The following is a 57,671-nucleotide window of genomic DNA, read 5'->3' on the forward strand; positions in this document are numbered from 1 at the left end:
AAGAATCTCAAACAGGTAAAGATGTTTTAAACCAATTATTAGAGAATGTCAGCATTGCAAGAAACGAAAGGGTGCCAATCTGTCAAGACACTGGATTTGCTGTGTTTATTGTTGAGTTAGGCCAGGATGCACATATTGTTGGTGGAAACTTAAATGATGCGATTAATGAAGGCGTACGTCGTGGGTATAAGGATGGTTACCTCCGCAAGTCAATCGTAGGCCATCCACTTGAGAGAAAGAATACTGGAGATAATACACCTGCCGTTATCCATATCGAAATAGTAGATGGAGATCAAGTGAAGATACATATGGCTGCAAAAGGTGGCGGTAGTGAAAATATGTCGTTTGTCAAAATGATGAAGCCTTCGGATGGGGTTGAAGGGGTAAAAGATTTTATCGTTGAATGCGTGAAGACAGCTGGACCCAATCCATGTCCTCCAATTGTGGTTGGTGTGGGAATTGGTGGTACATTTGAAAAAGCTGCATATTTAGCTAAAAAGTCTTTATTTAGAGAATTAGGAAAACGAAGTCACCTAGAAGATATTGCACAGTTAGAAGAAGAATTACTAGGTAGAATCAATAAATTAGGTATCGGGCCTCAAGGTTTAGGTGGTCGAACCACTGCTTTAGATGTTCATATAGAAATCTATCCCGCACATATTGCTTCTCTTCCAGTAGCAGTAAATATCAATTGCCACGCTGGAAGACATAAAGAAGTAGTATTGTAAGGAAAGGAGTGACGAGGATGGCAACCGTTCATATAACAACACCTGTTTCTGCGGAGGAAATTTCAAAATTACAAGCTGGAGATCAAGTATTCATTTCTGGAGTGATCTATACAGCTAGAGATGCTGCTCATAAAAGATTAGTAGAATTGGTGGCAGATGGAAAAGATTTGCCGTTTGACATCAAGGATCAATTTATCTATTTTGTAGGACCAACACCTGCAAAGCCTGGAAAAGTCATTGGATCAGCTGGGCCAACGACAAGCTATCGAATGGATAAATATTCTCCTATATTACTAGAGTTAGGACTTCGTGGAATGATTGGAAAAGGGAGTCGAAGTCAGGATGTGAAAGACTCTATGGTGAAAAATAAAGCAGTATATCTTGCAGCTGTTGGTGGAGCAGCCGCATTAATTGCCAAAACGATCAAAAAAGCAGAAGTAATTGCTTATGATGATTTAGGACCAGAAGCGATTAGAAGATTAGAAGTAGAAAATTTCCCAGCAATCGTTGTAAATGATGTGCATGGCAATGATCTTTATATTCAAGGAGCAGAACAATATAAAATCGTAGATTAACCGTGTATTTTCATTTGTTTAACATTTATTTAACATTATTTTAATATAGTTTTAAACAAGCGAAAAATTCCACTTGTCAATTAGCCGATATTCAGTATAATTATTGATATAGTTTAAATAATATTTTCTAATTACACTATATATATAAAATATTCAGAAAATAAAGTATTCAGTGATTAGAAAAAAAGATGACGTGGTATCTATTTCTACTATTTTTTAAGTAAGGTTGAATTTCAACCTTTACTATAAAAAAACATAACATAAGGGGGTCTTTTAATGAAGAAAACTAGCAAATGGCTAGTGCTAATGATTGCAATCATTATGGTTGCAAGTGTTGTACTTGCTGGTTGTGGTGGTGGAACCAGCACAGATGGCGAGAAAAAAGATCAAACTGCAGGAGAACAGCCTGCGAAAGAACAAGTTTTAAGGCTTAATGCAAAGACTGAACCACCAAGTTTAGACCCAGCTACTACGACTGACTCAACCTCTGGAGACATCTTACGCGAATTGATGGAAGGTTTAGTCCGTCTAGATGAAAATAGCCAGGTAAAACAAGGTTCTGGTATGGCTGAAAGCTGGGAAATTAGTGAAGATGGCTTAAAATATACTTTCCATCTAAAAGATGCTAAGTGGTCTAATGGTGACCCTGTTACTGCACATGACTTTGAATTTGCATGGAAACGTGTATTAAATCCTGAAACAGCATCTGACTATGCTTACCAATTATATTACTTAAAAAATGGTGAAGCTTATAATGCAGGTAAAGCAAAAGCTGAAGACGTAGGGGTTAAAGCACTTGATGACAAAACTTTAGAAGTAACGTTAGAAGCTCCTACACCTTTCTTCTTACAATTAACTGCTTTCTACACTTTATTTCCTGTAAACCAAAAAGTAGTAGAAGCTAATAAAGATTGGGCTGCTGAAGCTGCAACATATGTTAGTAATGGTCCTTTCAAATTAACAAAATGGGAACATGATTCCGAAGTAGTGATTGAAAAGAACGAAAACTACTGGAATAAAGACAAAGTGAATTTATCCAAAATTTCTTGGGTTATGATCAATGATGATAACACTGAGTATCAATTATTTCAAAACAATGAGTTAGATATCGCACAACCACCAACTGAATTAACCAAAGAGTTAATCGACAAAGGTGAAGCAACAAGTAAACCAATCTTAGGTAACTACATGTTTGTCTTCAATGTTGAAAAAGAACCATTTACTAACAAGTATGTTCGTCAAGCCTTTGCTGCTGCGATCGACCGTGAATCATTGATTAACAATGTAACTCAAGGTGGCCAAATACCTGCATATGCTTTTGTACCACCGGGGGCATCTCCTGATATGGGAGTAGATTTCCGCGAGAAAAATGGAGACTTCGTTAAGAAGCCTGCTGAAGCAAAAGCATTATTAGAAAAAGGAATGCAAGAGTTAGGGTTAAAAACATTCCCTAAAGTAACATTATCTTATAACACAAATGATGGTAATAAGAAAATTGCTGAAGCAGTTCAAGCAATGTGGAAACAAAATCTTGGTGTTGATGTAGAATTAACAAACCAAGAATGGAAAGTTTACTTAAAAACTTTAAGTGCTGGAGACTACCAAATCGGACGTTATGGATGGTTAGCTGACTACATGGATCCAATGACATTTATGGATATGTGGGTAACTGATGGCGGAAATAACGATACAAACTGGAGTAATGCTAGATACGATGAATTGATCAAACAAGCAAAATCAACTGGCGATCAACAAGTTCGTTTAGCTGCATTCCAAGAAGCTGAACAAATCTTAATGGATGAAATGCCTATCATTCCAGTTTATTTCTATACTCGTGTGTTCATGCAACATGACAATGTCAAAAATGTTGTTCGTCATGCTGATGGAAGTTCCGACTTTACATGGGTAACGATTGAGTAGTAAAATAGTATAGTTAATGTTTGAAAACAGGTTAGGGTTAGAGAGGTATGCCTATGGGTATGCTTCTCTACTTCTTTGTCTGTGCCATTTTTATGGAGGTGTTAGACTTGCTAAGATTCATACTTCAAAGATTAGGGATGTTAATCATCACCCTTTGGGTTATTGTGACATTAACCTTTTTTTAATGCATGCAATCCCTGGGGATCCATTTACACAAGAGAAGAAATTACCGCCGCAAACGATTGAAAACTTAAAGAAGCATTATGGGTTGGATAAATCACTGCCTGTACAATATTTAGATTACTTGGGAAACGTTGCAAAATTAGAACTAGGTCCATCTTTTTCATCTAAGACATTGACGGTTAATGATATTATCAATAATAATTTTCCTGTTTCTGCACAATTAGGGTTACAATCTTTAATCATTGCTTTAGGTATAGGACTTACATTAGGAATAATCGCGTCATTAAAGCATAATTCAGGACTAGATTATACAGCGATGGTTATTGCTGTATTAGGCGTATCTGTTCCTAATATCGTCTTGGCTCCAATTTTGATTGACATATTTGCAGTGAAACTTGGGTGGTTTCCAATCGCAAGATGGGGAACTTTTGCACATACTATTTTACCTTCAACAGCACTAGGTATGCACTCAATGGCAGTTATCGCTCGATTGATGCGTTCCAATATGTTGGAAGTTTTAGGACAAGACTATATTCGTACAGCGAAATCGAAGGGACTTAATTCTTTCCAAGTGATTTGGAAGCATACCATTCGTAATGCCATTATGCCTGTTATTACGATTTTAGGTCCATTAACTGCTACACTTTTAACGGGTACTTTTGTTGTTGAACAAATTTTCGGTATCCCTGGATTAGGTAAATATTTCGTAACTAGTGTGACAAATCGTGATTACCCAGTTATTTTAGGTACAACTATTTTCTATAGTGCAGTTTTAATTTCTGCGAATTTTCTAGTTGATCTAGCCTATGGATTTATTGATCCAAGAATCAAAATTGGAGCTAAGGGGGAATAAGCATGCCAGAAATCACAAATCAAAGCTTTCAACGTATCAGTCATGACCGTGACCAGGCTGAAAAAATTGTTCGTCCTAGCTTAAACTTCTGGCAGGATGCATGGAGACGTTTGAAGAAAAATAAGCTTGCTATGTTAGGTTTATGGATAATCGTTTTTTTGGCAATTATGGCTCTTATAGGTCCGCATTTAACACCTTATGATTATAGAACTCAAGATTTAACTATTACCAATCATCCAATGAGTGCTGAACATTGGTTTGGGACAGATGATCTTGGCCGTGATGTGTTTGCGCGACTTTGGTCAGGAGCACGAATTTCATTATTCATTGGTTTAACTGCAGCATTAGCCGATCTGCTTATTGGTGTCATCTATGGTGGAATTTCTGGTTATGCAGGTGGCAAAGTTGACCAGTTTATGATGAGGGTTGTTGATGTATTATATGGGCTTCCATATTTACTTGTTGTTATTCTTTTAATGGTCGTCATGGATCGTGGTTTGGGAACGATTATTCTTGCATTAATTGCAACTGGATGGATTGGTATGGCGCGTTTGGTCCGTGGCCAAATCCTACAAATAAAAGAAATGGAATTTATATTAGCAGCTAGAACATTAGGTGCGAATACAACCAGATTATTATTTAAACACTTAATTCCAAATACATTAGGGCCAATTATTGTTAGCATGACTTTAACTGTTCCTGGTGCAATTTTCTCAGAAGCATTCTTAAGTTTTATTGGTTTAGGTGTACCCGCGCCTTTAGCAAGTTGGGGTACAATGGTAAATGAAGGAATTGTTACAATTCTTTCTGGCCATTGGTGGAGATTGGCATTCCCTGCCTTTATGATTTCATTAACGATGTTTGCCTTTAACGTATTTGGCGATGGTTTGCGAGATGCGTTAGATCCTAGATTAAGAAAATAAGGGAGGAGAGAATCATGGCAGAAAAAGTGTTACAAGTCAAAGATCTAGAAGTCTCCTTCTTGACATATGCTGGAGAAGTAAAAGCCGTTCGTGGCTTATCATTTGATGTTGAAAAGGGAGAAGCTGTCGCAATCGTAGGAGAATCTGGTAGTGGAAAAAGTGTTACCTCTCAATCGATTATGAAGCTGATTCCAACACCACCTGGTGTATATAAAAACGGAGAAATCATTTTTGAAGGTAAGGATTTGATTAAATTATCCAATAAAGAAATGGAAGAAATCCGTGGTTCTTCAATTGGTATGATTTTCCAAGACCCAATGACATCATTAAATCCAACAATGACAGTAGGTAGACAAATTTCTGAGGGCTTAATTAAGCATCATGGAATGAATAAAGCAGAAGCTTTAAAACGATCTGTTGAGATGTTAGAACTTGTAGGAATTCCTAACCCTGAACTACGTGTTAAACAATACCCACATGAATTTAGTGGTGGGATGAGACAAAGGGTTATGATTGCTATTGCCTTGGCATGTAGTCCAAAACTGTTGATTGCAGACGAACCAACGACTGCTTTGGATGTTACAATTCAAGCGCAAATTCTTGATTTGATGAAAGATTTGCAAAGTAAATTAGATACTTCGATTATTATTATTACTCACGATTTAGGCGTTGTAGCTGATATTGCACAAAAAGTAATTGTTATGTATGCGGGTCAAGTTGTGGAACAAGGATATTTAGATGATATCTTCTATAACCCACAACATCCATATACCTGGGGATTATTAAAATCCGTACCACGCTTAGATTCTAAAGGTCATCGTTTAGATTCAATCGAAGGAACGCCACCAGATTTATTAGCCCCGCCAAGTGGATGTCCGTTCCATCCAAGATGTCCTTTTGCAATGGAGATTTGTACAAAGGAATTCCCTGAAGCGTCGATCATTGGCCCAGGTCATAAGGTTCATTGTTGGCTACAACATCCGCAAGCATCTAAAGAGGGTACACCATTAGCGGTAGGAGGTGCGAAGCATGAGTCAAAATAAACAAAGTGGCAATAGTGAAACGATTTTAGAGGTAAAAAATTTACAAAAGCACTTTAAAGTTGGAAATGGTGTTGTAAAAGCGCTAGATGGTGTTACTTTTAGCATGAAAAAAGGGGAAACCCTAGGACTTGTTGGTGAATCAGGATGTGGAAAGTCAACAACAGGAAGAACCATTATCCGTTTGTATGAACCTACAGGTGGCGAAGTTATTTTTAAGGGGAAAAAGGTTAATAACCTTAGAGGACATGATTTAAAGCAATTTAACAGGGAGATGCAAATGATCTTCCAAGATCCTTATGCATCTTTAAACCCTCGAATGACTGTTGCAGATATCATTGGTGAAGGAATTGATATTCACAATTTAGCATCAGGAAAAGAAAGGTTAGAACGAATTTATCATTTATTGGAAACTGTTGGTTTAAATCGTGAACATGCTAACCGTTTTCCACACGAATTTAGTGGGGGTCAACGTCAAAGAATTGGGATTGCTAGAGCCTTAGCAGTAGAACCTGACTTTATCATTGCTGATGAACCAATTTCAGCTTTAGACGTTTCAATTCAAGCACAAGTTGTTAACCTACTACAAGATTTACAAAAAGAAAGAGGTTTAACTTATTTGTTTATCGCCCATGATCTTTCCATGGTAAAACATATAAGTGACCGAATTGGTGTCATGTATTTAGGTAATCTAGTCGAATTAGCAGAAAGTATTGAATTATATAATAAGCCTCTTCATCCTTATACAGAGGCATTATTATCTGCTATTCCAATACCTGATCCTAAAATCGAGCGAACAAGAGAACGCATCATCTTGGAAGGGGATGTTCCAAGTCCATTAAATCCGCCAAGTGGTTGTCGTTTTAGAACACGTTGTCCAAAGGCAATGCCAGAATGTGCAATTGAAACACCTGTTTTAAAAGAGGTTCAACCAGGACATTTTGTTGCTTGCCATTTATATAAATAAGATCTGAAAAGAACCCTGTTGATCCATTTTTAGGATACAATAGGGTTCTTTTAAATACTAAAGAAGGTTTAACTTTCTTTCAAATTCGTGTGATCCCACAAAAGTAATTGGAGTTCGCTTCAGAGGAAAGTCGTTAATTTTGTAGGTTTAGTTATATACCAATAAATAAAGAAAAAAATAGGATTGAATAATGAGAAATAGTGAAATGAATAAAGGTATAAAGATAAATAACTCTCTTTTTGCATTTTTTCTTAAAAGATCATCTTTACTTTCACCATTAGCGTTTATTTCATAACGCCAATGTGATCGATCGACAGAGGGATCCGATTTAAAAAATAACTGTTTCCATCCTTTCGCAAACAGATCAAAAAAACCAGAAAAAATAACAACTGCAACTCCACTTATCATCAAAAGAAATAGACCAATCATAAAAGAGATATTGATATAATTGGTAAGAAATTTACCTTCAGTTATGATCGATATCATACCCGATAGAATAGAAAAAGTGATAGACAAAATAATGCGAATAAACCATTTTCTTTTTGCCACGTACAAATCATTCCTTCAATTAGTTCATTGCATAATGAAAAATCATCACTAAATATCATATCAAATATGGAAGGGATACACAATTTACTTAATGTATGTTTTAATTAAACTAGGCATGTTAGGTTGGTTAATTTATTTAGGAAGGGACTGGCATTTTCATGCAAAAGAGAATATTGGTTGTTGATGATGAACCTTCAATTGTCACCTTAGTTAAATTTAATTTGGAAAAATCGGGGTATTCTGTAGAAGTAGCGTCTGATGGTGGACAGGCGGTAGAGCTTTGTATGAAAGTCCCATACGATTTAATGATCTTAGATATTATGTTACCTGGCCTAGATGGGATAGAGGTTTTGAAGGAACTTAGGAAAAATCAAATGGAAATTCCAGTTATTTTATTAACTGCAAAAGATGAAGAGTTTGATAAGGTTCTTGGTTTAGAATTAGGTGCAGATGATTATATGACAAAACCTTTTAGTACTAGAGAATTAATAGCACGAGTAAAAGCGGTATTAAGAAGGTATCAATCAAGATTATCTGAAAAAGTACAAGATGAAGATTTAAAAAACATTCAAATTGGTGATTTACAAATTGAAGAAGAAAAGTTCGAGGCAAGGTTAAAAGGAGAATTATTAGAACTAACACCAAAGGAATTTGAATTATTACTTTATTTGGTAAGGCATCAAGGAAAAGTTTTAACAAGAGACCAATTGCTAAATGCGGTCTGGAATTATGATTTTGTAGGAGATTCAAGAATTGTTGATGTTCATGTGAGCCACTTACGAGAAAAAATAGAAGAAGATACGAGACAACCAAAGTATATTAAAACCATTCGTGGCATCGGCTATAAATTTGGTGATCCTAGCAATGAAAAAAATTAGAAATCGTTTAACATTAACATTTACACTTTTAATCGGGATCTCCTTACTTAGTTTAGGTTTTTTCCTTACCAATTTGATTGATAAGATCTACCTTAATGCATTAGGAGATCGTTTAGTCAAAGAAGCTAATCTTACGAAAGATATGATTTCCTGGGAAATCGGTTCAAAAGAGGGTTTAGTGTTATTTCAACAACTAGCTAACAATACATCAAAAGAATTAAATACGAGAATTACTTTTATTGATAAAAATGGCTTGGTACTAGCTGATTCGAAATATGACAAAAATAAAATGGATAATCATGCTAATCGTCCAGAAGTACAGACATCGTTAAATGGAAAGATTGGAAAAGCAATTCGTTATAGTCATACACTAGGAATGGAGATGTTGTACACTTCCGTCCCAATCATGAAAAATAATCAAATTATAGGTGTTGTTCGTTTATCTCTACCTGTGAATGAGATTAAGGCATCACTAGAAAGTTTTTGGTATAGTTTGGTCATTGGCTTATTCATTGTCTTTTTGATTACTATTCTTATTAGTTATCGAATTTCTAATAAAATTACAAAACCAATTGAAGATATGACAGAAATCGCAAAAAGAATAACCAATAAAGACTATTCTGCAAGGATTCATTTAAACAGTAATGATGAAATTGGGCAATTAGGAATCGCCATTAACTTGATGGCAGACAGTTTAAACAATCAGATTATGACCATTCATGAAAATGAGAAAAAAATAACAACAGTATTAAACAATATGGCAAATGGGGTTTTATTAGTCGATAAATCAGGGAAGATAATTCTTGCTAATCCAGCAATTGAATGGTTATTGGGAGAACAAATTGAACAAATCATAGGTAAATATCATATAGAAGCTGGACAAAATTACGCTTTAAGTGAATTGATAGAAAGGTCCTTAAATACCGGAGAATCTATTCACGCAGAAATTAGTATCCAATATCCAATCAAAAAATATCTAGATTGTCATTTAGCTCCGATCTATGATGCAAAAGGACAGATTAATGGGGTTGTCTCTGTCCTCCATGATATTACAAAACTAAAACACTTAGAGAATATGAGAACGGAATTTATAGCTAATGTCTCACATGAATTAAGAACACCGATTACTGCGGTGAAAGGTTTTGCAGAAACTTTACTAGATGGTGCATTGAAAAATGAGGAAACAAGTAGAGCTTTTCTGCAAATCATCTATAACGAAAGTGAACGCCTTCATCGTTTAATAAGTGATTTATTAGATTTATCTAAAATTGAGTTAAACCAAAACTTATTAAACTATTCTACGGTAGATATGAGAGAGCTTATTCATAGCACCATTGAGACGTTCAAACCACAAGCTGTAAAAAAACAATTAAATATTGTTGAAGAGCTTGATGATATCCATGCTGAAGTAGACGGAGATCGAATAAGACAGGTTATTATCAATCTTTTGACAAATGCAATGGCATATACACCTGCTAATGGATCTATAAAGGTGACGCTTAAAGCCTTCAAGCCCGAACAAATAAAAATAACGGTTGAAGATACTGGAATAGGTATTCCTAAAAAAAGTTTATCTAGAATTTTTGAGCGATTTTATCGAGTGGATAAAGCTAGATCAAGAGAATCTGGAGGAACAGGTTTAGGATTAGCAATTGTAAAACATATTGTTGAATCCCATGAAGGTTATATTCAGGTGGAAAGTGAAGTTCAAAAAGGAACGAAGTTTGCTATTATTCTGCCTAAATATAAAAAGGAAAAGATCGATGGAAATGGGATTTAACAAATGAAACCTTTCTTATTTTAAATCGTAGTAAATAATGAATATATAACGATCTAGAAAAGATTAGTTTGATGAAACGAGAGGAGTAAGGAAATGGATAACGAAAAAGTGATTGATATGAAACCAAAAATGAATTTGAAAACAGGACGTACCATTTCAATGTTTGTTATACTTGGGCTCATTGTCTTGTTAGCTTTAAATTCATTTGTTATTGTTGAGGCAGGAAATAGGGGAATTGTTTTACAACTAGGCGCTGTTAAACCTATCGTATTAAATGAAGGACTTCATTTTAAGATTCCATTTATTCAAGAAGTGATTCCAGCAGAGGTTCGTGTACAAAAAGCTCAATCTGAACAAACTGCTGCATCCAAGGATTTACAGGTCGTTACTACTGTAGTTGCTGTTAACTTTCACCTTAATCCAGAAGAAGTGAATAAACTTTATCAAAATGTAGGTTTAGCCTATAAGGAAAGGATTGTAGACCCTGCAATTGGAGAAGCGCTTAAAGCTGTTACGGCTCAATATACAGCTGAAGAGTTAATTTCAAAAAGGCCTGAGGTAAGTATTAAAGTAAAAGAACAATTAGCGAAGAAGTTAGCAAATTATAATATGGTACTTGATGAAATCAATATTACTGAATTTAAGTTTAGCAATGAATTTAATAATGCGATCGAACAAAAGCAGGTTGCTGAACAACAAGCATTAAAAGCAAAATTAGATTTGCAAAGAGTTGAAATTGAGGCAAAACAAAAGATTGAGCAAGCAAAAGCAGAAGCAGAATCATTAAGATTACAAAAACAAGAGGTAACTCCAGAGCTTGTTGAATTAAGAAAAATCGAAGCACAAATGGAAGCCATTAAGAAATGGGATGGTAAGCTTCCAAATGTTACAGGTGGGGCAACACCTTTTATTGATGTAAATGGAATTAAATAAGATCAATATCAATGATTATAAAATTACAGTCTCCTTTTGGGGGCTGTTTTTTATTGGGACCCCACAAAAGTAATCGGAATAGGCTTCAAAGGAGATCGTCACTTTTGTGGGCTATCTTGTATTGCTTGAAGAGGATATCCTTACAGTGTTATGATAGATTGTGAATATGAGACGAGGTGAAAAGATGGGGAAGTTGGTTTTAATCGATGGAAACAGTATTGCGAATCGAGCATTTTATGCTTTACCACTGCTTAGTAATAGACAAGGTATTTACACAAATGCGGTTTATGGATTTACACAAATCTTATTAAAAATATTAGACGAGATTAAACCAGAATATATTCTTGTGGCTTTTGATGCTGGAAAAGTTACGTTTAGACATGCGGATTTTAAAGAATATAAAGGGAAAAGGCTGCAAACTCCTTCTGAATTGTCTGGGCAATTTCCAATGTTACGTGAACTACTAGAAGCATTCCAAATTACATATTTTGAACTTAATGGTTATGAAGCTGATGATATTATTGGAACTTTAACTAAAACTGCAGAAACAGAAAATTTGGATACGATTGTTGTAACTGGGGACAAAGATATGCTTCAGTTGGCTTCTGATCATGTTTCCATTTATCTTACTCGTAAAGGAATTACAGAAGTAGAAGCTTATGGGCCAAAGCAGATCAAAGATAAATATCAACTCACTCCAAAACAAATTATCGATCTAAAAGGATTAATGGGAGATACCTCTGATAATATTCCTGGAGTACCTGGAATTGGTGAAAAAACAGCATTAAAATTACTTCATCAATATGGTAGTGTTGAAGAAGTTCTAGCACATATTGATGAAATTTCCGGTAAAAAGATAAAAGAAAATTTATCAATCTATCGTGAACAGGCAATATTAAGTAAGCAATTGGCTACTATTTTTAGAGATGTACCGTTGCAATTTTCAATCGAACAGCTAACTTATCATGGTTTTGATCAGGAAAAAGTATATGAGTTGTTTTCAAAGTGGGAGTTTCATTCACTTATTGAACGATTAGAAATAGATAAAGGAGAAAATATACACCAAGATCAAATCTTGCAACTGAAGATTAATTCTTTTACAGATGAAAGTAAACAAATCTGGAATACCATCTTAAATCAAGGTGACCAACCACTTGCACTTCATGTGGAAACAAATGGGGAAAATTCTACGGATAAGATTTTGGGGATCTCTTTGTCAAATGATACTGAACAATTGTTTCTGTCTATTGAAAATGTTATGGATTGGCCTGAGTTTCAAAATTGGCTTAAAAATCCGGATGCTGCAAAATGGGTGTATGATGCCAAGCGAACAGAAATGGTCTTTTTCTGGAATCATATTCAAATAGAAGGGATACAATTTGACCTATTATTAGGTTCCTATTTGTTAAACCCTTCTGATGGAGCTGTCTTTCTATCTGACATCGCCAAGCAATACAATTACATGGGTCTACAATCAGACGAAGGATTTTATGGAAAAGGGGCAAAAAGAGAGATACCTGAGCAGAATCTATTAATGGAACATATCAGTCGAAAAGCTCATGTGATCTATCACTTAAAGCCATTTATCGAGAACAAATTAATAGAAAATCAATTATCTGAGTTATTGTATGCTGTTGAGCTTCCATTATCAAGGGTATTAGCAAAAATGGAGAAAATTGGAGTGAAAGTAGACGAAGAGCGCCTAAAACTAATGGGAGTAGAAATTGAGCAGACATTAAAGAAGTTGACAGAGGAAATTTATGAGTTAGCTGGAGTGGAGTTTAACATCAATTCACCAAAACAATTAGGTGAAATATTATTTGATAAGCTGCAGTTACCGATCATGAAGAAAACCAAAACAGGTTATTCCACTAGTGCTGATGTTCTTGAAAAATTGGAGCCATACCATCCAATCATTGGACAGATTTTACATTATCGTCAGTTAGGGAAATTATATTCAACCTATATTGAAGGACTTTTAAAGGTGATTCACCCTAAAACAAAAAGGATTCACACAACCTTTAATCAAGCGATTACAGCTACGGGTCGTTTAAGCAGTACAGAACCAAATTTACAAAACATTCCGATCCGTTTGGAAGAAGGAAGAAAAATTAGACAGGCATTTATTCCTTCTGAACCTGATTGGCTGATCCTTGCAGCAGATTACTCACAAATTGAATTAAGGGTACTCGCCCATATCTCAAATGATGAAAAATTAATAGAAGCATTTCAAAAAGATATGGATATCCATACAAAGACGGCGATAGATGTATTTAGGGTCAATGAGGATGAAGTCACTTCATTGATGAGAAGACAAGCAAAAGCTGTTAATTTCGGCATCGTTTATGGAATTAGTGACTATGGTCTATCCCAAAACCTTAATATTTCCCGAAAAGAAGCTGGAGAATTTATTGATCGATATTTTGCGGTTTTCCATGGCGTCAAGCAATATATGAAGGATATTGTTGAAAGGGCAAAAAAAGAGGGTTATGTAAGTACCTTATTACATCGTCGTAGATATTTACCAGATATCAATAGTTCTAATTTTAACTTGAGAAGTTTTGCAGAAAGAACAGCTATGAATACCCCAATTCAAGGAACAGCAGCTGATATTATCAAATTAGCGATGATTCAGGTGGCAGAACAAATGGAACAAAAGCATTTAAGAAGTCGTTTATTACTACAAGTTCATGATGAATTGATCTTTGAAGTCCATCCTGATGAGATAGATGAAATGAAGGTTTTAGTCAAAGATACCATGGAACATGCTTTAGACTTAAACGTTCCTTTGAAAGTTGATATGAATATTGGAAAAACGTGGTACGAAGCGAAATAAGATTGAAAGAGGATTCTTTATGCCAGAATTACCTGAAGTTGAAACAGTGAGAAGATCATTGGAAATGTTAATTATAGGAAAAACGATAAAAGAAGTAAATGTCTTTTATCCTAAAATCATTAGAACACCTGGTGATATCGGAGAATTTAAATGGATATTACAAGGACAAACGATTGAAGGTATCGGAAGAAAGGGAAAATATCTTCTATTCTATATGAATAGTGTAACGATGATTTCTCATTTACGCATGGAAGGAAAATATATTTATCATGAAGAAAAAATGAAGGAATTTGATATGCACACACATGTTGTTTTTACCTTTACTGATGGAAGTATCCTTCAATATCGTGATGTCAGAAAGTTTGGAACGATGGATGTTGTCTCAAAAGGTAAGGAAATAGAATTTGAATCTTTAAAAAAATTAGGTCAAGAACCGATTGATCCAAACTTTGATCCAAAGCTTTTTAAGCAACAACTGAAAACAAGATCTGCACCGATTAAACAAAGCTTATTAAATCAGGAAATTGTAAGTGGTCTTGGTAACATTTATGTGGATGATAGTTTAGCACTAAGTAAGATCCATCCTTTAAGAACGGGTAATTCCCTTACAGATGAGGAAATTGATCAACTGATCCTAGCTATGAAACAGGTTTTGTTAAAAGCGATTGAAAAAGGTGGGTCGACGATTAGAACTTATGAAAGCTTTTATGGTAGAGGTTCAATGCAAGATCATTTAATTGTCTATGGTCGTACAGGTCAACCATGTTATCAATGTGGAACACTAATTGAAAAAATCAAGGTAGGTGGAAGAGGGACACATTTTTGTCCTAATTGCCAAAAGAATTTTAAGAGCTAACATTGCACCCCTTTTGCGCCCACTCCATAAGATATTAAGGTAAGTTTTCAATGTAGAGCTTTTGGAGAGGGGAGAGCAATCGTGCATATGATTTCTCTAATCATTTTAAGTTTAGCTGTAAGTCTAGATAGTTTTGGTGTAGGTGTGACTTATGGTATAAGAAAAGTACGTATTCCTATATATTCTATTTTGATTATTGCATTGCTTTCAGCTTCTATGATTCTTTTATCTATGCAATTAGGGGTATGGATTAGCTATGTATTGTCACCATATATGGCTAAATGGATTGGTTCTATCATATTGATATGTATAGGAGTTTGGGCTATCTTCCAAGTGACTCGACATAGCCATGAGGATGTTGAGTGCCCTACTCCTGTATATGAATATCAAGAAAAAAAGATGATTTCGATCGAAATTAAAAAATTAGGCCTTGTCATTCAAATTTTAAAGATGCCAATGAAAGCAGATATCGACCGTTCAGGGGTTATTTCGACAATGGAGGCAGCTTTTTTAGGAATAGCTTTATCCTTAGATGCATTTGGTGCAGGATTAGGAGCAGCTTTAATTGGTTTCGAACCATTAAAGACAGCTACGATGATTGCAGGAATGAGTGGGCTTTTTATATTAGTAGGGATGAAGGTAGGATTATTGTTTTCTGATGTAGAATGGTTAAAAAGATTTACAATTCTACCTGGACTTATTTTGATCATGATGGGGATTATTAAAATCTTTTAATGGAGTGATTTGATGCTTATTGGGTTAACGGGAGGCATTGGTAGTGGGAAAAGTACAGTATCCAAATTATTTGCAAAGTACGGAATACCTGTAATTGATGTAGACCAGATTGCAAGGGAAATTGTAAAACCTGGTGAAGAAGCATGGCAAATGATTATTGATCATTTTGGCTCGGAAATCTTATTACCAGATCAAACGATTGACCGAAAAAAATTAGGGAAGATTATTTTTAATGATTCTCAAAAACGGGAAATACTTAATGAGATCACACATCCCATTATCTTTGCTTCTCTCGTTAAACGAGCAAAAGAGTTACAAACGAAATACGATCACGTCATCGTGGACATTCCATTATTATTTGAATCAAAAAGAGAGCGACTGTTTGATTTGATTGTTGTTGTTTATGTTGACCCAAAAATTCAGTTAAGTCGGCTCATGGAACGAGACCGGATCACCAAAGAAGAAGCATTATCAAAAATAAGAGCGCAACTGGACTTGAATTTGAAAAAAGAAATGGCAGATATCGTTATTGACAATAGTTTGGGCATATCCAACACAGAATTGCAGGTTGTTGAATGTATAAAAAAATGGTATGGAAAGTTGGATTAAAAAGAAGGATGGCAAATAAACCATTTACCAAAAAAATCGGCTCTTATTTTTTTTCTTTTATTTTTAGTTTTTTTAAGTTTAAATTCAAAATGGCTTTGGCAACTCATGTATCCAATCAAATATAATGATATCATCTACAAATATTCTCGCCAATTTGACATTGATCCCTACTTAATTTTGTCTATCATACAAGTTGAAACTCGATTTGATGAAAAAAAATTTCTAAAAAAGGTGCAATTGGATTGATGCAAATCATGCCTGAAACAGCAAAATGGATTATTGAAAAAGGCAATTTCCCACCACAATCACTTGATTATTTATCAAGGCCTGAGGTGAATATCGCATTGGGAAGTTGGTATTTAGCAAATATCCATCAACAATTTCAAGGCAACGAAATTTATACGATGGCTGCATATAATGCTGGGCCTGGTAATGTAAAAAAGTGGATTGAAGATGGGATATGGGATGGGAATGCTGGAACCATTGATCAAATTCCATTCGGAGAAACAAGGCATTACATACAAAGGGTTCTCCATTTTTATGAACGCTATCAATGGATTTATTCGTCTGAATTTGATATATAGTATTTTATAAATAAATTTGTATATTCCATCGTGCTCCGTTGTGAGGACTCCCAAAAGTCGCTGCTTATGGAATATACAAACTCCTTTTTATAAGAAGGCTCTTTATTGAGTCTTTTTTTTTTGAAACAGAACAATTTTAGTGCTATTTTTTTAAATATGTTATACTTATTATAGTAAATAAGATAAATTAGTATGTTATAATGTGAAGGAGAGAGTAGAAATATGCCATTAAGATTAGCGATTAATGGATTTGGTCGTATTGGGCGTATGGTTTTTAGAAGGGCAATGGAAAATCCAGAGATTGAAATTGTTGCAATTAATGCAAGTTACCCTCCTGAAACTTTGGCTCATCTGTTAAAATACGATACAGTACATGGGAAAATAAATGCAAATATAAAGGTGAATGGACAAACGATTCTTGTAAATGATAAAGAAACTATGATCGTATCTGAACGTAATCCTGAATTCTTACCATGGAAAAATCTAAATATAGATGTGGTTATCGAATCTACCGGAAAATTTAGAGACAAGGAAAGTGCGAGTAAACATCTTTCTGCTGGGGCGAAGAAGGTGATTATCACTGCGCCGGCAAAAGGAGAAGACATTACGATTGTCATGGGAGTTAATCATGATCAATATGATCCTGAGCAACACCATATTGTTTCCAATGCTTCCTGTACTACTAATTGTTTAGCACCTATTGCAAAGGTTTTACATCAACATTTTAAAATTGAATCAGGAATGATGACTACAGTTCATTCCTATACCAATGATCAGCGAGTCCTTGATAATATGCATAAAGATTTAAGAAGAGCTAGAGCAGCGGGGCAATCGATTATTCCAACTTCAACTGGAGCTGCAAAAGCAGTGTCTCTTGTTCTTCCCGAATTAAAAGGAAAGTTGAATGGAGTCGCTCTCAGAGTACCCACTCCTGATGTATCAATCGTAGATCTTGTTGTTCAAGTTGAAAAAAAAGTGACAGTTGAAATGGTGAATGAGGTTCTGAAGAAAGCAAGCTTGCAGGAATTAAACGGCATCCTTCAATACTGTGAAGAACCCCTAGTATCTTCTGATTTTATAGGAAACGATCATTCATCGATTGTAGATAGCTTATCGACAATGGTCATTGGAGAAAATCAAATCAAAGTAATGGCTTGGTATGATAATGAATGGGCTTATTCATGTCGGGTAGTTGATTTGGCTAAATATCTTCATGATAAAGAAAAACAAAAACAAAAAAATAAAGTTTTAACCGCATAAATTTGAAATGCATAAGATACTATAACAGCACTGAGTTTATCAGTGCTGTTAATTTTTTTCTGAAGCATATCTCCAAATACTTCAGAGCATCTTATTTAATTATCTAGTTACAGTTTGTCCTGCAAGTTGTTGTTCAGCGATTTGAACTAAACGACGAGTAATGTTACCTCCGATTGCACCGTTATCACGGGAAGCGATGAATCCCATGTAACCGTCTTGAGGAATTTGAACTCCTAATTCATTAGCAATCTCAAATTTTAATTGGTCTAAAGCTTGACCTGCTTGAGGAACTACTAATTGATTGCTACTGCGCTCTTGCCCTGCTGCCATTGTTGTTCACCTCCTTATCGGTTGGTAATCGTATTGTATGTAGAATCAAATGTTTCAATACAGGTAAGTGATTCCAGTGTCAGCAGATGAAAATAAAAATAAAAATTCTCTTGCAAAAAGGGGATAAAACCAGTATACTGAAATTCGTGAAATTCAATTTACTTTTTAAATAACTAAGGAACCAGTATCTACTCAAAGGGTTAGGACCTCATCGGACTAACTTTCCCCCGTGGTAGATGACGTAGGTCCCGCATGCTTGAGAGGGCATGGAATTATTGTAAAAAGGGGGATGACGTTATGGATACTATGGGACGTCATGTAATTGCAGAATTATGGGGTTGTAATGTTGAAAAATTAAATGATTTAAAATTTATTGAAAAAACGATGGTTGATGCAGCACTTGAAGCTGGCGCAGAAATTCGTGAAGTTGCCTTTCATAAGTTTGCACCGATGGGGGTTAGTGGAGTTGTCATTATTTCAGAATCCCATCTAACGATTCACAGTTTTCCTGAGCATTCTTATGCAAGTATTGATGTATATACTTGTGGTGATCGAATTGACCCAAATGTTGCTGCAAATTACATTACGAAGCAACTTGAAGCAACAACTCGTGAATCTGTACAAGTTCCACGTGGTGTTGGACCAGTCGTGATTGAACCAACAAAAATTGAAACGTATAGCAAATAAGCTATCCAAAAAGAAGGATCTGATCCTTCTTTTTTTACTGTTGACATAATAGCATTAACTTAGTAATATATAAAAGTCGAACAAAAATTATAATATGCGAATATGAACTGGTAAGTATAGAGGTGCGGTTACTTAAGAGTAAGATTATCTTCAATAGGGCTTTGGGTAATCTGAAAGGAAGAACCGCCGAAGTGTATAACTTTAGCCCAAAGAGTTATATGCTGGTTCTGCGTAAAATATATGTAGAACTGTCACAAAATGTATTTTGTGGAGAGCTATCTGCCAACAAGTGTTTTTTTATGAATTACTTATTTATTTGGGCATAATAAACCTTGAGGCATATATAGCTTCAAGGTTTTTTGTTTATCATATGCTTTTGTTCGAACATATTTAAAATAGATAAAGGAGATGCAAAGAGAGTGAGAAACAAAATATCTGTGTTTTTATTTACTTTATTCATCATATTATCTCAACATTTGCCTGCTTTTGCAGAAGAAATCGATCAAGCCGCAGAACATGCAAAACAGTTTGGTTTTTGGACATTAATCCCGCCATTGATTGCAATCATATTAGCTTTTATTACAAAAAATGTTGTGTTGTCGCTATTTATCGGCGTCTTTTCAGGAGCATTTTTGTTACAACTTACATCGTATAATGTTTTAGGTGCCTTATTTCAGGGATTGCTTCAGGTTGTACAATATATTTTGACATCTTTAGCAGACCCTTGGAATGCTGGAATTATCCTTCAAGTTTTAGCAATTGGTGGGCTAATCGCCTTAGTTACAAAGATGGGTGGGGCAAGAGCGGTAGCTGAATCGTTAGCAAAAAAAGCAAAATCCCCAAGAAGTTCACAAGTGATTACTTGGCTTTTAGGCATACTGGTCTTTTTTGATGACTATGCGAATTCACTCATTGTTGGACCGATTATGCGTCCTGTTACAGATAAATTACGAGTGTCAAGAGAAAAGCTTTCATTTATTATTGATGCCACTGCAGCGCCAATAGCGGGTATTGCATTAGTTTCTACTTGGATTGGCTATGAAGTAGGGTTAATTAAAGATGCATATTCTTCAATTGGGCAAGATGTCAATGCTTATGGTGTCTTTATGGATACAATCCCTTTTCGATTTTATAATATTTTATTATTAGTCTTTGTTGTAGCTACGGCATTATTTATGAGAGAATTTGGCTCGATGTATCAGGCAGAACGTCGAGCAAGAACAACAGGAAAAGTATTAGCGGATACAGCAAAACCAATGGCAACTGATGATAAAGATGTTCAGCCAAAAGAGGGTATCCAATTAAATATATGGAATGCAATTATTCCCATCGGGCTTTTAATGATTCTATCCTTTGGTGGCTTTTACTACAATGGGTACATGGCGATCATGGGTGGAGAGGATGAGGCTGTAAAACAACTGATTCAATCTAGTCCATTATCCTTTGCAGCCATTCGTGAGACTTTTGGATCATCTGATGCAAGTGTAGTATTATTCCAGGCTGCTCTTTTTGCAAGTATTGTGGCCATGATCATGGGTATTAGAAAGAAGATCTTTACCGTTTCGGAAGCGATTGAAACATGGATTAACGGAATGAAGTCTCTTTTGATCACTGGGGTTATTTTACTATTAGCGTGGTCCTTAAGTAGTACAATGAAAGAATTAGGTACAGCAAAATATCTTGTTGGTCTATTATCTGATACCCTACCAGCATTTGCTTTACCAGCGATTATCTTTATTTTTGGAGCAATTATTTCATTTGCAACTGGTACATCTTATGGTACGATGGGTATCTTAATGCCGTTAACTATTCCATTGGCAGCTGCATTATCTTCAGACCCTAATTTTATTATCATGAGCGCAGGAGCAGTATTAACAGGTGCAATTTTTGGCGACCATGTTTCTCCTATCTCAGATACAACGATCCTATCTTCGATGGGAGCAGGTAGTGACCATTTAGACCATGTAAGAACCCAATTAGATTATGCGATTCCAATAGCTATTTTAACTATTTTCTTAGGTTATTTACCTGTCGGATTAGGACTATCAGTTTGGTTTACACTTCCAATCGGTATCCTTGGTGTAATCTTGTTAGTTCGCTTTGCAGGAAAACCAGTTGAAAATTAATATAGCCGACAAATTTCCTTACTCCCACTTTTAAAAGTGGGAGTAATCATTTTTACGGTGAAATATAGGAAGGATTTCCCCTTGACCTTTTAAAGAAATTAAGGGAAACTTATAATAACTTGTACAACCTTAAGCGCACATAGATGTGGGAGAAAAAATTGGGGTGAGAAATATTGAGATGTCCTTACTGCAATTATAATGGGACAAGAGTATTAGACTCTCGACCGATCAATGATGGAAAATCCATACGAAGAAGAAGAGAATGCGATTCATGTAATAGAAGGTTTAATACCTATGAAGAAGTAGAAGAAACACCCATTTTAGTCATTAAAAAAGATGGAAGTCGTGAAGAATTTAGTAGAGAAAAAGTGCTAAGAGGGCTTATTCGAGCATGTGAAAAAAGACCAGTGCCATTAGAAACGTTAGAAAATATGGTGGCAAATATTGAAAGAGAATTAAGAAATGATTTGAAATCAGAAGTTGACAGCAGAGTCATTGGTGAAATGGTGATGGAAAAACTATATCAGATTGATGAAATTTCCTATGTTCGTTTTGCCTCAGTCTATCGCCAGTTTAAAGATATTAATGTATTTATTCAAGAGATTTCTGAGTTACTGCGAAAAGGATGAAGAGAATCCCCTCCAATTCGGAGGGGATTTAAATAATGTGATATTATGAGCAAGTTGAACCAAAAGTAGATCTAACAGTAAAGCCACTTCCCCAGCGGGAATCACGAAAATCTACTTCAACATCGCCTATATTTTCAAGCTCTTTAGCATTGACGACCACTTTAAAGTTCTCATATTCGAAAACTTTATCTTCTTCATTTGGCTCATCCAGAGCCAATCCCAAGGATGGACCGCCTCAGCCAAAACCAGCAATATATACACGGATTGCTGCGCTACTTTGTTTCTCTTTCAGTAACTCTTCAAGCTTATCCTTTGCACTTGGTGTTACGGAAACCATATCATTACCTCCCCTTCTCAATGTTTAAGCATCTAGTTGTGAGTTAAATACCCATAAAGGTATTATATATGGATTGGTTTGGAGAAACAAGTGTTGTTTTTGTTAAGTTAGAGTGATGGTATAATAAAGATAAGCTTTTTATAAAAGGGGTTGATTTAGAATGTCTTACATCTTCAATGAAATTACACCACAGGATTCTTATATTATAAGATTACCTAATTCAATCGAAACTACCCAATTTTCTTACATGATTGAGTTATATCAACCCATTATTGGCACAGAGGCTCTAAGTTTATATTTAACCTTCATTTATCACCTTCCTTTAGGACAGGCAGGTGTTTCAATACCAAATCTGCATAGAGGTTTAATGACACAACTTCAGCTTTCCTTTCCAACGATTATTAAAGCGAGAAAAGTTTTGGAGGCTGTTGGTCTTTTAGAGACTATAAAGTATAAACACGTTGAAAAAAATGAACATATCTTTGAATATACCCTATTTCCACCACTACATCCTATCCAATTTTTTCAGAGTGACGTTTTAAGCCTATTGTTGTTAAATCGATTAGGGAAGTCAGCTTTTCAAACCTTAAAATCTAAGTTGACACCAAACTTAAATTGGAACCATGGGTACTACATATTTGCTGAGAAAATAACCAAGTCATTTGATGAAGTTTTTGATACTGTTTTAGCCTCTGAATTCAAGATAAAACCAGGTTCTGAAATAGAGCAATTGATTCAACCGCTCGAATATCAGGAAGAGAAAAAACAATCACCTAAACTAGATATTAAGAAAAAATATCTTGATATTGATTTTATAAAAGGAATGGGTAGTTCCATCTATCCCTTAGAAAAAATCATCGATTCAGATTTAGAAAAACTTTTACATGAATTAGCTTTCCTTTATCAATTATCTGAAACTGACATGATCAATCTATTAAAGGATCATACCATTTATGATTCAACTGGAAAAATTGATAAGCAGTCACTCAGAAAAAGGGTAAAAGAGCGAGTTCAATTTGCTGAAAAGGAAGTTGTCATTGTTCAAAAAGAACAGCTGGTTGATGAAAAAAAACAGAAATCAGCCCACAATCTTAGTAAAGCAGAGCAACATCAATGGGAATTAGAACATTTAACTCCTATAGAACTAATGAAACAATATCAAGGTGGTGGAAAGATAGCAGAAGCAGATTTAAACTTAATTGAAGGACTGTTAATTGATTATCAATTGCCATCAGGAGTAGTAAATGTATTAATAGAATATATTATGTTGACTAATGAATATAAACTTCCTAAGAATTTAACGGAAAAGATCGCGGGGCATTGGAAACGTCTAAAAATCAAAACCGTAAATGAAGCGCAAAATGTGGCCAAGAAGGAGCATCAATTGTATAAAGAATGGAAAGAGGTAAAAAAAGGTTCAAAGAATGCAGCCAAGAAAGCTTTTACTTCCACAAAGTCGGGAAAGAAAGAGAAGATACCAGATTATATTTTACAGCAAGAAGAAAAGTATCATCAGAAAGAGAATACAACTGACTCTATAGATAAAGAAAGTCAGGATGAAATCAATCAATTGTTAAGGAAATTAGGAGAAATTTAATGAGGGGAGAGATGATAATATGGATCCTTTAAGTCAAATCATAGGTGAATTAATACCCAACTTAAGCGTTAATAAGCAAAAATGGGTTCGTTATTTTGAACAACATCCAGAATTACAGTCACTTTTTCAAACAAACGAACTCTCTAAAGAGATGATTCTTCCTTCATTAAATCAACTTTATCAATATATCGAGGATAAAAAGAATTGTTCCCTCTGCATTGGAATTGATAATTGTCCAAATTTATTAAAAGGGCATTATACGACTTTAAAATTTGAATATGGCCAAATTCAAAGTATATTAACAAAATGCCAAAAGTTACTTAACCAAGAAGAAGAGGAATATAAAAATCAATTATTTAAGAGCCAATATATTCCAAAGGAAGTTTTGAAGGCTTCTTTTAAAGAGATTGATCAAACGTTAGGACGTAAAGAAGCCCTTATGGGATTATTAAAATTTATTGACCTTTATCAATCTGGTCAAAAACGAAAAGGAATCTATTTATATGGTCCGCTCGGAGTTGGAAAAAGTCACATGTTGGCAGCGACTGCGAAGAAATTAGCAGAAAATAAAATTTCCACTTTAATGATCTATGTACCTGATTTTTTTAGAGAAATGAAAAGTTCTATCCAAGACCAAACCTTAAATGAAAAAATGAAGCTTTTACAAGAGGTTGAGGTTCTAATCTTAGACGATATTGGAGCAGAAACGATTTCTCAATGGGAAAGAGACGAAATACTAGGAGCCATCTTACAAGCTAGGGTAGTAAAAGGGTTGCCTATCTTATATTCCTCTAATTTAAATTATGATGATTTAGAAGAGCATCTGGCCTATTCAAATAAAGGTGGAGTGGAAAGCTTAAAGGCCAAAAGAATTATGGAAAGAATTCGGCATTATACAGTGCCTTACTTTGTCGATGGACCTAACAGAAGAATGTTGGAATGACCCCTTTGATGCGAATTTTTTAGGTTTGAAAGTGTTGAATGTAAATGAAGAGGATGCTATAATAATTTTTGTCTTAAGAATGGGGCATTAGCTCAGCTGGGAGAGCGCTACACTGGCAGTGTAGAGGTCAGGGGTTCGAGCCCCCTATGCTCCACCATGAAAAAAACCAATATCAGCAAGGGTTTGTACGAGATGCATCCCTTGCTTTTTTTATGCAAAAAAGAAGGATTGCAACCATTTTGCAACCCTTTTGCAGGCTAAAGCGAATCGATGTTCTTATTTTTAGTTTTAAAAAGTGATTCTCCAAATCGTTTAGCCGCTTCTTCTTGAAGCCCTGGAAGTACGTGACTATAAGTATCTAGTGTTACTTTTATATTCGCGTGACCAAGTCTTTCTTGGACAATTTTTGGATGCACCCCTTGTTTTAATAGTAAGGTTGCATGAGTGTGTCTAAGGTCATGAAAACGAATTTTGGGAACATTACACTTCTCTAATAAACGGTTCCAAGTTCGTCTAAGATTAGATGGTAACATCTTTGTACCTATGGATGTACATACGATAAGATCATTATCTTGATACACCGGTCCTGCTTTCAGCTTTTCTTTTGCAATCATCAATTTGTGGCGCCTTAGTTGATCAATCACTTCAACAGGTAAAGCAATCGATCTTTTACCATTCGATGTCTTTGTCTCTTGAAATCGATCACCTGTATTAGAAAGTGTTTGGATAACTGAGATGGAATAGTTTTCAAAGTCAATATTCTTCCATCTAAGCCCTAATATCTCTCCTCGTCTCATACCAGTTGTGACAGCTAAGAGAAATGCGATATACAAACGTTCTTCTTTTGCTACTTCTAAGAAACTTCTAACTTCTTCTTCATTCCATACGGTCATTTCTGGTTTATTTAGTCTTGGTGCATCAATTACTCCCATGATATTTTTTGCAATATAGCCATACTGGACAGCTTTGTTTAAAGCCATCTTTAGAATCTTATGGATTTTTAATATTGTTGAATTAGAAAGCGTTTCGGAAAGCTCATCATAAAATTTGTTGATATGGACTTGGTTTAGTTTGTTTAGTTGATAGTGACCAATCTTTGGGATGATGTGAACTTTTGATAATATTTCGTAGCTTTCATACGTTGAGTTTCTTACATTCTTTTTCTTTTCTATGAGCCATTGTTGAATAAATGAAGCTAATGTCTCTTTAGATGGTTCAACATAGGTACCGGTATTCAGCTCATGTATTTTTTGTGCCATTGATTTTTCTGCAGCTTTTTTTGTATCGTATCCTGAAAACCACTTACGAATCCTTTTCCCTGTTTTTTCGTCTCTACCTACGTCAACTACAAAAACCCATTTAGATCCACGCTTTCGCACGTGTCCTTTCATTGTATCTCCCCCTAAATCTTTCTCTCTTTATAAGCATATCTTCTGCATTGATTGTTTTAATTTCGCCAGTTTCAGGCTTAATAAAATATAAACAGGTTCCGATGATATTCAATTCATCCGGATAAACTACAATATCCTCAACACCATCAGCAAGTAAATGTATGGATTCATCTTCTCGTTGAGTGAATACCCTAGCCACCATTTCATCATCCATTACTGCGACAACGAGCTGAATAGGAGAGGATACCCATCTCACTCTTTCTACAAGTAAAATATCCCCTTGATCAATCCCAAGCGAATTTAAGCCATAATCATTAATTTGTAGAGCGTAGTCAACATTGATTGGATAGTTTGCCTCGACCATACCCATCTCGTATGCATCATATAAGCCCCGCTTAGTCAGAGATGATATGTTAGAACGAATTTCTATTAGCATTTGGCTTCCTCCTTAATGGTAAGTATATTTTTTATTCCAGCACCCTTCTGGTAAAAGTAGACCTTATTTTCCCTTACTTCGGTAAAATCAGCCTGGTATCTTTTCTTCAATGTATATTCATATTCGATCATAGATTGAAACTGCTCATCTAATTTTGATTGCAAAAGGTTGCGCTCTATCTTTGCAAGTTTCTTCTTAGCAAACTCTAACGTTACATTGAAGGTGTCAGATATATATTTGATTGCCGCAAGCTTCGATTGTGGGAGCGAGAAATTCAATAACATGAAAGTAGGGATACAGAATTCAAGTGCGAAATTATCTGCCTTAACTTCTTGGAATTGTACAAAACTCTCAGGAAGCAACATTTGATTTCCGGACTGTCTAAGAATATGAGCCATTTCGTGGCCGAAGTCTTCCAATTGCTCAGCTACGGATAGACGGTTATCAACGATGATGCTAGCCAATCCTTTACGTTCGATTGCTCTACTTGACATATTTTCAAAGTAAATCCAAATGTTTAACTTAGCTGCAATATCATTCATATCTAATTGATACGGTTCTGTTATTTCTAGTTGCAGATAAAAATCTTTTATCCATTTTTCTAACGGTGTTAACTTATAATTGTACAATTTTTACTCCCCCCTTACTACAAACATTTGTTCTGTTTTTAGTGTAAAAGAAAAGCTCTCGAAAGAGAGTTTATAAGAAAATATGTTCGTATATATTATAAAACAAAAAGCCCACGAATGGGCTATAAATTTTTTAAAAATTATACATATTGTAACTGAGGATATTCATTCCAGACTCTATCGTCTAGTAGTCTGCCGTTTCGATGTTTCTGTACGCCGCCCCATTGTTTAAAGAAGAAGGCAACCCCTTGATTGTGAGCTTGATCCCGTATTGAACGAACCCATTCAGCTTTCATAGGCCTAGCTCCCGGACCAGATTCTCCACCAACTATAATCCAATGAATATTATCTAGATTTAGATTATTTAATGGTCCAATCAATGGCTCACATGACAAAAACTTCACTTGTGCAGGCGTATTCCTTAGGTGGTCGATTCGCTCAATAACTCTTTCATCCTCAACACTTACTCCCATCCAAACATTAGAAGGCCATGGTAAGAGAGGAGCTAATTCAAGTAAACGCTCAGAACGTTTTGTTAGCACTTGGAAAGTGTGCCAAGATGCTTTTTCCATTGTTTGAAATACCTTAAGGATAAATTCAAATGGGACATCATCATGGAATAAGTCAGACATAGAATTAACAAAGATTCTTTTGGGCTTTTTCCATTTAAGGGGTAGATCTATTAGATCATAGTGTAACGTAACATTAAACCCATTTTTATAACGATGGTTGTCCATCATATATAATCTTTTTGCCATGCGTTCCGCATAACAATGCCTACATCCTTCTGAAATCTTGGTACATCCAGTGACAGGATTCCACGTGGCTTCTGTCCATTCAATTGATGATGATCCAGCCATAAAAACATCTCCCTTCAAGAAGATTATACCATAAAACCAAAACGAACAAAAGTTCTATTTTGGCAAAGTTTATATGTCTAGTGAGATTTGAGGATTTTGTTGCTTATAAACCCAATCCATTATTTTTTTACCTGCTGCGTTTTTGCCAACCCATATCATATAGTAAAGATATTGACCAGTCGTATTTTTAAAGACTTCTGATACGTTGCAATAACTATATCCGAGCTTTTCAAGTCTAGATTTGTAGAGATTAAGTAGCTCAGATAAAAGGTAAAGACGATCATTTGAAGTGTATATATCGTACCACTCATCGGTTCCGAAGAAATTATTAAGGCGTCCTTTTTGCCAATCTTTTAATTCATCTTTGTCATTTGGTAGATATCTTGCAATTGTCATATGATAAGGATAAAGAATAAAGAGTTCTGTTTTCCAATTTGCAAGACTTTCTATGGTTTTCCAGTTTAATTGGTCTCCTGATGGATCTAAAAAGACAAATGTAGGGGCTTTTGGATGAATTCCTTTCATTATCTCTGGGAGTATTATGTTTGTATCACCTTGATGTACTTTTGCTTTATGTTCAGTGGAAAAATCTTTTACCAATCTTTTTAAGTTACTTACTCGATCTGGATCCATTTCAACAAAATGAAGTCCTGTAAAATCATTGGCATATTTTAATGCAATTGTCGCAGACCCTGGGACGTACTCACCAGTTTCTCGGTGTATCCATTCACCATTTCCTGCAAATCCATCTATGTAATAACGATGTAACGCTCTTTTGGTAGCATTTACAAATATAGGTAAATATTTTTCAAGAAAAGCTAACTTATCAATTGACCATTCACCAATTGTATTATCTTTACCACCATAAGCCATTAGCTAATTTCCCCCTTATTTTATATACTATATACACAAAGCGGCATCCTATGGATGCCGGTTTTCTCTGATGTATTGTATTATTTTATTTTTTAAATCAAAATCTATGATTTAGGATACTTTTTTTACAATGTCTAAAGTTTAAGCTAAATCTACAATCCGCAAATCTTCTATCTGATCCCAAAAATCATTTTCATGAACGATTAAAATTTTCTGCCCTGCTTTACGAAGTTGCATAGCTTTTTCAACTTTTCTGCCATAACATGAAAATGCCCAAGCAGGGTTTCCTAAGTCGCCAACTATTAAATAATTAGTAGATTGAGTAACTCTATCATTAAATCGTCCACCAAGTGATCTTATTTGCTCTTTTATTTTATTTCTTGTGCTACGAGATGAAGCACCAGTAAAACAAAAACTTTTGCCTTTAATTTTAATTTCAGGACAAATTGCAGCTATTCCACTTATTTTTATTTCTTTTTTTAATTCCAGATCCAACTTATTTATGTTATAGGATGATTGGGTATCAATAAATTCTGTAAAAAATACTTCTAGTAGTTTCTTTTCTTGTTCATCTAATTTACCATCAGCTAAAACTGAAACTACGAGACTGTATACCTCATCATAAGGGAAGGTACTAGCTAAATGTTCATTTTCATTTAACCAATCTTTAAGTCCACTTATTTCTTCTTGGTTAATTTCATTATCTGATAATATTCCATGAAGTAATCCTTGCAATCGTTGAATATCTGATGTAATGACATCGAAATATTGATTGCCAGCTTTACAGTTATTGCACACCCATAAAATATCTTCTCTTTCTTCGATCGTTATTTCATTATCAGCAATTGATTGTTCTATTAAAGGGATAAGTTCTTTGAATGGGGATTTATGTAAGAAACGTCGATGCAAAATACACCAGTGATTTAATTCCTCAATCTCTTTAGAGTTAATCTTCGTATCTAAAGCAATTCCTTTAAGTATTCCTTCAAGTGTATGAATTGCTTTGTCAAATTCACTTTTAGATGTAAACCTTCTATACTCCATTGCTTCATATGAACCCATTGTAACCCCTCCTATATATTTTTGGCATAATCTGATCTATTTCGACATTCCCCTTTAAAAGCACGAAAACGACTCCGAGTAGGTAGTCGTTTCTTCGATGTATTATAGTTTATTTTTGCTTATCCCCAGGCTTTCGATCCTTCTCTTGCTCGAGTAAGAACTTCATGAAGTCTCGGAGTTGCTTTTTCTTTTCTTCTGGAGCACTTAGATAGTCTTTGAAGAAAATTCCGTTTTCTGGGTCGTTTAGGAGTTTTTTTATTTCTTCATCTAGTTCATCATGTGAGGAAGAAGTAGAATCACGACCTAGAAGCCAATCGGTTGAAACTCCAAAAAGATCAGCAATTTTATTTACAGTTTCTAATGGAGGCTGTTTAGTTCCATTTTCATATGCAGTATAAGTAGACCGAGCAACACCGATAAGATCTGCTACATACTCTTGAGTCCATTTAGAATCCGAACTCTTCTTTTTTTCTCTTATGTTTTTCAACCGCTTTCCAAACATATTCACACAACCACCATTATAATATTTTATTTTTATAACTTTCTTTCCATTATAATGTTACTTTTAGAAACTTTAAATGTTTGTTCCAAAAAGTATAATTTAAGTGTTGACATGTTACTTTAGGGAACATATAATAAAGATAAAGATGTTACTTAAAAGAACAATTCGGAGGTGAAATGAATTGAGAAAATGGCTTAAAGAAAAACGTATTGCAAAGGGGTTAACGCAAACCCAAGTTGCCGATAGGTGTAAAATATCTAGAAGCTACTATACTCACATAGAGAATGGTACAAAAACCCCAACTGTTCCTATTGCAAAACTAATAGGTTTAGAACTTGATGTTAACTGGACTCTTTTTTTTAAAGATGAATGTTCCTTTAAAGAACATAAAACATCAACCGCATAGGGGGTGAATACGTATGAATCAACTTCAACAAGTATTCAATTATCAAAACCATCAAGTTCGAACAGTCATCATAAATGATGAACCGTGGTTTGTTGCTAAAGATGTCTGTGACGTACTAAACCATTCGAATCATAAAGTGGCCGTTTCTAGACTTGATGAAGATGAGGTAAGTAAAGTTTACCTCACCGATTCACTTGGCAGAGAACAGAATACAACAATTGTAAATGAATCAGGGTTATATGCTTTGATCATGACCAGCAATAAACATGAAGCAAAACAATTCAAAAGATGGATTACTCATGAAGTAATTCCATCAATTCGAAAAACAGGATCATATTCTATTCAAAAATATCAACTACCGCAAACTTTCTCGGAAGCACTTCGATTACTAGCTGATGAAGTTGAAGCAAGAGAAAGACTAGAACAACAGCTTAAAATTACAGCTCCTAAAGCAGAAATGTTTGATGTAATCGCTAGCGCTGATAATGCTCAAACCATGAGCGCAGTGGCAAAATCGTTCAACTGGGGTAGAAACAAGATGTTTGCGTTTCTACGTGAACAGAAAGTATTACGTCACAACAACGAGCCTTACCAAGAGTACATAGATCGTGGCTATTTCAGCGTAAGGCAAGTTCCTATCGTTCGAAGTAATCGAACTGATAATAAGGTACAGACTCTTGTTACTGCTAAAGGCATTGAATTCATTGGTAGACTGCTTCAAAAACAAGGTTTACTTCAACAAGCAAAGTAAGGTGGTGAAACCATGGATTCATTTGAGAATATGCTACGTAAGATCATCCGCGAAGAACTAACAAAGATGAAAGAAGAACTTAAAGCTGAGATAGTACAGGCTCAACAAACGAATGGATATCCGCCAGTAATCACTGTGAAAGAAGCTAAAGAGATACTGAAAGTTGGAACTACTACAATGTATGAGATCACCAAGCATCCAACGTTTCCGGCTATCAGAACCAGTGACAGTCCGAAGGCACATATCAAGATACCAACTCAGAAGTTTTTAGATTGGATCCAAGAGCACGCACATGAATTCAATCTGAGTGCCTAGAAAGGGGGTGAATCATTTGGAACTAATGCCATTTTCAGCAGTACAGTTTCTTTATAACGGAATATCTAAGCAAATCGATTGTGTTGAACAATTAATAGACGATTTCGGCAATGATGATCTGATTGAAAAACAAATGAAAGGTATCTACGAAGCAATCCAATATTACCGTGAGAACGCAATTATATCCGCTAGCCATCTAGAAGAAAAGTTCGAACAGTTAAAAGCTAAGTATGTCGCATTGGTAAGTGAGAAAGAAGGCTCCTATTAGGGAACCGTACATGGACAAGCCCACGGGTGAGGGGCACAGGTTAATAATACATCTAGAGTTCATCCTAGGGCGGTAAATGAGAGGAGGTGAAAACATGTCGGTTGGTAAGGTATTAAAAGAGACACGAGGGCAAGAATCACAACTTCAAGTTTCATTCGATCTGAATGTAAGTCGTGAAAGTATCTCGGCTTATGAGACTGAAAGAGCAAAGATACCAGTGGATGTGTCGCAAAATATCGTCAAGAAGTTTGACAATCCTTGGTTTGCCATGGAAGTTGCTAATGAGTATACAGCAGGAACATGGGTACGAAAGCTTGATGGAGAATTTGTAGATCTACATAGAGCAAGCGTGAAAGCCAAGACGGAAGAGGAGTTACAGGAGGCTATTGAAGCATTAAGAGGAATTTCGGTAGTCAACTTAGCAAATTCCGTTAGTCCATCCGAGTTAGAAAAGATTAAAAAAACTTTGTTACAGGTAATCGATGCAATTTATGCGGCAAGTCATTTAGTGGCGATATTAACAAAAGAGTATGGGTTCAGTTGGATTAAGCTCTGGCATGAACACTTCAAAAAGTTACAAGAAAGACATTACGTGAGGGGATAAGGATGGTAAGCATGTTACTGCAAGCACTACGTGAAACAAACAACAACGATCTAGATACATTACACATTATTTTGGATTATGTGAGGAGGTATAAGAATGGGGAAGCTGATTGATGAAGTGCACTATTACTCTCGTGTTGTTAAGATGCTCAAGAACTCAAATGATCAAGAAGTAGCTGGAGCACTTAAGTATTACACTATGAGACTACGGCAAGTAAAAAGCCAATTAAAGGAGGCGATAGTATGAAAAAGTTATTCGTATTTGTTGGAAAGGCAAAGGACTTAAAAGCAGCCATTGAAGCTGAAATGGAAAAAGCCGCTGCTCTCGCAAAGCAAACGGCTTAAATCAATAAGGCTATTTAGTAAAACACCCAATTTAATTTTACTAGATAGCCCTCAAAAATTCAAATTAAACGGAGGGAATTATTAATGAACGCAACTGTTTTAACGATGACAAATGATATGAGTCGTGAGGAATGGCTCAAAGCAAGACGTAATGGAATTGGTGGCAGTGACGCTGCAGCGATTGCAGGTCTGAACAAATGGAAGTCTCCAGTGGCTGTCTACTTAGAGAAAACTGGAATGGTAGAAGTAGAAGAAGTAGTAAGTGAGGCAGCGTACTTTGGAACATTACTCGAAGATGTTGTAGCTCAGGAGTTTTCAAAGCGTACTGGTTTAAAAGTAAGAAGAAAAAATGCAATCCTTCAACATCCAGAGCATCCTTTCATGCTTGCAAATATCGATCGATTGATAGTTGGTGAAAACGTGGGTTTGGAGTGTAAGACCGCTTCTGAGTACATGAAGAACGAATGGAAGGATGACGAGATTCCTGCCGCTTATCTATTGCAAGTACAGCATTACATGGCTGTAACAGGTTATGAAGCGTGGTGGATCGCCGTGCTGATCGGTGGAAATAAGTTCATCTACAAGAAGATCGAACGCGATGAAGAAATCATTGAGTTTCTGATTAACATTGAAAAAGACTTCTGGGAGAATCATGTTCTTAAGCAAAATCCACCAATGTTCGATGGCTCTGAGGCATCTAGTAGTTTGCTTAAAACTTTATATCCAACAGCTGAACCTGATAGCGAGATAGAACTTGAAAGTGAAGCTGATGTATTGATTGAAGCTTTAGAAGAAGTCAGCGAAGAACTAAAGCAGCTAGAAGAAAAGAAAACAGAGTATGAGAATCGCTTAAAAGCCATGCTTGGTGAATATGAAAAAGGATTTTCTAATTACCATGTTATCACTTGGAAAACAGTAAACTCAACTAAATTTGATAGTAAAACATTCAAAAAAGATCATCCTGATCTGTTTGAAAAATACGCTAAGCAATCATCTTACCGTAGATTTTCAATCAAATAGAGATGTGAAGATAATGGACTCATTAGGGAAAATCAAAAAGATAGAAGAAGTTTTTGATCTAAAAGTTGATAATTATGGTTTCCGAAGAATGGGTGGTTACAAAGTAGAAACGGATGTTCATGTCATTCAGGTTTTAATCCAAAACTATCAATCCTGTTGTGAAAGTTGGGGATATTTTTCGAGTGATGATGATTTAAGCCATTTCGTAGGAGCTGAACTTAAAGAAATAGATCTGACTGATACAGCCTTGAATAAACAAAAAGTTGAAGAAAGTGATTACTACAGTGATGGCGGAGGAATACAATTCGTAGATTTCGTCACAACCAATGGAGTATTTCAATTAGCTGTATATAACGCTCATAACGGGTATTACGGCCACGATATTTTAGTATTAAAAGATAATGAGATTATTTTAGACGAAACTTTATAAAGTGAGGCGATTTACTATGGCAAAACCACAAGATGTAAAGAATCAGTTAGCAAACAGAGCAAACGGACAAGCTCCTACATCATCACCAGCCCAAACAATTGAGGCTTATTTAAAAGCAATGGCACCTAAAATTAAAGAAGCACTACCTAAACATATGGATATTGACCGTATGACTCGAATTGCTCTGACAACAATCAGAACAAATCCTAAATTGCTACAATGTTCCGTTCCTTCTTTAATGGGAGCTGTCATGCAAGCAGCGCAACTTGGATTGGAACCTAATCTAATTGGACACTGTTACATCATTCCTTACGGTCAAGAGGCCACTTTCATCATTGGATATAAAGGAATGATTGATCTAGCCCGTAGATCTGGTCATATTGAAAGCATTTATGCTCATGCAGTTTACGAGAATGATGATTTTGAATATGAGTATGGATTACACCCTAAACTCACTCACAAGCCTGCAATGAAAGAACGTGGGCAAATGGTTGGGGTATACGCAGTCGCTCATTTCAAAGATGGTGGATACCAGTTTGAATTTATGCCAATCGAAGAGATTGAGAAACGACGTCAACGTTCTAAGGCTTCAAAAAATGGCCCGTGGATCACGGACTACGAAGAGATGGCTAAAAAGACAGTAGTAAGGCATATGTGGAAGTACTTGCCTATCAGTATTGAGATTCAACAACAAGCATCACAAGATGAGGTTGTTCGGAAAGATATCACCAGTGATCCTGAGTACGTGGATGATGTAATTGATATTAGTCAACATCATGACATGGATCAAGTTGAACAAGCTGATCAAGAAACTGAAATCAATGAATTATTCGATGGACAGGTTTAATGTTTGAATATCAAATTCCATTCCCTTTTGAGTACAAGTGGATGGCCGCTGGAAACAAGAAACTTTATACATAGAAACGGTGGCAGCCGATGTCACCAAATTTTAGAAAGAAGGGTGAATAAAGTTGGCTGGAGCGTTTCAAACAAGTCGAGATATATTTAATCACCCTATATGGCAGGATGTTATGAAGTTTCGTATTTTCTTTTACATCTACGGAAATGCCGTATTTGCCGAAGAAGGCATTAAGGTTGGAAATGTCCATGTTAAACGAGGTCAATTCTTAAAATCATATCGGAATCTAATTGATGAACTAGCATATACCGAAAATCGGAAAATCAAAAAATATCCACTTTCTAGTGTTCAAAGAAAAATTAATCAATTAGTCGAAGAAAATCGATTGAAAATCGAAGAGACAGAACATGGAACACTATTCACAGTGGTAAATTACGAGTTATATCAAGGTTTAGACAACTACAAAACAACAACTTGGAACAGCGTTGGAACAGCGTTGGAACAGCGTTGGAACAATAATAAAAAAGAAAAGAAAGATAAAAAAGATAATGTTGTTGTTGAAGAAAGCGAAGAAAAAAATCAGCGAGATTGATAGAGCAAAAATTTCTCGAGCGAAAAGGCAGTGGATTTTTTATCTCGCCGAAAGAATTTGAACAAATCCAAAACATTATAACAGCGAATATTGACCTTGACGACGTGCTGCGGTGGATCGACGAAGCATTCGACACCTACAAGCCGAAGTTCCAAGGCGATACGATCAATTCATTCGGATATTGCTACAAGCAAATCATGCAAAAACACTACAACAAAACAGAAAGGAGGAAGCCAAATGCAAAAACTGGATCTGACAGAACTACAGATACGAGTGGACGAATTGAGGAAAGCTACTACGACCAATTTCCTGGACTCGTCAAAACAGTCAGAAACAACGTATGACTGTCCAAAGTGCAAGGACGCAGGGTTCATAGTAGACGGCTGGACAGCAAGAGAGTGTTCGTGTATGGAGCAAAAGCGACTAAATGCGCGCATTAAAAACGCGATGATTCCAGACGAATTCAAAGATGCTAGATTCGACACTTACAAGATTACGAACGATGCTCAAAAAACGCTATATGATGCAATGACTCAATATCTCAAAGAGTTTGCTGACATCAAAGATCAATCATCTAATAGCATTGGATTTATCGCTGCGTTTGGAGAGCAACGGTTAAAAGAAATCAAAGACAAAACGCTACGAGCGAAGATGAAGAAGATACATAACAACTTTGGGCTTGGCAAGACACATCTTCAAGTCGCTGCAGCAAAATGGTTGATGAGACATGGATATCCAACGCTTGTTGTGTCTGATGTTTCACTCATGGAAGATCTATCAGCATCAAGAACATATGATGATAACGGAATCGATTTCAATAAGATTCTAGGTGGAGTGATTCAAACACCTGTTCTTGTTTGGGACGACATTGGAAAAGTAAAAACGAGCGGATTTAGGCTAGATATGTACTATCAAATCATCAATGAGCGATATAAAACAAAAAGACCGATCATTTTTTCATCGAACGAAGACCTAGAGACGTTAACAGAAAAGATCGGTGATGCGGCTGCTAGTAAACTGTTCGGAATGTCTAAAGGACGAATATATGCAGTCGAAGGCGAAGACTTTAGATTGAAAGGGTGAGCAAAATGCCAATAGTGATCGAACCAAAAATTTCTGGATATTTGTTCAGACCACTAAATGTGACTGAAAAAGACGTTGAAGAATCGATGAAGGAAGTTCGTGAATTATTAAAGCAGTTGGAAATGGATGATTCAAAATGAGAACGTCATCCTTTGGTTATTGCCGAAAAGCATTAATTTACCGTTTGGGTTAAAGGAGTGATCAACGATGCCTGACGAGCTACTCGAAAAACTAGCAAACTATTACACGAGCGAATATGTCAAATTAAACAGACCGGAGATAGCTGCTATTCCGTTTGTAGAATGGCTTGAACGCCTTGGATGGGAGGTAGTGCAGTGATTCAATTTACGGTGTACGGAGAACCAGTGGCGCAGGGACGACCAAGAGCAACGACAATCAATGGCCACATTCGAATGTACGATCCTAAGAAGTCTAGTGACTACAAAGACTATGTTAGACTTGTAGCTTCTGAAAAAGCGCCAAAACATCTTCTAACTGGTCAGATTGAAATGAAAGTGAGAATCTATAGACCAATACCCAAAAGTTTCAGCAAGAAGAAGACATCACAGGCTGAGTTAGGATTGATTAGACCTACAACTAAACCCGATGCTGACAACTATCTAAAAGCTATTAAGGACGCTCTCAAGATGGTGATTTGGAAAGATGATAGCCAAGTAGTTGATGTTCAGATTGGCAAATGGTACAGCGAACGACCACGCATTGAAGTGCAAATCAGTGAAATTTAGAGAGGGGAAATCAAAAATGGGATATATCGAATTTAAGTCTGTTGTAAAAAAAGTGAATTTAAAGCCGGGCGGAACAAAGGAAATTGTACTTGAAGTAACAGGAAGCGGTCTGAATGGTAAATTAGACATGCTTTCCGAAATGATTGATCAAAAGGTTGAAGTTAGCCTAGATTCATTGATTGTATCGTATAACATTATACTAAATGCTAGAGATAATAAACCATTGATTACTTATCAAGTTGATGAAAATGGTATTGTATCCGAAGCAAAACCTGATCTTGAGCAACAGCAATTAACCTTAGGGCTTCCACCTGAAAAAGTAGAGACGAAGGAAGAAACAGATGAAGTTGACAGAGATATTGTAGATGAATTCATCCGTAGTGGACTAGCACCTACATATGATGATCTAAAATATGATTTTGAAAATATTATGAAACGTAGATTTGATGGCGAATCGTACTTAAAAATGGCCCGTGAGCTTGAAATATCTTCTGGTAAGTTAGCCGAAGTTATCGATGAGTACAGAAAAAGAGTAGCTCCACTGGCTAAAAAGTGGAACGATTGGAGAGAAGAAAAAGGGATAGATACAACTGCTACCGAGCAAGAACAAAAAGATGTTGACAAGGAAACGACTGATGATGATCAGGATAGCAAAGATGAAGGAAAGCAAGGAGCGGCCTAACGCTGCTCCTTTAGAAAAGGAGGATGAACACGATGCCTAAAGCGACATTGGAGTTTTCTAACAACGGAGGAGATGAGCCGTGGATCTATACGTGATCAAGAAGTCAACAAATGAAGTTATTGTTTATCTTAAAAATGTGGATAAGATTGAGATTAAACAATACAAAAATAAATACAGCAAGAATAAACGATTCAAAGTAGTTGTTAGATAAAAAAATCCCCTCAGCTAGTGAGAGGAAAATATGTTTGCTCATACATATTATATCACGGGTGAGGGGTGGTTGTATATGGAACAGCTGTCATTTTTAGAAAAAGAGATACCTAAATCTTTGTACGTAAGAAAAGTTGAACGTATTTTATATGAGTATCCTGCTTTAAAGGCATCACAAGAAAATGAGAAAGAGTTAGAAAAAGCTGGACTTGGCAATCTATTCCCTTCTTTGATTAGTTCATATGAAGATAGTATAAGAGGAACAGACATTTCAAATACGACTGAGAAGTTTGGTATCAAGAGAGCTGAAAAAGCATTGAAAATCATGCAGATTGAAAGAGCGTTAAATGCACTTAATCATGAAGAAAAAAGATTAGTTAAAGAAAAGTATTTCAATCCTGCATTCCCATCAGATATTAGAGTGTATACGTCATTAAATTTAGGTTCAACAGCTTATTATAAATTAAAGGATCAAACTATAAGAAAAGTAGCAACTGCCTTGAACATCATTTAAAACGCGTAGAAATCGCGTAGAAAATGCGTAGAGAAAGTGCTAATAAAACTGTTATTATGATATCAAGTAAAAACTGTAATTATCTCATACTTTTTTCTCCCCCTTATGGCCGTCCGAATGGGCGGTCTTTATTTTATCTCGGATGTGATGGTTATGTGTAATAAATGTGTGTGGGCTAGCCATGCTGGAAATAAGATTGTTTGTCCGTTCGTGCGGTGTATAAAGTTGGATGGGTGGAAGGCGGATAAAAATGCCGAATAGACCATTGAAACCGTGTTCATATCCTGGATGCACGAACCTAACAAGAGAACGTTATTGTGAGAAGCATAAGAAACAAGAACAGAAAAGATATGATGAACATCGTGGAACAGCTGCACAGAGAGGTTATGATTGGCGCTGGCAAAGATATTCTAAATATTTTCTTAAACAGCCTGAGAATGCGTTTTGCAAACTGCAATTCCCTGGATGCACTAGACTAGCGCAGTGTGTTGACCATATCGACCCTCCTGATGGACAGAACGACCCAAGATTTTGGGATACAAACAATCACCAAGCAGCATGCATCCATTGCAATAGCGTAAAGGGTCATAGGTATATTAAGGGTAAAGGATTGAATGGATGGTTTGAGAATGGATAAGGTATATACATTAACTAAAAGGGCAGGCTGTAGATTTGCCTGAGCTTGATTAAAAGTATAAAAAATAACAAAACCCAAGGAAAATGCACCTTTTCTTGGGTTTGTTCCACGTTTGGGAACCTTAACTCACTTGCAGATATTTAGAATTATCCAGTATGGTTGCTGGGTTCTAAAATCACCAAGAGGTGCATTCTTGGCTTCTATGGGTGAGGCTATGACTTAAGCTGTTGTGGCTCAGCTTTTTTATTACCCCTCATAGCTCATAGCAACTAGGACACTAATGGGTCTACTTGGTTTATGTAGATTATCCAGTAGTGTTACCTAATTTTAAGGAACGAGGGAAGTTCAAAACCTGTGTCAAGAAGACCAGCTCCTTTCTCCCCTTCAAGGGTTATATTAATTATATTAGAATTACCTAATCCTAACAATGGGGAGGGGGTAGGCAATCTCTACAAGGAGCAAGCCCTAGACCGGCGCCCCACCTTCGCGCGAGATTTTTTCCCAAAACTAAGTGCATTTAGAAAAGAGGTGATGACCATGCCAGGAGGTAGACCTCCAAAACCATTGCAATTAGTTCAGGGGCATCGAACAAAAGCTGAAAAGGCCGTGAGGGCAAAAGCGGAGAGCGAACTCCTGACTGGAGTCACTATGAAAGAATCTCCGGAAGTAAAAAAAATCCTATTGCCCACAAAGAATTTAGGCGAATCAAAAAGCTTCTAAAATCTATCAACAAAGATGATGACCTTTACGGCAACATCATTAATACACATTGCTTGCTTGTTGCAGAGATCAAAGAAATGGAATCGACAAGAACACAGTTCTTAAAAACGCTTGGGGATTTTGAAGAACATGCTGATGATGAGGATTTAAGCTTTACTGAAAAAACGCAGTTCCGAATGAAACTTCAAAGTCAAATTTTAAGCCTGGATAAATCTCTCATGGCTAAACGTAAAATGGTACTTGATATATCCAAAGAAAATATTATGACCATACAATCAGCCTTAAGGTCAATACCTAAAACACCAGAAAATCAAGAACAAAGTTTAATGGCGTCTTTTTTAAATAAGCGTGGTGTAGGTAATGCGACATGATAAAAACAGGGCCTTAGAAGTTATTGAGTTTATTCAACTTCTTCATTTGACAGATGACTTTTATGGAAAACCGTTTATATTACAAGATTGGCAGCATCAAATTATATGGGATGTTTACGGAACTGTAAACAACAATGGATATCGCCAATACCGCTATGCTTATTTAGAAATCCCGAAGAAGAATGCTAAAACGACTACAATAGCAGCTTTGGCACTGTACCATTTAGTCTTAGATGATCCAGGTGGCCAGATCTATACTGCTGCTGCAGATAGAGAACAGGCATCACTAGTCTACAACGCTATTAAGCAGATGATAGATCAAGAACCAATGTTACAAGAAATTCTTAAGATTACAGACAGTAAAAAGTTAATTAAAAACAAAAACACTGGCACGTTCTTAAAAGTCTTATCTGCTGAAGCATATACAAAGCACGGTATCAACCCGACGGTTGTTATATTCGACGAGCTTCACGCTCAACCAAATCGCGATCTTTGGGATGTCATGACATTCGGTTCTGGAGCCGCTCGTAAAGAACCTTTATATTGGGTTATTACCACTGCTGGTGATGATCCAGATAGAAAATCAATAGGTTGGGAAGTACACGAATATGCTAGAAAAGTTCAAGATGGAGAAATAGAAGATCCATATTGGTATGTAAAAATTTACGGCGCACCAGAAGATGCGGACATCTTCGACGAAGCTACCTGGTACATGGCAAACCCTTCGCTTGGTGTCACGATCGACATTGAGAGTGTCCGTCAAGAAGCCATAGGTGCTAGGAATGATCCAGCAAAAGAAAAATTATTCCGGTGGTTGCGGCTTAATCAATGGGTTTCACTTAAGCAAGTCGGGTGGCTCCCGCTTACGCTTTGGGACTCGACGACGGAAAAAGAAATCACAAAAGCGGATCTCATCGGCAAGAAGTGTTATGCCGGACTTGATCTTTCATCTACAACCGACCTTACTGGGTTGGTTTTAATTTTTCCTCCACAAGATGGATTAGATGATTGGTATTTTATTTCTGAGGGCTGGATTCCAGAAGATAACATGAAAGAGAGAGTAAGACGAGACCATGTTCCATATAATAGATGGGTTAACCAAGGATATTTACATGCAACACCTGGTGACGTTATTGATTATGAGTTCGTTGAAGCCAGAATATTAAATCATAATAAGCTATATAATCTTGTTGCTCTCGGTTCAGATCCTTGGAATAGCCGTATGTTGACTCAAAGATTGATTAATAAAGACATTGATGTAATAGAAATACTGCAAAATATGAATAATTTATCTCCTGCAATGAAAGAAACTGAACGGCTTCTAAGGTCGAGCCATATGAAACATGAAGAAAATCCTTTGGCTCGTTGGTGTTTTGGTAATGTAAATATAGCTGTTGATGGCAATGAGAACATAAAGCCTATGAAAAATAAGTCTTTTGATAGGATAGACCTTACTGTCGCTTTAATCATAGCAATGGCTGTAGCAATACAATTTGGTGAGAATAAAGCTTCAATATACGAAGAAAGAGGGGTGATTACATTTTGAAGATACCTATTATAACTAAATTGCTTGAAAAACGTTCTAATTTATCTACGCCGGAACGTTGGGTAATTGATTGGTTTACTGGTGGTACGCAATCTAAAAGTGGAATAAATGTTAACGAACAAACAGCGCTGTATTCAAGTGCTGTTTTTGCTTCTGTAAGAATAATTTCCGAGACCATAGCATCACTACCTTTAAATGTTTACAAAAGGTTAGAAAATAATGGAAAAGAAAAAGCAAGAGATCATCCGTTATTTAGGCTTTTACATGATCAACCTAACGAAGAAATGACAGCATTTACTTTCTGGGAAACTATCGTTTCTCATATCATGCTTTGGGGAAACGGATATGTTTATATTGAATATAACAACAGTGGAAGACCGGTAGCGTTATGGCCATTAACTCCAAATAAAATTAAACCTAAAAGAAATGAAAAGACAAAAAGGATTGAATATGAACTGAATTTGCCTGATGGAGGGACAAAAATACTTTATTTTGAACAAATTATTCATGTACCAGGTTTAGGTTTTGATGGGTTAGTTGGTTATTCTCCTATCCAAATGGCAAAAGAGGCAATAGGATTAAGTCTCGCAGCTGAAGAATTTGGATCAAGATTTTTTGCAAATGGTATGAATGTCGGAGCTGTTGTAACTCATCCAAATACATTATCTGATCCAGCTTATAAACGTTTAAAGCGAGAATTGCAAGAAAAATACGAAGGGCTTGGCAAATCTCATACCTTGATGCTTTTAGAAGAAGGAATGCAATTTGCTAAAAACACTATTCCACCAAACGATGCACAATTCTTGGAAACTCGTAAATTTCAATTAAACGAAATAGCAAGGATATTCCGTGTTCCACCGCACATGATTGGTGATCTGGAGAGAGCGACCTTCAGTAATATCGAACATCAATCAATCGAATTTGTAGTTCACACAATACGTCCTTGGTTAGTCAGAATTGAACAAGCTCTTAAGATGAAGCTATTTAATTCTGATAAATTTTTCCCTGAGTTTAAAGTAGATGGGCTTCTAAGAGGGGATATAAAAAGTCGTTTTGAAGCTTATCAAATAGCTTCCCAAAACGGATGGTTTAATGCCGACGAAATAAGAGAGCTTGAAAACATGAATCCGCAACCAAATGGACAAGGTAAAGTGTATTTTATTAATTCAGCAAGCCTACCAAAAACGCAATTAATTAATCAAGCAAGCAATAAAGGGGGTGATGGTAAGAATGAATGAAAAACTTGAACAAAGGGCATTTGACATAACAGGTATTGAAGTTAGGGCTGGAGAAGGTGACGAGCCTATAAAGATAACCGGTTATTTTATTGAGTGGGAGAAATTATCTAATCCAATTATGGGTTTTTTTCGTGAAAAGTTTGCCAAAGGTGCATTTAGAAACTTAGTTAATGGCGATATTCGAGCCTTATGGCAACATGATGTATCAAAAGTCCTTGGTAGAACCACTAACAAGACATTAACTATTTATGAAGATGACAGAGGAGCAAAATTCGAACTCATTCCCCCTGAAACCACTTGGGGAAAAGATGCAGTCGAATCTATTAGGCGTGGTGATGTTTCAGAGATGTCATTTATGTTTAAGGGCTTTAAGGATGAATGGGATGAAAAAGCAGACCCGGACTATCCTATTAGAACCGTATTAGAAGCTGACTTATATGAAGTATCACCTGTGACATTTGCTGCATATCCCCAAACGTCGGTTGGTGTTAGATCAGCTCAAGACGTTTATCAAGCTTATGTCCAAAAAACAAAAGCGAAAAAACCTGATAGCAAAATAGCTATCAGAAAGAAAAAGCTAGATTTATTAGAAAAATCAATTTAAGGAGTGATCAAATTGAAAAAAATCTTAGAAAAGAAACAAAAACGTGCTGCATTAGTAAAAGAAGCACGGCATCTGTTAGAAACTGCAGAAAAAGAAAACCGTAGTTTGACTTCTGAAGAAGAAGACCAGTATGACCGTATCATGAAAGATGTTGATGATATGGGTAAGGAGATTGAGCGTGAAGAAAGATTATTAGCTTTAGAAAGTGGCCTTGAAGGTCGTGAAGGTGAACCATACCGTCAAGAACCAGGTCAACAGCAAAACCCAGAGAGCAGAGAAAATCCTAGAGCAACTGAAGAATATCGTGCAGCATTTGAACGCTTCATTCGTTCCGGTACTACTGCTTTAAGTGAAAAAGAAATTCGTGCAATGCAAGCTGACAACGATGCAGGTGGCGGTTACTTAGTAGCAGCTCAAAAATTTGTTCAAGAGTTAATCAAAGCGGTTGATGATCATGTAATTATTCGTCAATTTGCAACTACAGAATCAATTGCCACTTCAAAAAGTTTAGGTGTTCCAACATTGGATTCTGACGCAGATGATGCTGAATGGACATCAGAATTAAAAACAGGTAGCACAACAGAAATTGGATTCGGTAAACGTGAACTTCGTCCACATCCATTATCCAAGCGTGCATTAATCTCTAATACATTGCTTAGATTAACCAGTAATGGAGCTGAGTCTTTAGTTAGAGAACGTTTAGCTTACAAATTTGCTGTAGCCCAAGAAAAAGCGTTTATGACTGGTGATGGAGTAAATAAACCATTAGGTATATTTACTGCGTCAAAAGATGGTATTTCTACAAATCGAGATGTAAGCACAGGTAATACTGCAACTTCAATACAAGGCGATGGTTTAATCGAAGCGAAATTTGCATTGAAAGGAGCATATCATCCAAGAGCACGTTGGATTTTCCATCGTGATGCAGTAAAACAAATTCGCAAATTGAAAGATGCAAATAATCAATACATCTGGACGCCTGGTTTAGCTGGCGGTGAACCTGACAAAATTCTTGATTTACCTTACCACATGAGTGAATACGCTCCAAACACATTTACTACTGGCAACTACGTTGGTATTTTAGGAGTTTTCAGTTACTATTGGATTGCTGATGCATTAGATATGCAGATCCAACGTTTAGTAGAACTTTATGCTGAAACTAATCAGACTGGATTTATTGGTCGCCTAGAAACAGATGGTATGCCAGTTCTGGAAGAAGCGTTTGTACGTGTGAAATTAGCTTAAAGTAATTAACCCAAAAGAAGGGTTATTTTTTATGCCCTTCTTTCTTTGTTTTTTTAGAATATTAATTAGGAGAGTGATCTAAAGTGCAAGATATGAAAAATAATATTGATGCAGTTACTACGTTAGAACCGGCTGCAAGAACAGCAACTGCTAATGGTACTGGTGTTGATTTACAGGGTTTTGATGCTGCAACTGTTGTTATTCAAGTTGGCACTATTACTGATGGTACTCATACACCAACAATTGAAGAAAGCGATGATAATGTTACATTTACTGCTGTTGATGCAGCTGATTTGATCGGGACATTATCAAATCTAGCAAATAGCACTAACCAACGTGTAGGATATATCGGAACAAAACGTTATATTCGTGTAGTAAGCACAGTGTCCGGTGCTACTACAGGCGGTGTTTATGGCGCCTTAGTAGTTAGAGGACATGCACGTAAGTATCCAGTAGTGTAATAATTGGTTGATTAAGCCGGGTAAAGATGCCCGGCTTTTTGGAGGTGTGAAAATGGCTGAAAAAATAAAACTTAGAATGAAAACGACTAGCGCTGGTCCTGATGGTGTAATGATTGAAGGTAGAGAATATGATGTGGATATAAAAGAAGCAGAAGTCTTAGTTGCTGGTAAATATGCTGCGTATGTTGAACAGCCAGATGAGAAAAAAGAAGTTCCAAAGAAGGAAACCCCTAAAAAAACACAGCGGAAGAAGTGATCTAAATGGCGCTTAGTGCAAACGCGTTAACTTCCGTTACCGCAGTCAAAGAATACCTTAAAATCGATGCAACGGATACAAGTCAGGATTCTTTGTTTGAAGCGTTGATCAACGCTTCATCTAATGTTATCGAAAACTACTGTAATCGTTCGTTTATTGAGAGTACTTACACAGACGAGGAATACGACGGCAAAGAAACATCAAATCTTATACTTAAAAACTTTCCGGTATATTCAGTCACGTCTATCAAAATTGATGATGTTTTAGTAGACTCGACTGAATATAAGGTACGGAAAGATTCTGGAATCGTAGTACGATTAAATTCAGTTTGGCCAGCAGGAATAATGAATATTAAAGTAACATATACAGCTGGTTATACTGCAATTCCTGCAGATGTAGAACTTGCTTGTAAGCATCTTGTAATGTTTTTTTATAAAATGGACGTTGCAGATTTCGGTCGTACCTTTGGCGAAGGTATTGTATTGCGTCCAGAGGCTATTCCACCGCAAATAAGAATAATATTAGGACCGTACAGAAGGGTGTTGGTGTAAATGGTCGCAATAAAAATCACAGGGAATCTTGAAATAAGCCAAGACGCACAATATTTAATAGATAATCATCAACATTTAGCGTCTGATGCCATTGAAAAAGGTTTAGAAAACGTTGGTAAAGCAGTAGACAAAAACGTAAAAAAACAATCGTAACTAAAGGGCTAGTCGGAAAAGGAAATCTATTAAAAAGCATTGATTATGAGCTCAAAAAAACAACTAAACTAGCAAAAGCGATCATAGGTTCAACTTCTTACAAAGCTCACATACTAGAAGGTGGAGCTAAGCCCCATACAATCAAAACTAAACTTAAAAAATCTATTGCTTGGTCCGGTGCTGATCATCCAGTCAAAGTAGTTAAACATCCAGGGGTGCGCGCTTACAACTTCTTTGGTGGAACCATCAATGAAATGGAGAGCGCAGGCACTATAGAAGGTTTATTTTCTCAAGGTGTTCAAGAAGCTATTAATGATTTAGTTAAGAGAGGTTTCTAAGATGACAGATCTAAGAGTAATTGAAACCAATGTCAAGAGTATATTAGAGCAAGTGGCAGCATTTAAAAAAGTATATGACCAAGAACCTAAGAATTTAGTTCAACTACCGGCTACAAGCTTGTTTTTTGATGGATTTAAGCAAAGAGATGAGAGTACTAGGAGAAAATACGTTGATTGGCGATGGATTTTACGTATTTACGTACAATTGAACGATGCAGAAAAGGCTCAAACAGAGTTAAAACAACTTATACTAGATTCATTGGACAAATTAAGGCAAAATCCATCGTTAAACAGTACTTGCTTATATCATACAATCACAAATGGAGAAATTTTTGTTTTAACAGACCAGAATAATCCGCAATTAATGGCAGAATTGCACTTAGAAGCTACTACTCAAGAGAATTATTAAAGGAGTGATCCTATTGAGTAAGAAGATGATATACAAAGGAAATGAACCTAGGGAATTCCCGCGCTTCGGAGTATTTAAGCCAGGCGATGATGAAATAGAGTTTAATGAAACTTTATTTAAAACCGGCTTTTTTGAAGAAATAAAAAGTAAAAAGAAGAAAGATGGTGATGAATAATGCCTTTTGGTGCATTAACTCACATTGGACTAGGTAAAGAAGCTACATGGGGGACTCCAGTAGCTTCGACTGAATACCTTCAATTTGTATCTGAAGGGATTAACGAAGAAATCGAACAAATTATAAGTGCAGCGCAGCGTGGTATTGTGGATGAGTCGGCATCGTTTGAAGGCTTACATAACATTGCCGGTGATATTTCATTCGAAGTTTATCCAAACGTCTTGGGACATATGCTTAGAGCTGCATTTGGGGAACCTGTTACGACTCAGCCTGATGCAACAGGGAGCCCAACTGTTTACCAACATGTTTTCACACCTGTTCAAGACAATTTCTCATCTTTATGTGCTTTACCACCCTATACATTGGAAGTTCATCGCGATTTAGAGCAGGCCTTTCAGTATACCGGAGCTGTAGTAAATGATTTAACGTTGTCTTTTGGTACTGATCAAAAGATCATGCAAGGTTCGGCTGCAGTCATTGCAAAAACACTTCAACTTATTGCAAAAACGGCGCCTAGCTTTGAAGTAACAAATCCATTCCTATGGCATCAAGCTAAAATATCAATCAATGGTGCAGAAAATAAAGACGTTCAAACACTTCAATTCGGCGTAAACAACAGCCTTGAAGGTAGAACAACACTTTCCGGTACTCGTGAGATCTCTCGTATCAGAAGAACTGGAAGAAGAACTTTCCCCGTGAATTTTACTTTTGATCTTTCTGATCTGAGTGAATTTAATCGATTCAGAGCTCAACAAGAAGTTGCTACACGCATCGAACTAACAGGTGATGTAATAAGTGGAACATTTACTTATAAGCTTATAATTGATATACCGAAGCTACGTTATACTGCATTTCCGATCAACATCGGTGGATCTGAACAAATCACAGCACAAGCAACGGGTGTAGCGAAATATGATCCTGCATCGAATTTTGCTATGAAAGTAACTTTGGTTAATACTAAACAGTCGTATTAAAAAAAGCACTCTAAAATGGAGTGCTTACTTACTTATTGCTAAAGAAGTTATCTTTTCACCTTTGTTATAGTATTCCAAGACAATGGGAGCATCAGGTCTATAATTTTTAAATTGGTTACTAAGCATTTCTTCTAAAGTTTTCAACCAATCATATGCTTCGACAGTGTTTTGAGGTGGGTTTTCTTTACCAGTCCAAACTACTTCAACATAATAAGTATTGTCTTTTTTATAAACTTTTTGGAAGTGAACTGATGAGATATTATCATCAACACGATACAACTTAGAAATTTCAGGTGAATTCGTAACTACATCCTCAGGTAATAGAAAGATAGACGCAAATAGTATTGCGATAAAAGCAAAAGTGAATAAGATGCTTTGGTTAAATCTTTTTCTTTTTTTAATAACAGCAAAAACGATTGCTAGAATCAGAGAAACTATGCTTAATAAAATACTAATCACAACAACAGTCATCATAATAAATACGCCTCCTTTTTATACATCATATTCTAAAAAATACCACATATATGTTTAAAATCCTCTTAATTTTTTTATTTTATTGGTAGAAAGGAATGAATTTTTGTGTTTTCAAAAAATAAACCAACTAAGCGAATTGATTTGCCAGAAGGGAATTGGGTGGAACTGCAATATCTTTCAAAAGGTCAAAAAGATATCTTAACAAGTGAACTTGCTGGTATGTTTAAGAAAATGAATATTCAAATATTAGATAAAGATATCAAGATGAATAATGATGATATCAATGAAAACATTGTGAACAAAGTAAATGAAGTAGAATATAAAAAGCTTTCATTTGCAATTAAAGCATGGAGTGCTAACGATGTCGAAATTAACGAAGATTCTATCAAAGATTTAGACGAAGAAGTGTATGAAAAGATTTTAGATGAAGTCAATAAAATGAATAACTTAACAGAGGATGACGTAAAAAACTCACTAGAGCGGTTGCCGAATTAAAAGGTAATCGCTCTTTTTCTAATTACTATTTGGATTTGTATCTAACTTGTAGGGAGTTTAATTCACTACCATATGATGGTGGAGTTCTAGATCAACCAGCAGTTATTATGGATGCATTTTCTTTAATTCGTAGTTTGTTAAGTGCAGGAGGAGGGATTAGTATTGGCCAAACGTAATTCTGTCGAAATTGTTTTAGCAGCCCAAGACCAGGCGTCTAAAGAGATTGAAAAAGCGATTAGAAAAACAACAAAAGAATTTGGATCATTAAACAAGTCGCTACGTAATATTGGTCTAGAAGCTGATGAGATTGACAAAATTAATCAAAAAGTAAAAAACGCTAATCCCAAAATTTTGGAAAACGAATTGGCTAATGTTAGAAATCAACTTAAGAATTTAGGTTTGGATGCAACTCAAATCGATAAAATTACTACAGAATTAAAAAAAGCTGAATCTGTAGCAGAGAAGGCTGGCAAAGAAATTGAAAAACGATTAGAAACCCTAGACAATATTGGCAAAAAAGCTATGATCGCAGGGGCTGCAACAACTGCTGGATTAACAGCTGTAGCAACTGAAGGATTTAATGTTTTTGAGGAAAGATTTAATGCAGCTGATAACTTAGTAAGACAATATGGAGAGCAACAAGCTCAGTTATGGCAAAAGTGGGCAAGTAATTTAGAAGCGAAAACTGCAGTTTCGAAAGACGCATTTTTACAAGAAGCACAAGCTGTTTATACATTAAATAAAGCTTATGGGTTATCAATTGATCAAACTCAAATGTTAACTCAACGTTCCTTAGATTTAGCAAAAGCAAAAGGATTAGATTTAAGTGAAGCAAATGAAAGAGTAATTGCAGCTATTCGAGGTGAAGCTGAATCTGCTGAGTACCTAGGTTTAACTCTTAATGATACTTATATGAAAAACATAGCCTTGAATGGTGCATATAAAGATCGTTGGGAAAAGATGACTGACCTTGAAAAAGCTCAGGTCAGGTATCAAGAATTTTTAAAACAATCTGCTTATGCAGAAGGGATAGCAGAAGAAAGAGCTAATAACAATACTGCTGCAATGGATCGTTTACAAAACTCTTTAAAAAATGCATCAGAACTCTACTGGAAAGCTGTTGCTCCAGCAGTAATGACAGTAACTGATAAGATTACAAGTCTTACAAACTGGTTTAATAACTTAGACGAAAAAACTCGAAATATAATTACAATAACAAGTACCTTTGGGTCAATTTCACTTATAGCAGCTGGAGGAATTGCACTAACTATTGTAAAAGTAGCTCAACTAGTTAAGCTGATGAAGGATTATCAAATTGCTACTAAAGTCGCAGCTGCATCACAAACCGCTTTGAATTTTGTAATGAATGCAAATCCAATTGGGCGAATAATTACAGTTATTGGTATACTCGTTGGTGCATTAGTTACTCTTTATAATACTAATGACAAAGTAAAGATATTTATGCTCAACATCTGGAAAGATATCTCATCCGGTGTTGGCACCTCAATAGACTGGATCCTAGCCAAAATTGAAAGCCTGGTTTCCTTTATCCCAGGCTTAAGTGATAAGATCGAAAAATTCAGGCAGAAAACTCAACAGACATTCGATGATTACGAGAAAAAATTAACTGCTAGCATCATCAAAACACAATATGTACACTCTGAAATGACCAAGCAAATATCTGAAGAAGAAAACTTTATGATCGCTCTTAAAAAAAGAAAAGCAGAAGAAAGCGTTGCATCAGATAATATGGTCATTGCTAGTAATGCTAATGTAGTTTCCAGCAATGCTGCAGTTACACAATCATATGTTGAAGCAAAAGATGCAGTAGAAGAATATAAAGCAGCACAACTGTCTAATATTGATTTTCAACGCAAAGAAATTGATAAAGCATTCGAGATCAGAAAAGCTCAACTTGGTGAAGAAGCTAATGAGCAAAAAAAGGTGACACTAGAACTACAACATTACCAGGATGAGCAAAAGTTAGTAGCGCAACAATTAACCATTCTTCAAGAAAAATATGAACTTTCAAAGCATGTAAAAGGTGAGAATGCGGAAGCAACAAGACAATTAAAACTTGCCATTATGGATTTACAGCTTGAGCAGATCAATCTAACAAATTCGATTGAAAAATCAATTCAGGCTATGCAACAGCAAAAGAGTATTATGGTTGATGATAATGATATTATCTTTAAGAAAAACGAAGATGGAGCTTGGGTACAGATTGGGAAAAGAGGCATAAGTAAAGATGTAGGTACTGATGCTTATAGACAAGCTAATCCAGATATGCCATGGTGGTTAGGTGGAGGCAAAAAAGATGAAGATATACCTGGCTTAGCAGAAGGCGGTTCTGTAACAAAATCAGGGCTAACATGGGTAGGAGAAAACGGTCCTGAGTTATTAAATTTGCCTAAAGGTGCAGAAGTAAGACCTTTAGAAAAGGTTCCTTTGTTAGTTGGTGCAAGTGCTCCTATTGTCTTAAATTTTAATTTCACTGGGTCAAATATCTTCTCAGACTCTAAACAGCAATTTAAAAGATTCATACAATCAGAGGTCGCTCCAATTGTATCTCGTGAAATTGGTAAAACAGTACTGAAGCGTAAGAAGATTTAGGAGGTGGAAGGATGCCGCTCACAATTACAATAAACGGAATTGATAGAACAGCTAATATTGATCCTTCCACTTTTCAAAAGACAGATGCGCTAACAGATGAAGAAGATCGTTGTTCATTTCAATATGAGTGCTCTGATGTTGCTGAAAAACCAATTGAAGGGCAAGAAATCATCATAACGGAAGGAGCAAACAAAGTATTTGCCGGGCATATTGTCAGCGCTCCTGAAGTCGAGAATGTACCAGGAGAGTTTATCTATCAAGTTGAATGTGGGGACTATCAAAGACTACTAGACAAGCATCTTGTCGTTGAAAAGTACGAGAATATGTTTGCTGGGGATATTGTAAAAGATATTCTAACAAAATATACTTCTGGGTTTACTTCAGTGAATGTAAAACAGGGAGAGATTATTAAAAGTATTTCATTCAACTATAAGTATCCAGGAGAATGCTTTAAAGAGCTTTCAGAGCTCACAGGGTATAATTGGTATATCGACTATGACAAAGATGTTCATTTCTTTGATCAGTTCACTAATTCAGCACCATTTGCCTTGGATGATACAGAATCTAATTATTCTGATTTAGAGATTACAGCTGATATATCGCAGCTTAGAAATCGCGTATATTTTAGAGGAGGAACCTATCTATCAGATTTTTTTACTGAGACTCATGAAGGCGGAAAAGAAGTTTGGAACCTTGGTTATAAACCAAACGAATTAAAAATTAAGGTTAATGATGTTGCTAAATCTGTCGGTATTGAGAATATAGATGACCCATCAACAGTTGATTTTCTCATGAACTATCAAGAAAAACATGTAATATCTGGTTCATTGAACACAGTTTCAACAGACGTAGTTAAATTCACTTATAAATACGAAGTTCCTGTGCTCACTGTGGTTGATGATTATGATTCTATTAATCGCATGAAGGCTCTTGAAGGTGGAGACGGAATATATGAACATATCATCGTTGACAAAGAAGTTGCCAGTAAAGACCTTGCCAGACAGATATCACAAGCAGACTTGGATCAACATTCCGATCCATTACTTTCAGGAAGCTTTAGAACGAACGAAAGAGGGCTTAGAAGTGGGCAATTGATTCACATTACAAACACTAAAAGAAATATTGAAAGTGACTTTTTAATTCGTAAAGTTACTATGAGCTGGCTTACTGCTGACAAGTATGTTTATGATGTTCAAATAGCTTCTAAATTAAAAGGGCTAGAAGATTTACTTGTTCAACTTTTCAATCAAAGCAGGCAGATAGAGGTTCGAGATGATGAGGTGTTGGATAAGTTACTTGTATTAAAAGATACAGCAAAATTAACTGATACTCTTACAATTAGCGCTGGAGCTCCTGAATCAAGAATTGGTTATGCAAGAATCGGTTATTCAGAAATAGCGTAGGTGGTGACGCAATGAGGGAAGATTTAGATTTGAAAGGTAAATTAACTATTGTGATAGAAAATGTAGTCACGGGTAGGATACGAACAGTAGTAGTTGATAACTTAGTTATTTTAAATGGCCGTAATCTTATACGTGATTTTCTTTTTGGTGATGCAGTGACTGGTCTTACGCACATGGCTTTGGGTACTGATACAAGTGAGCCATCAGTAACGCCGACGATAACGGAAGTATTCCGGAAAGTATTTACATCAAAAGCTAAAGCAGATGGAAAACTCACTGTCGATATGTACCTTTCATCCACTGAAGCAAACGGTTATACATTAACAAGTGCTGCTCTTTTTGGTAATGGGGCAACAGATTCTGCAGGTACTGGAACACAATATAATAAAGTTATTCACGACCAAATTTCAAAAACAGCTTCTTTGTCTATTACATACACTTGGGATTTATATATAAATGCGGGGTGATTAGATGCCTATATTAGATCTGTTAGATGCAAAACTATCATTTTTGCAAAAGCAAATAATAGCATTACAAAACAATGAAAAGGTATTGCAAAAAGTTGGCGGTACTGTAATTCAGAATTTCGGAGAAGAAATAAAATTTCAGCAGTCACGCATTGATAACCTAAATTGGGCCAAAACGGTAACAGATCAAGAAATTCATTCAGAAATTACAAGGCTAGAAAGTACTTTAACACCTGAAGAACTTTCTTGCAAATATGGTATTACAAGAGGTTTAAGTTTTGGGACGATCGAAGCTATTGCGAAAATAGAAGATTTAGAAATAGCCTTAGGTATACATCCAAATGTGCGGGGGGTGTAATAATTGGCATATGTAAAAACGATAGTATCAACAGGGGATATTATTACTGCAACATTGATGAATGATATACAAACCCAATACGACGAAGCAAAAGCGGACATTGATGCACATACTTCTCGCACCGACAATCCACACGCTGTAACAGCTGCGCAGGTGGGGGCGGTCAACAAAGCCGGGGACACGATGACTGGTGCTTTATATCTACCATCTGTAGATATAGGTAATAACGCTAATGGTGCAATTGAATTAGGTAAAAAGGATGGTACTACATCTACACCATTCATTGATTTTCATAGCGGTGCTACTGTTGTTGATTATGATTCAAGAATTATCGCAGGTGGAGGAACTGGCGTTACTGGTGGTGGAACGATAGATATAAAAGCTGCAAATGTAACGATCAATGCAAACAAAGTATGGCACGCAGGGAACGACGGTGCAGGTAGTGGACTTGATGCGGATACGGTGGATGGGAAACATGCAAGTGATTTTATGAATAAAACTAAGATATACGGTTATGCAACATATACCGATACATTAAGTTCTGAACAAACACTCATAAAAACAATACCCTTGGGAGGAATATATGCACATGGTAAATTAACTATGAAAGCAAGTGTATTTGGTATTTTAGTTAATTTTTCAACTAATCCAGATACAACGTTAGTTACAGGAACAATAAAGTATTATACTGATCCTCACGGGGGGAGTTGGAGTAAAAGGAATTTGGGAACGGTTTCAAATAGTACTTATGGATATTCAGCAAGTGGAAATTCTTCTATAAACGTAAATAACATATATATAAACGAGACTGACTTAGTGATAGAATTTAAAAACACGACCACATCCAGTCCCAGCCTAAATGCACGTATAGATTGGGAGGTGTGGTGATGTATAGAATAGTGATTCAAAATGGTCTCGTTGTAAGCATTGAGTCGATGCACCATCTCACAAGCATAGATGGAATTGAAGGTATCTTTGTTGGCGATGGTGTGATAGAAGCTACAAAATATCCAGCTAATTTTGATGTGGATGAAAAAGGTAACATAACTCGAATATATAACTATCTGCATGTATCTGTAGACAAACCACAAATCACAGCAGACGGCATAGATACCGCTACCATCACTGCAACAGTAGACGACAATACAAGCACAGAGGTAATTGAACTCTATCAACTCAATGAAGATGGAACAGAAACACTTGTGGCAAGCAAGAATGCAGTGAATGGTGTAGTAACTTTCGAGATAACAATGACGCAACCTGGAATACTTAATCTCATAGTGAAATCCACGACTAAATATGGACAAACTAATGTAACGATAAAGGGGGTCTAATTGATGTGGAATCATACGAAAAAAGGGAAAAAAATAGAGTTTGGACGTGAACTAACGAAAAAGGAAAAAGTAAAACAAAAGCTAAATGCAAAATCATTTCAACAAATGAGTAGAGCAGAAAAAGATGATCTGCTTTATGATCTGTTAGTAATGCATGATCTAGTAGACACCAAATACTGAAAGTAGGTGGGTATATGACAGACCTAGACATATTATCAGAAATACGCGAACGTGTGGTACGTGTCGAAACAAAGATCGATCTTATGACTGACGTTAAAGACACTGCAGAAGAGGCAAAAGAAACAGCTAACGAAGCATTGCAAAGCACGAAGTCAGCTCACCATAGAATCGACGAAATCTCAAAGAACCAAACATGGCTATGGAGAACAGTGATTGGAGCACTACTCACAAGTGCAATCGGATTGCTGTTTTTCTATTTTCAGAAAGTGGGGTGATAACATGCGACGTTTCAAAGCCTATACGCTTGATGAATTTGATCGTTTCATTCGTAACTTCAACTTCACACGCCCTATCAATCATATTCAGATTCACCATACTTGGAAACCGAGAAAAACTGATTATCAAGGAGAAAAAACAATTGAAGCCATTTGGAGGTACCATACTGAAACAATAGGCTGGAGTGACATTGGTCAACATTTTACCATTTCTCCTGATGGTTTAATTTGGGATGGAAGGGATCTAAATGTCATTCCTGCTGGCATTAGTGGTCATAACACAGGTGGAATTATGTTTGAGATGATCGGTAATTTTGATAAAGGTCAAGAGGTATTAGAAGGAAAACAATTGAACGCCATTTTGGGTGTAGTGAGTATATTGCTTGAAGAGCTGAATCTAACCACAGATGATATAGTCTTTCATCGGGAATATTCTAACAAAACTTGCCCAGGATCAGGGATAGCAAAGGATTGGTTCATCCAACAAATGAAAAAGTGGAAGGAGGAACAAGAAAAAGTGGAAAAAGTGAAGATCACATACAAAGGTGAAGTGATGCAAGGAGTTGTCATCGATGGTGTGAGCTATGCGCCTGTTCGTGTTCTGGCAGAGTCGCTGGGATTGCAAGTGAACTGGAACTCTGCAAAGAAAACTGTTGAATTAAAATAAGAAAGGATGTTGAACATGTTAATCGATCAAAATGTCACATATTTAGTTGTGTTGTTAGCACTCATAACAGTGCTTTTTTTATTGCGTTTTTTGGTGAGAAAGTACGCGAAGGGCAAGATCGCACTCATCATGCTCGTGGTTGAGAAAAAACTCTCCACCTTTGCAGCAGAAAAGGCAAGCAGCAAAGAAAAAAGACTTGCTGCTGAGAGAATGATTGTTGAAAAGTTTTATCCCTTGTTGCCTGCATGGGCGCGGCTATTTATAAGTGTGGATTGGTTGGTTAAGCAGATTG

General features: G+C 36.1%; 72 protein-coding genes, 1 tRNA gene, 1 pseudogene and 1 riboswitch (2 of these 75 cut by a window edge). Of the genes and pseudogenes, 63 read left to right on the forward strand and 11 right to left on the reverse strand.

The genetic code is table 11. The annotated features are described in order from the left end of the window. The 7 genes and pseudogenes from U473_RS01345 to U473_RS01375 form a co-directional block, all read left to right on the forward strand. A protein-coding gene (locus tag U473_RS01345; protein ID WP_153011974.1) for a fumarate hydratase crosses the window boundary here: on the forward strand, positions 1-728 show its 3' portion. 115 nt of this gene lie to the left of the window's left edge; 728 of the gene's 843 nt are visible here — the last part of the coding sequence; the start codon falls outside the window, past its left edge; the stop codon is at positions 726-728. A 17-nt stretch (positions 729-745) separates the two neighbouring features. After that, positions 746-1,303, forward strand: coding sequence for a Fe-S-containing hydro-lyase (locus tag U473_RS01350; protein WP_068722643.1), 558 nt, complete (start codon positions 746-748; stop codon positions 1,301-1,303). A 276-nt stretch (positions 1,304-1,579) separates the two neighbouring features. Beyond that, the gene (locus U473_RS01355) at positions 1,580-3,223 is read left to right on the forward strand and encodes a peptide ABC transporter substrate-binding protein (RefSeq protein ID WP_068722645.1); all 1,644 of its coding nucleotides are present in this window, start codon (positions 1,580-1,582) and stop codon (positions 3,221-3,223) included. A gap of 107 nt (positions 3,224-3,330) precedes the next feature. Then, a pseudogene (locus U473_RS01360) lies at positions 3,331-4,259 on the forward strand (ABC transporter permease). A gap of 2 nt (positions 4,260-4,261) precedes the next feature. Further along, complete coding sequence (locus tag U473_RS01365; protein ID WP_068722647.1) at positions 4,262-5,182, forward strand: ABC transporter permease; 921 nt, start codon at positions 4,262-4,264, stop codon at positions 5,180-5,182. 14 nt (positions 5,183-5,196) lie between these two features. Continuing rightward, entirely contained in the window at positions 5,197-6,225 is a 1,029-nt protein-coding gene (locus tag U473_RS01370) for an ABC transporter ATP-binding protein (protein ID WP_068722649.1), read from the forward strand. Then, positions 6,212-7,189 (forward strand): ABC transporter ATP-binding protein, encoded by a 978-nt coding sequence (locus U473_RS01375; protein WP_068722650.1) that lies wholly within the window; start codon positions 6,212-6,214, stop codon positions 7,187-7,189. Before U473_RS01370 ends, U473_RS01375 begins: the two co-directional genes overlap by 14 nt. Before the next feature lie 147 nt (positions 7,190-7,336). On the opposite strand, the gene U473_RS01380 is transcribed toward U473_RS01375, so the two are convergent. Then, positions 7,337-7,738: a DUF3899 domain-containing protein gene (locus U473_RS01380; RefSeq protein ID WP_068722652.1), complete on the reverse strand. Its 402-nt coding sequence runs from the start codon at positions 7,736-7,738 to the stop codon at positions 7,337-7,339. Between the two features lie 158 nt (positions 7,739-7,896). Here U473_RS01380 and U473_RS01385 point away from each other — a divergent pair, with 158 nt between their 5' ends. From U473_RS01385 to U473_RS01425, 9 genes are all read left to right on the forward strand, one after another. Then, positions 7,897-8,616 (forward strand): response regulator transcription factor, encoded by a 720-nt coding sequence (locus U473_RS01385; RefSeq protein ID WP_068722654.1) that lies wholly within the window; start codon positions 7,897-7,899, stop codon positions 8,614-8,616. After that, positions 8,603-10,396, forward strand: coding sequence for a two-component system histidine kinase PnpS (gene pnpS, locus U473_RS01390; protein ID WP_068722656.1), 1,794 nt, complete (start codon positions 8,603-8,605; stop codon positions 10,394-10,396). Before U473_RS01385 ends, pnpS begins: the two co-directional genes overlap by 14 nt. A 93-nt stretch (positions 10,397-10,489) precedes the next feature. Next, positions 10,490-11,329 (forward strand): prohibitin family protein, encoded by an 840-nt coding sequence (locus tag U473_RS01395; protein WP_068722658.1) that lies wholly within the window; start codon positions 10,490-10,492, stop codon positions 11,327-11,329. A 184-nt stretch (positions 11,330-11,513) separates the two neighbouring features. Beyond that, the gene (polA, locus tag U473_RS01400; RefSeq protein WP_068722660.1) at positions 11,514-14,165 is read left to right on the forward strand and encodes a DNA polymerase I; all 2,652 of its coding nucleotides are present in this window, start codon (positions 11,514-11,516) and stop codon (positions 14,163-14,165) included. A 19-nt stretch (positions 14,166-14,184) separates the two neighbouring features. After that, positions 14,185-15,021 (forward strand): DNA-formamidopyrimidine glycosylase, encoded by an 837-nt coding sequence (gene mutM, locus U473_RS01405; RefSeq protein ID WP_068722662.1) that lies wholly within the window; start codon positions 14,185-14,187, stop codon positions 15,019-15,021. Between the two features lie 87 nt (positions 15,022-15,108). Next, entirely contained in the window at positions 15,109-15,756 is a 648-nt protein-coding gene (gene ytaF, locus U473_RS01410) for a sporulation membrane protein YtaF (RefSeq protein ID WP_321164177.1), read from the forward strand. Between the two features lie 12 nt (positions 15,757-15,768). Continuing rightward, on the forward strand, positions 15,769-16,365 hold the full coding sequence (gene coaE, locus U473_RS01415; protein ID WP_068722666.1) for a dephospho-CoA kinase: 597 nt from the start codon (positions 15,769-15,771) through the stop codon (positions 16,363-16,365). A gap of 245 nt (positions 16,366-16,610) precedes the next feature. Beyond that, positions 16,611-16,949 (forward strand): lytic transglycosylase domain-containing protein, encoded by a 339-nt coding sequence (locus U473_RS15085; protein WP_235589129.1) that lies wholly within the window; start codon positions 16,611-16,613, stop codon positions 16,947-16,949. A gap of 222 nt (positions 16,950-17,171) precedes the next feature. Further along, positions 17,172-18,209: a glyceraldehyde-3-phosphate dehydrogenase gene (locus U473_RS01425; protein ID WP_068722668.1), complete on the forward strand. Its 1,038-nt coding sequence runs from the start codon at positions 17,172-17,174 to the stop codon at positions 18,207-18,209. 99 nt (positions 18,210-18,308) lie between these two features. Here the strand turns inward: U473_RS01425 and U473_RS01430 are convergent, their stop codons facing one another. Further along, a complete protein-coding gene (locus tag U473_RS01430) occupies positions 18,309-18,539 on the reverse strand; it encodes an alpha/beta-type small acid-soluble spore protein (RefSeq protein ID WP_068722670.1) in 231 nt (76 codons plus the stop codon). Between the two features lie 297 nt (positions 18,540-18,836). Here U473_RS01430 and speD point away from each other — a divergent pair, with 297 nt between their 5' ends. From speD to nrdR, 3 genes are all read left to right on the forward strand, one after another. Further along, positions 18,837-19,226 carry an adenosylmethionine decarboxylase gene (speD, locus tag U473_RS01435; RefSeq protein ID WP_068722672.1) on the forward strand — a complete coding sequence of 130 codons (390 nt, stop codon included), beginning with the start codon at positions 18,837-18,839 and terminating at the stop codon, positions 19,224-19,226. A 109-nt stretch (positions 19,227-19,335) separates the two neighbouring features. Beyond that, positions 19,336-19,512, forward strand: a riboswitch (Lysine riboswitch). Positions 19,513-19,645: 133 nt separating this feature from the next. Further along, positions 19,646-21,352, forward strand: coding sequence for a Na+/H+ antiporter NhaC family protein (locus U473_RS01440; protein WP_082732307.1), 1,707 nt, complete (start codon positions 19,646-19,648; stop codon positions 21,350-21,352). Positions 21,353-21,525: 173 nt separating this feature from the next. After that, entirely contained in the window at positions 21,526-21,981 is a 456-nt protein-coding gene (nrdR, locus tag U473_RS01445) for a transcriptional regulator NrdR (RefSeq protein ID WP_068722674.1), read from the forward strand. 43 nt (positions 21,982-22,024) lie between these two features. Here the strand turns inward: nrdR and U473_RS15600 are convergent, their stop codons facing one another. Next, the gene (locus tag U473_RS15600; RefSeq protein WP_399168555.1) at positions 22,025-22,318 is read right to left on the reverse strand and encodes an IscA/HesB family protein; all 294 of its coding nucleotides are present in this window, start codon (positions 22,316-22,318) and stop codon (positions 22,025-22,027) included. Positions 22,319-22,478: 160 nt separating this feature from the next. On the opposite strand from U473_RS15600, the gene U473_RS01455 reads away from it, so the two are divergent. The 3 genes from U473_RS01455 to U473_RS01465 all read left to right on the forward strand — a co-directional run bounded on the left by U473_RS01455 (position 22,479) and on the right by U473_RS01465 (position 25,015). Then, a complete protein-coding gene (locus tag U473_RS01455) occupies positions 22,479-23,915 on the forward strand; it encodes a DnaD domain protein (protein WP_068722678.1) in 1,437 nt (478 codons plus the stop codon). Between the two features lie 19 nt (positions 23,916-23,934). Continuing rightward, on the forward strand, positions 23,935-24,858 hold the full coding sequence (gene dnaI / locus U473_RS01460) for a primosomal protein DnaI (RefSeq protein ID WP_068722680.1): 924 nt from the start codon (positions 23,935-23,937) through the stop codon (positions 24,856-24,858). 81 nt (positions 24,859-24,939) lie between these two features. Then, positions 24,940-25,015 (forward strand) — tRNA-Ala (locus tag U473_RS01465). A 100-nt stretch (positions 25,016-25,115) separates the two neighbouring features. Here U473_RS01465 and U473_RS01470 read toward each other — a convergent pair. From U473_RS01470 to U473_RS01500, 7 genes are all read right to left on the reverse strand, one after another. Next, the gene (locus tag U473_RS01470) at positions 25,116-26,249 is read right to left on the reverse strand and encodes a site-specific integrase (protein WP_068722682.1); all 1,134 of its coding nucleotides are present in this window, start codon (positions 26,247-26,249) and stop codon (positions 25,116-25,118) included. Further along, positions 26,218-26,685 carry a S24 family peptidase gene (locus tag U473_RS01475; protein ID WP_068722685.1) on the reverse strand — a complete coding sequence of 156 codons (468 nt, stop codon included), beginning with the start codon at positions 26,683-26,685 and terminating at the stop codon, positions 26,218-26,220. Before U473_RS01475 ends, U473_RS01470 begins: the two co-directional genes overlap by 32 nt. Further along, on the reverse strand, positions 26,679-27,314 hold the full coding sequence (locus U473_RS01480) for an ImmA/IrrE family metallo-endopeptidase (protein ID WP_068722687.1): 636 nt from the start codon (positions 27,312-27,314) through the stop codon (positions 26,679-26,681). Before U473_RS01480 ends, U473_RS01475 begins: the two co-directional genes overlap by 7 nt. Positions 27,315-27,454: 140 nt before the next feature. Beyond that, positions 27,455-28,174 (reverse strand): DUF5131 family protein, encoded by a 720-nt coding sequence (locus U473_RS01485; RefSeq protein ID WP_068722689.1) that lies wholly within the window; start codon positions 28,172-28,174, stop codon positions 27,455-27,457. A gap of 69 nt (positions 28,175-28,243) precedes the next feature. Next, positions 28,244-29,047 carry a three-Cys-motif partner protein TcmP gene (gene tcmP, locus U473_RS01490; RefSeq protein WP_068722691.1) on the reverse strand — a complete coding sequence of 268 codons (804 nt, stop codon included), beginning with the start codon at positions 29,045-29,047 and terminating at the stop codon, positions 28,244-28,246. Positions 29,048-29,188: 141 nt separating this feature from the next. Then, the gene (locus U473_RS01495) at positions 29,189-30,109 is read right to left on the reverse strand and encodes a BRCT domain-containing protein (protein ID WP_068722692.1); all 921 of its coding nucleotides are present in this window, start codon (positions 30,107-30,109) and stop codon (positions 29,189-29,191) included. A gap of 109 nt (positions 30,110-30,218) precedes the next feature. Beyond that, positions 30,219-30,611 (reverse strand): helix-turn-helix domain-containing protein, encoded by a 393-nt coding sequence (locus U473_RS01500; RefSeq protein WP_321164133.1) that lies wholly within the window; start codon positions 30,609-30,611, stop codon positions 30,219-30,221. Between the two features lie 181 nt (positions 30,612-30,792). Between U473_RS01500 and U473_RS01505 the strand changes: the two genes are divergently transcribed. The 30 genes from U473_RS01505 (at position 30,793) to U473_RS01625 (ending at position 49,113) form a co-directional block, all read left to right on the forward strand. Then, a complete protein-coding gene (locus tag U473_RS01505; RefSeq protein ID WP_068722696.1) occupies positions 30,793-31,017 on the forward strand; it encodes a helix-turn-helix transcriptional regulator in 225 nt (74 codons plus the stop codon). Positions 31,018-31,030: 13 nt separating this feature from the next. Continuing rightward, positions 31,031-31,768 (forward strand): BRO family protein, encoded by a 738-nt coding sequence (locus U473_RS01510; protein ID WP_068722698.1) that lies wholly within the window; start codon positions 31,031-31,033, stop codon positions 31,766-31,768. 12 nt (positions 31,769-31,780) lie between these two features. Further along, positions 31,781-32,083: a MerR family transcriptional regulator gene (locus tag U473_RS01515; RefSeq protein WP_068722700.1), complete on the forward strand. Its 303-nt coding sequence runs from the start codon at positions 31,781-31,783 to the stop codon at positions 32,081-32,083. Positions 32,084-32,099: 16 nt separating this feature from the next. Then, positions 32,100-32,351 (forward strand): hypothetical protein, encoded by a 252-nt coding sequence (locus tag U473_RS01520; protein WP_068722702.1) that lies wholly within the window; start codon positions 32,100-32,102, stop codon positions 32,349-32,351. A 94-nt stretch (positions 32,352-32,445) separates the two neighbouring features. Then, positions 32,446-32,955: a helix-turn-helix domain-containing protein gene (locus U473_RS01525; protein WP_068722704.1), complete on the forward strand. Its 510-nt coding sequence runs from the start codon at positions 32,446-32,448 to the stop codon at positions 32,953-32,955. 96 nt (positions 32,956-33,051) lie between these two features. Further along, on the forward strand, positions 33,052-33,201 hold the full coding sequence (locus tag U473_RS14675; RefSeq protein ID WP_161937261.1) for a hypothetical protein: 150 nt from the start codon (positions 33,052-33,054) through the stop codon (positions 33,199-33,201). 182 nt (positions 33,202-33,383) lie between these two features. Beyond that, positions 33,384-34,319, forward strand: a complete 936-nt coding sequence (locus tag U473_RS01530; RefSeq protein WP_068722706.1) for a YqaJ viral recombinase family nuclease — start codon at positions 33,384-33,386, stop codon at positions 34,317-34,319. Positions 34,320-34,332: 13 nt separating this feature from the next. Further along, entirely contained in the window at positions 34,333-34,749 is a 417-nt protein-coding gene (locus U473_RS01535; protein ID WP_068722708.1) for a DUF7448 domain-containing protein, read from the forward strand. 16 nt (positions 34,750-34,765) lie between these two features. Then, entirely contained in the window at positions 34,766-35,596 is an 831-nt protein-coding gene (recT, locus tag U473_RS01540; protein WP_068722710.1) for a recombination protein RecT, read from the forward strand. Positions 35,597-35,720: 124 nt separating this feature from the next. After that, a complete protein-coding gene (locus U473_RS01545) occupies positions 35,721-36,200 on the forward strand; it encodes a hypothetical protein (RefSeq protein WP_068722712.1) in 480 nt (159 codons plus the stop codon). Positions 36,201-36,608: 408 nt separating this feature from the next. Next, the gene (locus U473_RS01550; RefSeq protein ID WP_235589050.1) at positions 36,609-37,283 is read left to right on the forward strand and encodes an ATP-binding protein; all 675 of its coding nucleotides are present in this window, start codon (positions 36,609-36,611) and stop codon (positions 37,281-37,283) included. A 5-nt stretch (positions 37,284-37,288) separates the two neighbouring features. After that, on the forward strand, positions 37,289-37,423 hold the full coding sequence (locus tag U473_RS15340; protein ID WP_268807432.1) for a hypothetical protein: 135 nt from the start codon (positions 37,289-37,291) through the stop codon (positions 37,421-37,423). A 195-nt stretch (positions 37,424-37,618) separates the two neighbouring features. After that, complete coding sequence (locus U473_RS01555; RefSeq protein ID WP_068722714.1) at positions 37,619-38,029, forward strand: RusA family crossover junction endodeoxyribonuclease; 411 nt, start codon at positions 37,619-37,621, stop codon at positions 38,027-38,029. A gap of 16 nt (positions 38,030-38,045) precedes the next feature. After that, positions 38,046-38,711 (forward strand): 2-methylcitrate dehydratase, encoded by a 666-nt coding sequence (locus U473_RS01560; protein WP_068722716.1) that lies wholly within the window; start codon positions 38,046-38,048, stop codon positions 38,709-38,711. Positions 38,712-38,790: 79 nt separating this feature from the next. Next, complete coding sequence (locus U473_RS15345) at positions 38,791-38,922, forward strand: hypothetical protein (RefSeq protein ID WP_268807433.1); 132 nt, start codon at positions 38,791-38,793, stop codon at positions 38,920-38,922. Positions 38,923-38,997: 75 nt separating this feature from the next. After that, positions 38,998-39,435, forward strand: coding sequence for an ArpU family phage packaging/lysis transcriptional regulator (locus U473_RS01565; RefSeq protein WP_068722718.1), 438 nt, complete (start codon positions 38,998-39,000; stop codon positions 39,433-39,435). 250 nt (positions 39,436-39,685) lie between these two features. After that, positions 39,686-40,072, forward strand: a complete 387-nt coding sequence (locus tag U473_RS01570; protein WP_068722720.1) for an HNH endonuclease — start codon at positions 39,686-39,688, stop codon at positions 40,070-40,072. Between the two features lie 354 nt (positions 40,073-40,426). Continuing rightward, positions 40,427-40,792, forward strand: coding sequence for a hypothetical protein (locus U473_RS01575; RefSeq protein WP_068722722.1), 366 nt, complete (start codon positions 40,427-40,429; stop codon positions 40,790-40,792). Between the two features lie 77 nt (positions 40,793-40,869). Next, complete coding sequence (locus tag U473_RS01580; protein ID WP_153011976.1) at positions 40,870-41,163, forward strand: hypothetical protein; 294 nt, start codon at positions 40,870-40,872, stop codon at positions 41,161-41,163. After that, a complete protein-coding gene (locus U473_RS01585; RefSeq protein ID WP_068722726.1) occupies positions 41,153-42,709 on the forward strand; it encodes a terminase large subunit in 1,557 nt (518 codons plus the stop codon). Before U473_RS01580 ends, U473_RS01585 begins: the two co-directional genes overlap by 11 nt. Continuing rightward, positions 42,706-43,947 carry a phage portal protein gene (locus U473_RS01590; protein WP_161937262.1) on the forward strand — a complete coding sequence of 414 codons (1,242 nt, stop codon included), beginning with the start codon at positions 42,706-42,708 and terminating at the stop codon, positions 43,945-43,947. The genes U473_RS01585 and U473_RS01590 overlap by 4 nt, the downstream gene beginning before the upstream one ends. Further along, positions 43,940-44,551, forward strand: a complete 612-nt coding sequence (locus U473_RS01595) for an HK97 family phage prohead protease (RefSeq protein ID WP_068722728.1) — start codon at positions 43,940-43,942, stop codon at positions 44,549-44,551. Before U473_RS01590 ends, U473_RS01595 begins: the two co-directional genes overlap by 8 nt. Positions 44,552-44,563: 12 nt before the next feature. Next, complete coding sequence (locus U473_RS01600; RefSeq protein WP_068722730.1) at positions 44,564-45,796, forward strand: phage major capsid protein; 1,233 nt, start codon at positions 44,564-44,566, stop codon at positions 45,794-45,796. A gap of 83 nt (positions 45,797-45,879) precedes the next feature. Beyond that, positions 45,880-46,257 carry a hypothetical protein gene (locus U473_RS01605; RefSeq protein WP_068722732.1) on the forward strand — a complete coding sequence of 126 codons (378 nt, stop codon included), beginning with the start codon at positions 45,880-45,882 and terminating at the stop codon, positions 46,255-46,257. A gap of 52 nt (positions 46,258-46,309) precedes the next feature. After that, on the forward strand, positions 46,310-46,513 hold the full coding sequence (locus U473_RS01610; RefSeq protein ID WP_068722734.1) for a hypothetical protein: 204 nt from the start codon (positions 46,310-46,312) through the stop codon (positions 46,511-46,513). A gap of 5 nt (positions 46,514-46,518) precedes the next feature. Further along, positions 46,519-47,064, forward strand: coding sequence for a head-tail connector protein (locus U473_RS01615; RefSeq protein ID WP_068722736.1), 546 nt, complete (start codon positions 46,519-46,521; stop codon positions 47,062-47,064). Next, on the forward strand, positions 47,065-47,217 hold the full coding sequence (locus U473_RS14680; RefSeq protein WP_161937263.1) for a hypothetical protein: 153 nt from the start codon (positions 47,065-47,067) through the stop codon (positions 47,215-47,217). A gap of 339 nt (positions 47,218-47,556) precedes the next feature. Beyond that, the gene (locus tag U473_RS01620) at positions 47,557-47,964 is read left to right on the forward strand and encodes a hypothetical protein (RefSeq protein WP_068722738.1); all 408 of its coding nucleotides are present in this window, start codon (positions 47,557-47,559) and stop codon (positions 47,962-47,964) included. Positions 47,965-47,977: 13 nt separating this feature from the next. Further along, positions 47,978-48,139, forward strand: a complete 162-nt coding sequence (locus tag U473_RS14685; RefSeq protein ID WP_161937264.1) for a hypothetical protein — start codon at positions 47,978-47,980, stop codon at positions 48,137-48,139. Further along, a complete protein-coding gene (locus U473_RS01625; protein ID WP_068722740.1) occupies positions 48,139-49,113 on the forward strand; it encodes a phage tail tube protein in 975 nt (324 codons plus the stop codon). Before U473_RS14685 ends, U473_RS01625 begins: the two co-directional genes overlap by 1 nt. A 24-nt stretch (positions 49,114-49,137) precedes the next feature. Here U473_RS01625 and U473_RS01630 read toward each other — a convergent pair whose 3' ends face one another. Further along, on the reverse strand, positions 49,138-49,587 hold the full coding sequence (locus U473_RS01630; protein WP_068722742.1) for a hypothetical protein: 450 nt from the start codon (positions 49,585-49,587) through the stop codon (positions 49,138-49,140). 105 nt (positions 49,588-49,692) lie between these two features. Here U473_RS01630 and U473_RS01635 point away from each other — a divergent pair, with 105 nt between their 5' ends. From U473_RS01635 to U473_RS01680, 11 genes are all read left to right on the forward strand, one after another. Then, the gene (locus tag U473_RS01635; protein ID WP_068722744.1) at positions 49,693-50,082 is read left to right on the forward strand and encodes a hypothetical protein; all 390 of its coding nucleotides are present in this window, start codon (positions 49,693-49,695) and stop codon (positions 50,080-50,082) included. A gap of 162 nt (positions 50,083-50,244) precedes the next feature. Further along, entirely contained in the window at positions 50,245-52,695 is a 2,451-nt protein-coding gene (locus U473_RS01640) for a phage tail tape measure protein (RefSeq protein ID WP_068722746.1), read from the forward strand. Positions 52,696-52,706: 11 nt separating this feature from the next. After that, a complete protein-coding gene (locus U473_RS01645; protein ID WP_068722748.1) occupies positions 52,707-54,098 on the forward strand; it encodes a hypothetical protein in 1,392 nt (463 codons plus the stop codon). An 11-nt stretch (positions 54,099-54,109) separates the two neighbouring features. Continuing rightward, complete coding sequence (locus U473_RS01650) at positions 54,110-54,565, forward strand: hypothetical protein (protein WP_068722750.1); 456 nt, start codon at positions 54,110-54,112, stop codon at positions 54,563-54,565. 4 nt (positions 54,566-54,569) lie between these two features. Then, the gene (locus U473_RS01655; RefSeq protein WP_068722752.1) at positions 54,570-54,923 is read left to right on the forward strand and encodes a hypothetical protein; all 354 of its coding nucleotides are present in this window, start codon (positions 54,570-54,572) and stop codon (positions 54,921-54,923) included. 3 nt (positions 54,924-54,926) lie between these two features. Continuing rightward, positions 54,927-55,811, forward strand: a complete 885-nt coding sequence (locus U473_RS14860) for a hypothetical protein (RefSeq protein WP_068722753.1) — start codon at positions 54,927-54,929, stop codon at positions 55,809-55,811. Further along, positions 55,811-56,257 (forward strand): hypothetical protein, encoded by a 447-nt coding sequence (locus U473_RS01665; RefSeq protein ID WP_068722754.1) that lies wholly within the window; start codon positions 55,811-55,813, stop codon positions 56,255-56,257. The genes U473_RS14860 and U473_RS01665 overlap by 1 nt, the downstream gene beginning before the upstream one ends. Before the next feature lie 3 nt (positions 56,258-56,260). Beyond that, positions 56,261-56,437: a hypothetical protein gene (locus U473_RS14690; RefSeq protein ID WP_161937265.1), complete on the forward strand. Its 177-nt coding sequence runs from the start codon at positions 56,261-56,263 to the stop codon at positions 56,435-56,437. Between the two features lie 14 nt (positions 56,438-56,451). Then, positions 56,452-56,712 carry a hemolysin XhlA family protein gene (locus U473_RS01670; protein ID WP_068722755.1) on the forward strand — a complete coding sequence of 87 codons (261 nt, stop codon included), beginning with the start codon at positions 56,452-56,454 and terminating at the stop codon, positions 56,710-56,712. Positions 56,713-56,716: 4 nt separating this feature from the next. After that, entirely contained in the window at positions 56,717-57,379 is a 663-nt protein-coding gene (locus U473_RS01675; RefSeq protein WP_068722757.1) for an N-acetylmuramoyl-L-alanine amidase, read from the forward strand. 15 nt (positions 57,380-57,394) lie between these two features. Beyond that, positions 57,395-57,671, forward strand: the 5' portion of a protein-coding gene (locus U473_RS01680) for a hypothetical protein (protein WP_068722758.1). The gene runs 62 nt beyond the window's last position; only the first 277 of its 339 coding nucleotides appear in the window; it begins with the start codon at positions 57,395-57,397; its stop codon lies off the right edge, out of view.

The organism is Tepidibacillus decaturensis (assembly GCF_001561915.1).
GTDB lineage: Bacteria > Bacillota > Bacilli > Tepidibacillales > Tepidibacillaceae > Tepidibacillus_B > Tepidibacillus_B infernus.

Coding starts and splice junctions, on each gene's coding strand:
- U473_RS01350 (WP_068722643.1), top strand. CDS start 746: ATGGCAACCGTTCATATAACAACACCTGTTTCTGCGGAGGAAATTTCA.
- U473_RS01355 (WP_068722645.1), top strand. CDS start 1,580: ATGAAGAAAACTAGCAAATGGCTAGTGCTAATGATTGCAATCATTATG.
- U473_RS01365 (WP_068722647.1), top strand. CDS start 4,262: ATGCCAGAAATCACAAATCAAAGCTTTCAACGTATCAGTCATGACCGT.
- U473_RS01370 (WP_068722649.1), top strand. CDS start 5,197: ATGGCAGAAAAAGTGTTACAAGTCAAAGATCTAGAAGTCTCCTTCTTG.
- U473_RS01375 (WP_068722650.1), top strand. CDS start 6,212: ATGAGTCAAAATAAACAAAGTGGCAATAGTGAAACGATTTTAGAGGTA.
- U473_RS01385 (WP_068722654.1), top strand. CDS start 7,897: ATGCAAAAGAGAATATTGGTTGTTGATGATGAACCTTCAATTGTCACC.
- pnpS (WP_068722656.1), top strand. CDS start 8,603: ATGAAAAAAATTAGAAATCGTTTAACATTAACATTTACACTTTTAATC.
- U473_RS01395 (WP_068722658.1), top strand. CDS start 10,490: ATGGATAACGAAAAAGTGATTGATATGAAACCAAAAATGAATTTGAAA.
- polA (WP_068722660.1), top strand. CDS start 11,514: ATGGGGAAGTTGGTTTTAATCGATGGAAACAGTATTGCGAATCGAGCA.
- mutM (WP_068722662.1), top strand. CDS start 14,185: ATGCCAGAATTACCTGAAGTTGAAACAGTGAGAAGATCATTGGAAATG.
- ytaF (WP_321164177.1), top strand. CDS start 15,109: ATGATTTCTCTAATCATTTTAAGTTTAGCTGTAAGTCTAGATAGTTTT.
- coaE (WP_068722666.1), top strand. CDS start 15,769: ATGCTTATTGGGTTAACGGGAGGCATTGGTAGTGGGAAAAGTACAGTA.
- U473_RS15085 (WP_235589129.1), top strand. CDS start 16,611: ATGCAAATCATGCCTGAAACAGCAAAATGGATTATTGAAAAAGGCAAT.
- U473_RS01425 (WP_068722668.1), top strand. CDS start 17,172: ATGCCATTAAGATTAGCGATTAATGGATTTGGTCGTATTGGGCGTATG.
- U473_RS01430 (WP_068722670.1), bottom strand. CDS start 18,539: ATGGCAGCAGGGCAAGAGCGCAGTAGCAATCAATTAGTAGTTCCTCAA.
- speD (WP_068722672.1), top strand. CDS start 18,837: ATGGATACTATGGGACGTCATGTAATTGCAGAATTATGGGGTTGTAAT.
- U473_RS01455 (WP_068722678.1), top strand. CDS start 22,479: ATGTCTTACATCTTCAATGAAATTACACCACAGGATTCTTATATTATA.
- dnaI (WP_068722680.1), top strand. CDS start 23,935: ATGGATCCTTTAAGTCAAATCATAGGTGAATTAATACCCAACTTAAGC.
- U473_RS01470 (WP_068722682.1), bottom strand. CDS start 26,249: ATGAAAGGACACGTGCGAAAGCGTGGATCTAAATGGGTTTTTGTAGTT.
- U473_RS01475 (WP_068722685.1), bottom strand. CDS start 26,685: ATGCTAATAGAAATTCGTTCTAACATATCATCTCTGACTAAGCGGGGC.
- U473_RS01485 (WP_068722689.1), bottom strand. CDS start 28,174: ATGGCTGGATCATCATCAATTGAATGGACAGAAGCCACGTGGAATCCT.
- tcmP (WP_068722691.1), bottom strand. CDS start 29,047: ATGGCTTATGGTGGTAAAGATAATACAATTGGTGAATGGTCAATTGAT.
- U473_RS01495 (WP_068722692.1), bottom strand. CDS start 30,109: ATGGGTTCATATGAAGCAATGGAGTATAGAAGGTTTACATCTAAAAGT.
- U473_RS01500 (WP_321164133.1), bottom strand. CDS start 30,611: ATGTTTGGAAAGCGGTTGAAAAACATAAGAGAAAAAAAGAAGAGTTCG.
- U473_RS01510 (WP_068722698.1), top strand. CDS start 31,031: ATGAATCAACTTCAACAAGTATTCAATTATCAAAACCATCAAGTTCGA.
- U473_RS01515 (WP_068722700.1), top strand. CDS start 31,781: ATGGATTCATTTGAGAATATGCTACGTAAGATCATCCGCGAAGAACTA.
- U473_RS01525 (WP_068722704.1), top strand. CDS start 32,446: ATGTCGGTTGGTAAGGTATTAAAAGAGACACGAGGGCAAGAATCACAA.
- U473_RS14675 (WP_161937261.1), top strand. CDS start 33,052: ATGGGGAAGCTGATTGATGAAGTGCACTATTACTCTCGTGTTGTTAAG.
- U473_RS01530 (WP_068722706.1), top strand. CDS start 33,384: ATGAACGCAACTGTTTTAACGATGACAAATGATATGAGTCGTGAGGAA.
- U473_RS01535 (WP_068722708.1), top strand. CDS start 34,333: ATGGACTCATTAGGGAAAATCAAAAAGATAGAAGAAGTTTTTGATCTA.
- recT (WP_068722710.1), top strand. CDS start 34,766: ATGGCAAAACCACAAGATGTAAAGAATCAGTTAGCAAACAGAGCAAAC.
- U473_RS01550 (WP_235589050.1), top strand. CDS start 36,609: ATGGAGCAAAAGCGACTAAATGCGCGCATTAAAAACGCGATGATTCCA.
- U473_RS15340 (WP_268807432.1), top strand. CDS start 37,289: ATGCCAATAGTGATCGAACCAAAAATTTCTGGATATTTGTTCAGACCA.
- U473_RS01560 (WP_068722716.1), top strand. CDS start 38,046: ATGGGATATATCGAATTTAAGTCTGTTGTAAAAAAAGTGAATTTAAAG.
- U473_RS01565 (WP_068722718.1), top strand. CDS start 38,998: ATGGAACAGCTGTCATTTTTAGAAAAAGAGATACCTAAATCTTTGTAC.
- U473_RS01570 (WP_068722720.1), top strand. CDS start 39,686: ATGCCGAATAGACCATTGAAACCGTGTTCATATCCTGGATGCACGAAC.
- U473_RS01580 (WP_153011976.1), top strand. CDS start 40,870: ATGGAATCGACAAGAACACAGTTCTTAAAAACGCTTGGGGATTTTGAA.
- U473_RS01585 (WP_068722726.1), top strand. CDS start 41,153: ATGCGACATGATAAAAACAGGGCCTTAGAAGTTATTGAGTTTATTCAA.
- U473_RS01595 (WP_068722728.1), top strand. CDS start 43,940: ATGAATGAAAAACTTGAACAAAGGGCATTTGACATAACAGGTATTGAA.
- U473_RS01610 (WP_068722734.1), top strand. CDS start 46,310: ATGGCTGAAAAAATAAAACTTAGAATGAAAACGACTAGCGCTGGTCCT.
- U473_RS01615 (WP_068722736.1), top strand. CDS start 46,519: ATGGCGCTTAGTGCAAACGCGTTAACTTCCGTTACCGCAGTCAAAGAA.
- U473_RS14680 (WP_161937263.1), top strand. CDS start 47,065: ATGGTCGCAATAAAAATCACAGGGAATCTTGAAATAAGCCAAGACGCA.
- U473_RS01620 (WP_068722738.1), top strand. CDS start 47,557: ATGACAGATCTAAGAGTAATTGAAACCAATGTCAAGAGTATATTAGAG.
- U473_RS01625 (WP_068722740.1), top strand. CDS start 48,139: ATGCCTTTTGGTGCATTAACTCACATTGGACTAGGTAAAGAAGCTACA.
- U473_RS01630 (WP_068722742.1), bottom strand. CDS start 49,587: ATGATGACTGTTGTTGTGATTAGTATTTTATTAAGCATAGTTTCTCTG.
- U473_RS01645 (WP_068722748.1), top strand. CDS start 52,707: ATGCCGCTCACAATTACAATAAACGGAATTGATAGAACAGCTAATATT.
- U473_RS01650 (WP_068722750.1), top strand. CDS start 54,110: ATGAGGGAAGATTTAGATTTGAAAGGTAAATTAACTATTGTGATAGAA.
- U473_RS01655 (WP_068722752.1), top strand. CDS start 54,570: ATGCCTATATTAGATCTGTTAGATGCAAAACTATCATTTTTGCAAAAG.
- U473_RS01665 (WP_068722754.1), top strand. CDS start 55,811: ATGTATAGAATAGTGATTCAAAATGGTCTCGTTGTAAGCATTGAGTCG.
- U473_RS14690 (WP_161937265.1), top strand. CDS start 56,261: ATGTGGAATCATACGAAAAAAGGGAAAAAAATAGAGTTTGGACGTGAA.
- U473_RS01670 (WP_068722755.1), top strand. CDS start 56,452: ATGACAGACCTAGACATATTATCAGAAATACGCGAACGTGTGGTACGT.
- U473_RS01675 (WP_068722757.1), top strand. CDS start 56,717: ATGCGACGTTTCAAAGCCTATACGCTTGATGAATTTGATCGTTTCATT.